This is a genomic window from Lactobacillus pasteurii DSM 23907 = CRBIP 24.76, from assembly GCF_000297025.1.
Lineage (GTDB): Bacteria > Bacillota > Bacilli > Lactobacillales > Lactobacillaceae > Lactobacillus > Lactobacillus pasteurii.
The window spans coordinates 57672-115342 of sequence record NZ_CAKD01000023.1; the positions used below are offsets into that span (position 1 = coordinate 57672).

Consider the following 57671-nt stretch of genomic DNA (forward strand, 5'->3'; position numbering starts at 1 on the left):
GGAAAATATGTAGGCATTTCTAACTTCTTCCTTCAAGAAATGCTTAGCCACGATGCTGAATACTTACAAGAACTGGTTCAAAATTGGAAAAAAGATCTTGCAATCTTACTCGCTCTATATGGCTGCAATAACCTTAGTGGCGTAAGTAAAACAGAAAGTTATTTCGATTTAGCATTGAAAACGCAACTTGATCAATTAATATAAAAAATAGGATGAGTGATTTAAAAACAATCACTCATCCTATTTTTAGTTTTCTGAAGTTAATAGCTCGATTATTTTCTTTTGAACTGCACTGTCATTACTTGAACCAATCAATTCATCGGCAATCGCTTTGGTTTGAGGTAACGCACTGCTAGTCACATAATTGTAGCCAACATAATTTAACATGCCATGATCGTTTTCGCCATCGCCAAAGGCAATCATTTCGCTAGGATCAATCTTAAGATACTTGCTCAAGTATTTTAGACCTGTTGCCTTGCTGAGACCCTTTTGCTGAATATCAATCGAATCTGGGCCTCCTGCAACAATTTCGAATTCTGGATAGTCATTTCTAAGCTGTGAAATTAAACCAGGTAATTCTTCCAAAGTTGTATCAAAAGAGATTTTGAAGATTTGTTCGTCATCAGGAATTTCCTCAAAGCTTGAGACAATTGTCAAATTCTTGAAGTACTTTTCCATTTCAACATGGTATGCATGACCATCTTTTTCACGAACATAAGCACTCTTTAAACCACATACAACGACAGGATTTTTAACAGTATTAGTGATCTTTTTCATTGTTTCAAATTCGTGCTTAGTAACGCTTTCTACATGAAGAATTTCATCTCCATCTGCAACCAAAGCGCCATTTTCTGAAACAAAATAGAGCTTGTCGGCTACCTTTGGAAAGCGCGTTTTTAAATTTTCGTATTGATTGCCACTAGCAATAACAAAGGCGATTTGCTTCTGCTCAATCAATTCTAAAATTTGCTCAAATAAATCTTGATCATAAGTTTTATCATCTCTTAGCCAAGTACCATCCATGTCGGTAGCAATCAATTTTATCATATGTATCCTCTTTCCCTTATTTTCTTAGTCCTTTAGGATAAAAGTTCTTCAAAACTCCATTGCCCGTTACCTTACCAAATGAAAAGATCATTCCCTGATAAGAAACCAAGCTAAAACCTTTAACTTTACTAGTTACATTAACAGTTTCGCCATGAAGATATTTATCAAATTCTTCTTTGTTAGCTAAGTCAACCACTTGTTCTTGCTTAACATCACCTAATACCATTGCTAATTGATGACCTGGTTCAAAGCGATTTTTCTTTAAAAGTCCAAGCTCTAAGCCATTATTGATGACCTTTATTCCTTTTAGATCATTTGGAGCTATTACTGGCAAAAATACGTGACCATTGCTTAAACAAAGCTTTGCTTTCCAATCCTGCAAAGTAGCCGGTAAATTGAATTTTTCCAAAACATCTGCAACATAGCTGAGTTCTTGTGCTGACAACTTATTCTTGTTTGCCAGATTTTTCTTCTTTTTCTTTTCAGAAACTTCGACAAACTCACCATTTTTAGTCAAAACTGCCACAAATTGTCCTTCGCCTAAATTATCTTGTGGCCAAAAGCGCAAAGTCTCTGCTAATTCTGGTAAGTTTTCATCAGCCCATTCAGGATGTCCATGACTTATTTTATCAGATGAGATAAATTCAATTGGCTCAATCTTATAATTCAAGTCATTAACCAGCCATGCAACAATTTCTTCATCTTCTTCTGGAGAAAATGTACAAGTTGAATAGACTAATTTGCCACCTGGCTTGAGCATTTTATCAGCCTCAACCAAAATTTCCTTTTGTCTATTTTGACAAGTAATAACATAATCTTGATTCCAATAATCAATTGCTTCTTGGCTCTTTCTAAACATTCCTTCCCCACTGCAAGGTGCATCAACTAAGATCGTATCAAAATAGTTTGGGAATTTTTTAGCTAAAGTAGCAGAATCGTTATTGGTTATTAAAGCGTTAGCTATTCCCCAGCGTTCAATATTTTCTCTTAAGGCTTTAACTCTTGTAGCTGAAATTTCATTTGAAACTAAAATGCCTTTTCCTTCTAAAGCCTCACCTAACCCAGTACTTTTTCCACCAGGTGCTGCACATAAATCAAGTACTTTCTCTCCAAGCCTTACTTGTGCTACATGAGCTGGAAACATTGCAGAAGGATCCTGAGAGTAAACTAAGCCACTCACCCATTCTGGATCAGTCCCATTTATTTCGCCATAATAAGCCTGTTTAATTTCAGGGACTGGCATATTTTTAGAATAGGTTACCTTATCAGAATCCTTCAAGGTATTTAATCTGTACGCTTTACGTTCATCAGCTTGTAAAGCTTCAAACAATTTATCTGATTCACTCTCACCTAAAAGAGCAACATACTTTTCTTTAAATCCTGCTGGTAATTCCACTCTATTTTTCCTTTCGCTTCATAACAAAAATTGTCGTCATATAACTAATGATTAATATTACCAAATTTAGTGACAATAAGGCGATCAAATACTCTGGTCTTTCAAAAAATGCCTTCCATACCAAAATAAAGTACGATCCAAGCATTAAGAGCAATTCAACCAATAGGTATCTAGAACTACGGTTAATAAGCCAGTTTCTAAGCAAATCACCACGCAATCTTGTTAGTTTAGCCTGTTTCCAATGTAACATGGCGATAATAACGTTGCCTATTATTCCTACTAAACTCAATAAGACAATCAAAATTAGTTCCTGAATGATTGAATATTTTCGACTCTTATGCCGAATTACAAATCCTGGATATTTAAGGCTAACTTTATAATGCTTGCTTACAGCTTTAAGTACTCTGGCTGAAGCATCAATCGATACTCTGTAATTGGCTAAACTATCAGTTGAATTTTCTTGATTAATTCCCGTTGTCATGTAGTAGCGATATTGATCAATCTGTTTGTATCTCTTAAAGGTACCTATTACACTGTAATAGCGATTATCATAAATAATGTATTTATTATTCTGACTAGTGGTCGTATTTATGTTAGAATCTGGGCCTAGTACTGCAACGGTTACCATACTATTGAAATCATCCATCGTAAAGTATCTACCGTTATCCGTTGGCTGAGCCACGATACTTTTATTTGCCCAAACTAACACTTGGTCCTTTTCATAACGGTTATTAAAATGAACCTGAATTTGGCTATTTTTAAAATTCTTATGTAAGTATTTCAAAAATGACCGTATTGTTGTCTTCTTGTCCGTATAAAAATATCGTGTATTATTGCTTAGTCCGTGCGTTTCAAGCAATTGATCCGCTTCTTGAGACTGAATATTTGACAGCGTAATACCCATTCCTAAAAAGGAAAGCAGAATAAGTAGGGTCAAAAATATTTTTCTTAAATTCATTTTATTTTACCAAATAAACCTTTTCTTCAATAAAATCAAAACTAGAGAACTGTTGATTGATTCTTTTTGTAGAATTGTTTTCTACAAACTTCATTTGCTCCCAAAAATCAGGAGAATTAGTGACTCCTTCATATTCTCCGATGAATATCAATTTACTTTTAGGATTATAATCTTTCCAAGCTTTAACTAACTCTAGATCGCTTTGGGTAAAATTAGGTGCCCAAGAGCAAATGATCAAATCAACATCGTTAAACTTCTCAACTGCTTCAACTGCTGTGAAGTTCTCAACTTTAAAAAAAGCATCTTGCCCTGTTTTAGAAGTTTTAGCCCATTCTAAAGAATCGGTCGCTCTCACATCTAAGCCTGCCTTCTTTAGTGCCAAAGACCAATATCCATTGCCTGCCATTACTTCTAGTGCCTTTTGAACTTGCAGTTCTTCTTTAATAGTTTTTGCTAGCTTCAAATTCGGGACCGACCAGATACCAAATCTTAGGGATAAATATTGACGAACACTATTTAAAAGTTGATTCATTACGTATAATTCTTGTTTTTTGTCCTGACCGAGTTTATCTACTAACTCTTCAAACTCATCAGGCAAAAAGCCTAACTTGCCCGGAGCTATCTCAAGTAGTTCCTTGTCAGCAACATTTTGAACGATCTGTTGAACTTCACTAACCTGTTGATGTACTTTTGGATCATCTAACACTTGATCCAATTTAGTCATTTTTTCTAAATACTCTGCCATTGATCAAAATCCCAACTAAATATTTTTCTTCCTACCATTCTACACTAAATCTTTATAATGTTTTTTACCATTAATTGGATTTTAAAAGTTATAATAAAAGAAGTTACTGAATTGAGGAGTGATATTTGTGGCAAAAACAGCCAAAATCAAAAAAGATAATAATGAAGAAAGTTTTGGTAAATTTCTTCTAGATGTAGTCGTAATGATGGCTATCATGGGTAGTATCTTATGGGCTTTGTTTACCTTTGTTTTATCAAATGAAACAGTCTCAGGTCCATCTATGCAGCCAACATTTGAAGATGGCGACCGTATAATTGCTGTTCGCAACTTCAACATCAAACGCAATGACATTGTTATTCTTGATGCCCCTGATCAAAAAGGTGCCCTTTATATCAAACGTGTAATTGGTTTGCCTGGTGAAATGGTTACCTCAAAGAATGATAAGTTATACATAAACGGTAAATACGTGGCTCAACCATATCTAAACAACAGCTACAAAAAAGCTGACAACAAGGATGGTCATCTGTATACCAACAACTTTACTTTAACAAGAAAAATTCCTAAAGGCTATTACTTTGTAATGGGAGATCACCGCGATGTTTCTAAAGACTCAAGATACTTTGGATTTGTAAAGCGTGATAAGATTGTTGGGAAAGTCGCTTTCCGTTACTGGCCATTTACTAGTTGGAAGACTTTTTAAGGCTTTGCTTTCTCCATCTTATGTTAAAATGAGAGTACAAAGGAGAATGGAATAATGAATGAACAAGAAGAATTATCAAATCAAATTATTGACTTTGAAGTAAAGAATCACATGACTGATACCGACTTGGCTTTTGCTAGTCATCTTTCAGTAGAAAAAATCCATGCAATGAAAGCTGGCAGAGGTATATTTACAGCTGAAGAAATCAGCCAGATTTACGACTACATTTCTGCTAATTCTTAATTATCTTAACCGACCAAATGGTCGGTTATTTTTTATTGCTATTAGTTTTAGTAACAACTTAATTGTATTTCACTATTGTAAAACAAAAGAGAAGCCGGCTTTCTGCCGACTTCTCTTCTATCAATTATCTTTCCTTAGCCAATTCTTGCTTAGTAGCAATTGAAACAAATGGCATGTAGATCAAAGTAGATACAACTACGTTGACTGCTGCCAAAACGCCTCCTGCTATACTCTTGGTTGCGATAATACCACCGATAATTGGTGGAGTTACATTTAAAAAAATTCTCGATAATCAAAAAATCCGCTAAAATAGCGGATTTTTATTAAGTCTATTTAATTCTAGTTTCTAAATACCTATTGATTAAATAGATATCTATTCCACCAAAGATTATCGTTCCAAATAACAATTCAAGGTTACTGATATTAACAAATCTCAGATTTTGAGCAATATAGTTCAATTTCGAAGCTTGACTATAATACATTCTGCCAAAGTATGTATCTAATTTCATAAAGAGATACATGCCAATTATCACCAAAATAACATTGATTGCCCACCTAACCCACTTAATATTCTTAAGTGGCAAGAAATCAGTTACTACCCTAGACGAAAAATTAGTAAAGTCAACAAAGCTAGTAAGGAATAAGACAATCAAGATCAAAAAGATAAATGGAGCAAGGTCATCCATAATTGCAGCCGAAGATTGCGAAGTAAATGATTGGAAGTTTTCTCCTAAGAATTGCCAAAATTGATACTTCTTATCGACAAGACTAAGGATAAACTCCCCTGCCAAGACTCCGATGATTTGAATAACAAAAATATAAGCACAGGATAAGACATTGGTCAGCAAATTGGCTAAGTATAGCTTGCTGCTAGAAATTGGCAAGAGATGCCAAGTTTGAGACAAGAGCATTCTTAGTCCCTTTATATAGATCAACGCAAAGAAAATCATATCAGCTAGAATTGTCGTTTGTACTAATAGTGCGGAAATAGAAGATGCTATACTGCCCTCTTGTGCAATTCCGATCCAAGAAATAAAATCGCTATTACTTCTTGTAGCGATCATGATCGAGCAAAAGATAATAGCAAGCAGCTGCAATACCAGCGTAAAATGTGCAAGCTGCCACTTCTGCAGAAACATTCTCTTGCTTAGAGTCCTAAATTTTATCATAACTATCCCCTTTACTTAGCTTCGACGAATCGGCTATATAAGAAAATATTTAAGCCTCCAAAAACAATGTCCAAAATTAGCAATTGCAAGTTAGCCAAATACATAGTGTCAAAAGCTTGTGCCCGACTTGGATCAAATATAATTCGGCTAGCGTCAGAGAACACATTTAAGATCATTGACAAAGCATAGATAAAGGCAACCAAAAGAACTACGCGAATCAAGAAAGTAATGAACTTGTTTCCTGCAAAAGGCATAAATTCAATCGCTGCTCTAGTTAGGTAATGATATATTCCAATAAGCAAATACCACAAAATAGTGGACAATAAAACGATTAATGCTCCTAAAATAAGTCCCTGAGCTATCTCAGCCACCTCTACATTCGAGAGCTCTGTCCCACTAAAGATGTAGTTTACCCACTTTCGAATGCCATCTGATACCATGATTCCGAATAACAGATCTAGCGCAATTATTGCAACTTGAAGCAAACCCATGTAGATATAAGACACTAGTGAACTCAAGATATTGGCAAGGTAAAACTTGGATGACGAAATTGGCAATAGTTGCCAAGTCTGCTGACGGCCAATCTTTTCATTAGCCACTGAGCTCCAAATGAAATAAAAGGCACTAGTAAAAAATATCATCATGGCCATTACTCCGGCCAATACCAAAATAAATCCACCAAAATTGCCGATCTCGTATGCTCTTGATCCTGTACTGATCTGTCCTTTTCCGCCATTACTAGAAGTTAACATGATTAAGGTCAAAATTATTGAAGCTACTGCATTTAATAGCACAATCATATGAACTACTCGATTTTTAACGTGGAATAGCTCTTTAAATACCTTTGAAAAACTGATCATTCTATTCACCCTCATCCTCATACAAACCTTCGTAGTATTCTTCGATACTTTCGTGGTTTTCTCTAATTTCATCTGTAGACTTGTGGGCAAAGACAGTTTGATTCTTGATAATGACTACTTCATCTAGCAAAGTTGAGATCTCATTTACAAAGTGATCCGAAATTAGGATTGTTGCCTTATCCTCTTTCCATAAGATGATTGAATTGATAATCTTCTTTCTTGCCATTGCATCAATTCCGCCAAATGGTTCATCTAAAAGATAAAGGTCTGCCTTTCTAGCAAAAGTCAGAGCAATAATCAACTTTTCTCTCATCCCTCGAGATAGCTGATTCAAGCGCATATCAAGATCCAACTTCATGAATTTGCGCAATTCATCAAATTCATTTTCGCTAAAATCGCTATAGAGGCTTTCGTAGAAATTTACCACTTCCTTAATTTTGGTAGTATCGCCAAAACCTGATAAGCCATCTGTAAAGGACAAATGAGCCTTTCTGAAGGCTTCTTCTTTGCCACCGGCTAATTCCACTTGACCACTATAATTTTTCGCTACGCCGGCAATAACGCGCATCAGTGAAGTCTTACCTGCACCATTTTCACCAAGCAAGGCAATTATCTTGCCTTCATCAAGCGTTAAATTTACATCCCTCAATATATACTTCTGATTCTTTTTGTAATTCAATCCCGTTATCTTAAGTAAATTAGTCATTTTGATTCTTTCCCTCTAAGTAATTGCTGAGTATTTCAACTAGCTGATCTTTCTCAATTCCTAAAGTCAACATATTTTGGACGAATTCATCCAGCTTGTCATCAATCAAAGCCTGTCTAGTTTGCTTCAACAGCTCTTCATCCTCAGTGACGAAATTGCCTTCGCCGCGTTTGGTATAAAGAATTCCTTGATCATTCATCTGTTGAAGAGCTCTTTGAACCGTGTTGACGTTAACCGTTAGCTCCAGCGCAAGTTTTCTAACAGATGGAATTTTTTCTCCAGCCTTGAGCTCATTCATAGCTATCTGCCGATAAAGATATTGCTCGATCTGCAGGTAGATAGGAATATTATCCTTAAATTCCATTTTATTTGCCCTTTCTTTTACTGTATTACATATCTATTACACTATTATAATACAAAAGCTAAGCTAAAAATTCAAGTATTCGGTTCAAAAATAATTAATGTTTCACTATGTCTGGTTTTTAGATAAAAATAAAAAAGATAGATAAAAACACCTTTATATCGGCTATTTTACCTATCTTTTTATTTTAAGTTACTAGAAGTGGAAAACTTGTCGCGATTTTAACTTCTTTCATAAAGCTTGATATCATCGAATTTAGATAAATAATTATTCATCTTAACAGTTTTCTTTTTTAGTAATTTTGTTTCACTAAGCTAAATTATCTTACTTTGATCTTTCAGCCAAAAGCCTTGTCATAGTAAGCATTACGTCGACTGTCTTGTACATTGATTCAAGGACAGTGTATTCGTATCTACCGTGCATGTTCTCTTCCCCAGCAAAGATATTAGGACATGGCAAGCCCATGTAAGTCAATTGTGAACCGTCTGTTCCGCCACGTACAGGATCTTCGTTGATTTCAAGACCTTCTGCCTTATATGCATCCCTAGCTAATTCAATAATATCCATGTGCTTAGCTAGTTCATCAGCCATATTGTAGTATTGATCCCACATCTTAAGCGTCAAACGCTTAGTGCCTTGTTCTTGGTTGATCTTGTCAACTAAGTCCTTGACTACTTGTTTACGTGCTTCAAGTCCTTCTCTTTCAAAGTCACGGATAATGTAGTCCATGTGTGCATTGTCAACCGTACCTTCGAAATTCATCAAGTGATAGAAGCCTTCTCTACCTTCAGTATGTTCTGGAACTTCATTTTGTGGCAATTGATTTTGGAAATCGATTGCCAATTGAATAGCGTTAACCATTTGGCCCTTAGCTACTGCAGGGTGAACATTGACACCTTGAATATCCAAAGCAAATTGAGCAGCTGAGAAAGTACCCCAATCAAGCTTGCCTGGTGCTTCGCCATCAACTGTAAAGGCAAAATCGGCAGCAAAGTCTTCTACATCAAAGTGGCTAGCACCTGTACCAATTTCTTCATCTGGGGTAAAGCCTAAACGAATAGTTCCGTGCTTAAGTTCAGGATGTTGCATCAAGTATTCCGCAAAAGTCATTAATTCTGAAATACCGCACTTGTCATCCCCACCAAGCAAAGTATCACCTGAAGCAGTGATAATAGTTTGGCCCTTGTACTTCTTCAAATTAGGAAAAACTGCTGGATCTAAGTAAAATTCTGAATCACCTAATTGGATCTTTGATTCGCCATCATAATTTTCGTGAATTTGAGGCTTTACATTTTCTGAATTAAAGTCTGCTGTATCACAGTGTGCCAAAAAGCCCATTACTGGCGTATCGTAGTCAATATTTGAAGGAATAGTAGCAATTACGCATCCGGCCTTTTGATTGTAATGAACATCGCTTAAGCCTAATTCTTCTAATTCCTTCATGATAACTTGCTTTTGGAAGTTTTCTTCGCGTTCAGTTGAAGGAACACGGTCAGAATTTTCGTCTGATCTTGAATTTACCTTTACATATCTCAAAAATCTTGGTAAAAGTGTTGGATACTCCATTTATAAATCTCTCCTAACTAAAAAATATCTTGAAATGGGTTGGTTGACACCTTTGAACATTCGATTTCCAATTGCCAATCTTCTGACTCATTCCAGTCTTTCAATAAATCATACACCTTATATTTAAACAGTTTTTCAGTGTAATGACCAGGGTCGACTACGGTCAAGCTTGAAGAAACGATGTCATGACCTACGTGGTAATAGATATCGCCAGTAATAAAAGCATCTACCTTGTCAATCAAAGCTTGACGCCAATACTTGCCTCCATCACCGCAAATAAAGGCAACTGAACTGATCATCTTGTCATTGTCAGCAGTAATCAATCTAGCCATCTTAATCTGCATTTTTTCTTTTACATATAAAGCAAAATCGTAGGCAGACATTGGCTGTGGCAATTTACCCTTGCGTCCAATTGCAATGCCATCATCATCTAAGGCAAATGGTTCCACTTCTTCTAGGCCTAATTCTTCAGCTTGCCAATCGGATGAGCCGTTTTGTGCCTTATCAGAATTAGTGTGGATTGAGTAGACTGCTATGTCGTGCTTGATAATATCCGCATACATCTTGAATTGTGGCTCAGAATAGTCCAAGTTTGGGGCAGGTCTAAACATAACTGGGTGGTGGCTGATAATCAGATCTACACCCTTTTCGATTGCTTCTTCAACTACTTCCGGTCTAACATCCAAAGTAGTCATTACTTTAGTTGTTTTGGCTTCAACTGAGCCAATTTGCATCCCTACTGGATCGCCTTTGCTAGCAAGCTCTTCTGGAAAAACTTCTCTCAATTTGTTTATTACGTCAATAACCTTAGTCATCTAATTCCTCCTTAATTGCTGCTATTTGTTGTTCAATACTCTCTATTCTAGCCTGATCTTTATTCTTAGCCTTATTCAAATTGGCTAACAAGCCATTGAAGTAATTAAGTTGGCTGGCCCATTTTTGATAGAATTCCGGGCTTTTATCTTTCAAAATGATTGGACCAAACAAGAGTTGTCTCTTGGTCAATTCTACTGGCTCTTTTTCCAATTTAGCCTTAAGCAATTCATAGCTATGACCTGCTTCAAAGATTAGCTTCTCATCTAACAAGTGATAGTTGTGGTTCATTAACCACTCTCTAACCTTAGGTTCAGTGATATTAGGGGCTAGGACTAGATTTTCAAAGTGAAATCCCTTATTCCAAGCATCATCTAAAATCTGAATCATTAACTTGCCACCCATACCAGCTATGACAACCGTATCGATTTGATCTTCATGCTTGATGGTTTCTAAGCCTGCGCCAAGGCGAGCTTCTATCTTATCTGCAAAACCCGCTTGAGCAATATCTTGAATCGCATTATTTAGCGGACCTTGCGCAATATCGCTGGCGATTGCATAATCAACCTTTCCTTCTTTTACTAATTGAATTGGCAAATAAGCATGGTCTGTACCTATATCTGCCACTCGACTATTTTGATCAACCATTTCGGCTAAAGTATTTAATCGCAAATTCACAGTTTTACCTCAATTCTCTATTTGTATTTGATTCTACCATAGTGCAAGCATCTTTTGATTTAATTAATTGACTAAATACCGATAATCTCCAAAGATCATTTCATCTTATGGTAAGATAAAACCATAAAGTTTTAGCTTATAAGGGATGAATGTTTTTTATGAACAAAAAGAAATTATTTACGCTTCTAGGTATAATTCTGATCCTATCAGTAGCTTCAGTACCCTTATGGCGTTTTTCACAACATTTGAATCTGCAAACAGAACCTAAGAGCGTTCAAACCAAAAAGCCCAAGGTCAAAAAACATGTCGTCACTTGGGGCTATCCTTTTGCTCGCTTATATCAAAAAAAGATCAAATTTAAAAGCGGACAAAAATATGGCGATACTGATATTTTGCGTCGCGTCTATCCCAGCAAGAGCTACTTTCACGATGGCTACGACTATGGTTTTTCAGAAGTCGGTCACTCCACCGTTTTAGCTGTACATGCAGGTGTCGTTAAACGCGTACATTACCGGGCTGGTATGGGCTTGTATATTTGGGTCATTAGTGATGACGGCTACGTAGAAGTCTACCAGGAAGGCTTTTTGAGCATTACTGATATCTACGTTAAGAAAGGACAAAGAGTTAAATTAGGACAAAAGCTTGGCAAACTGACTGGTTCGCACATTCACTTGGGTATCACCAAGACAGATAAGAATTATATCGACAAGTATGGCGATCCATGCAAAAATTGGTGGAAAGACAATGGAACTTGGCTAGACCCAATGAAGATTATCGAAGATGATCTAGCTAAAAAATAGAGCAACAAAAAAGCGCGAGGACAATATGCACGTAAACATATTGATCTCACGCTTTTTGATTATTAATCTAAGAAGTCGCGCAATTGGTTTGAGCGACTTGGGTGACGCAATTTCCGCAAAGCCTTTGCTTCGATCTGACGAATACGTTCACGCGTAACGCCAAACACCTTGCCTACCTCTTCCAAGGTTCTAGTTCGGCCATCATCAAGACCAAAACGCAAACGCAAAACATTTTCTTCACGATCAGTCAAAGTATCCAGAGTTTGTTCTAGTTGTTCCTTCAACATTTCGTATGAAGCATGTTGTTCAGGACTTGTAGCATCCTTGTCTTCAATAAAGTCTCCCAAGTGAGAATCATCTTCTTCACCAATAGGAGTTTCCAAAGAAACTGGCTCTTGAGCAATTTTAAGAATGTCGCGAACCTTGTTGGTTGCCATATCCATTTCTGCACCAATTTCTTCTGGAGTTGGTTCTCTACCTAAGTCCTGAAGCAATTGACGTTGAATTCTGATCAGCTTGTTGATAGTTTCAACCATGTGTACAGGAATACGAATGGTTCTAGCTTGATCGGCAATGGCACGAGTAATTGCTTGTCTAATCCACCAAGTAGCATAAGTGGAGAACTTAAAACCTAGACGGTAATCGAACTTGTCAACTGCCTTCATCAAGCCCATATTGCCTTCTTGAATCAAATCAAGGAAAGACATCCCTCGACCTACATATCTCTTAGCAATTGAAACAACCAAACGAAGGTTTGCCTCGGCTAATTCTTGCTTAGCTTCTTCATCATTTTCTTCAATTCGCTTAGCCAAATTAATTTCTTGATCAGCATTCAAAAGTGGAACTCGACCAATTTCCTTCAAGTACATCCGGACTGGATCGTTCATTCTCACGCTTGATGGTGCTGTCATGTCCTTCAATTCAGCTTTTTCGACATCCTTTTGCTTTTTAAGCGCTAATACAGAAGGATTGCCATCTTCATCGACAACGCTGATTCCGTTATCTTCAAACTCTTGGATAAGTTGATCCAAAGCCTTGCCTTGTATATTGTATGGCTTGATCAAATGTTCAGTAAAGTCTTCTTCAGAAATTACCTTAGTCTTTCTCGCCTCTCTGACGATTTCCTTAACTTTCTTTTCCAAAGTTAGCTTTTCTGCCTTAGTTCCTTTATCTACCACTAAAAAGCCTCCTTCTGTCCTTGATTTCTCTTTAATTCGAGAATCTTTTGGGTAATCCGAATTACTTCAGCAACATCTTGTTTGCGCTCTGCATCCTGTATTTGATCTCTTAACTCATTCAGTTGGGAATTGACTTTGCGCAAGTTAATGGAGTGAATTATATCCAAAATCTCTTTTTCGGAAAAATCATCTGGCATCTGTGTCATTTCAGTATTTACTATTATACCTTGAAGTCTCTCAGGAACAAAATCTAAGAAACTATTACTCGTCGGATTTTCATGCGTACTAATATATTTTAACCATAATTCTGCTAATTGGGCATAATTTGCATCAGGAAATAAAAATTTTTGTTGCAAAATAAAATCTCGAGCTTCTTCTTCATTTATGAATAAATATAGCAAGCGATCTTGAGCCGGATCATGTTCAAGACTACGCTCGTTTTCATAAGTTACTGGCTGTGGATCTTCTTCTACTTGTTGCAATCTATTTCGCTGGCTTGCTCGCCTATTCTTGCGAACTTCTCGCATCAAACTTGCTTTAAGCGATTCTAGTGAAACTCCTTGCTTGTCAGCAACTTTTTTCAAAAACAAGTCTTGCTCAATCGGATTAGAGATTGTCGCAATTTTCTTGACTGCTTCATCTAGATAGAGCAACTTTTCGCGATCGTTTTGCAAATTGTACTTATGGGCTAGTCGTCTCAAGAAGAAATCAGTTGGTGACAAGGCCCCCTTAATTTCTTCTTGGTACTTTTCGACTCCATACTTTTTAACGTACTCATCTGGATCTAATTTCTCTGGTAAAATTACCAAGCCTAAGTTGAATCCACCAGCTTTTTCAAATAGTTCAACGGCACGCTCTTCGGCATGAATACCTGGATCATCGCCATCGTAATTAATGATTACGTTATTGGTGATTCGCTTGAGCAAGTAGATCTGTTGATCAGTCAAACTAGTTCCCATTGAAGCAATTCCCGCTGTAACTCCTGCCTTATAAGCAGCAATTACATCCATGTAGCCTTCATATAAAACCAGGCGCTTTTCGCTTCGAGCTGCCTTTTTAGCTTCTGCAAAGTGGAATAGAACCTTTGATTTGTTAAAAATACTAGTTTCCGGACTGTTCATGTACTTGGCTTGGGTCTTATCTTGCGACAGTCGTCTACCCGAAAAGCCGATAATTTGCCCATTCTCATTTCCTAAAGGAAACATCAAACGATCTCTGAAGCGATCAAACATTCGACCATCTTCAGTTTGGATAAACAAGCCGCTTTGAGCAAGATCATCATCAGAATAACCCTTGCCCTTTAAGTACATCAAAAGGACATTATTTTCAGGAGCATAGCCGATTTGAAAGTGATCCAAAATATCTCTTGAAAGTTCTCTTTCTCGGGCATACTGCATCCCTCGCTCCCCTGCCTTGGTCGTAAGCAAAACCTGATGGTAGAAGCTAGCCGCATCTTCATGCAAGCGAATCAATGGATTGCTGCTTCTACCTCCACTAGCTTCATAACCAGAAGGCATTGGAATATGTGCAAAGCCGGCCACTTCTGCTACGCTTTCGGGAAAAGTAAGATTGTCCTTGTACATTAAAAACTTAAAGACATTTCCACCCTTGCCACAACCAAAACATTTGAAAAATTGCTTTTCTTCATTGACCGTAAAAGATGGAGTCTTTTCTTGATGAAAAGGGCAAAGACCCAAATAGTCTTTGCCTTTCTTTTCCAGTGAGACATACTGACTGATTATATCAACAATATTGACATTGCTTCTAACTTCATTAATAAAGTCTTCTGGTATTAATCCAGCCATTTGCATCACCTATCTTTATCTTATTTAATAACTAACTTACTCAAATCACCTAAGCGACTTGCCAATTTGCTGATGCTGTTAAGTTGAGTAAGACGGTTATTCTTAACTGCTTCGTCCTTAGCCATGATCATGTTGGTATCGAAGTAACGGCTGATGATTGGTTGCAAATCAACAAAACCATTGTATAGTTCTGATAAATCTTCAATCTTTTGCAATTCTTGCATAGCCATGTACAAGTCAGATTCACTCTTGTCTTCGAATAAGTCAGAGTTGACAGCCGCATTGTCGTCTACCTTAGCCTTACTCAAGATGTTAGAAATTCTGATCAAACTTTCAACTACAGGCTTAAATTCTTCATCATCATGGTGAAGTTGAAGTACGTTAGCTGCAGCTAGAATTTGGCTTGAGTCTTGGTGACTTGAGTTCAAAACCGCATCAATTACATCGTACTTGAAGTTATTCTTTTGCAAGTATTGCTTAATTCTGTCGCGAATGAACAAAGCAATTTGTTCATCTTCTTCGCCTGCCTTAGGCATCTTAGCTGGAGTCTTGCCACTAATTACTTCAACGATTTCTGGCAAAACACTGCTAAATGGCAATGACCAGTTTTGTGCCAAAAGGATACGAACAATACCATAAGCGTAACGACGCAAAGCATATGGGTCGTTTGAAGAACTTGGAATCATGCCAGCGCCAAAGAAAGTAATGATTGTATCTAATTTATCAGCAATTGAAAGCAATGAACCAACAGTTGTTTCTGGCAATTCGCCTTCAGCAGTAGTTGGCATGTAGTGTTCCTTAATTGCAGCTGCTACTTCTTTGTTTTCGCCAGCTAATTCAGCATAATGCATTCCCATTACACCTTGTAATTCAGCAAATTCACCAACCATTTGAGTTACTAAGTCAAACTTGTAAAGTTCGCTAGCGCGATCAAAGTCAGCAAGTACTTCATCTGAGAGATTCCAGCGCTTAGCTAAGTATTCACCAATCAACTTAACACGCAACATCTTTTCCGCCATTGAACCAATCTTGTCGTGGAAAGAAACATCCTTCATCTTGTCGACAAAATGACTTAATGGGTACTTGCGATCTTCATCGTAGAAGAATTGAGCGTCATCTAAACGAGCAACCAATACCTTTTCGTTACCAGAAATAACGTTTTCTAGGTAATCCTTATTACCATTTCTAACTGAAATAAAGTGGTTAATCAACTTACCCTTTTCATCATAAACTTCAAAGTAACGTTGGTTATCCTTCATTGAAGTAATCAAAACTTCATCAGGAATCTTCAAGTACTTTTCATCAAAAGATCCAGCAAAAACAGTTGGATATTCTACCAAGTTGGTAATTTCTTCAAGCAAGCTAGAATCTTCTTTAATAGTCCAGTGGTTTTTGCTGATCAATTCTTGGATTTGGTTGCTGATTAAGGTCTTGCGTTCCTTAGCGTCAACAATTACAAATTGATCCTTCAATGCATCAACATAATCGTCTGCACTTGCCAAAACAACTGAATCACCTAAGAAGCGGTGTCCTTGAGTCTTGCGACCAGCAGTAATGTTCAAAATCTTAACTGGAATAACTTCGCTACCAAATAATGATACTAACCAATGGATTGGACGAACAAATTCAAAGTCATTTGCGCCCCATCTCATCTTAGTTGGGAAAGTCATTTCCTTGATGATATCGCTCATGCCAAGCAAAATGTCGCTGGCTTTCTTACCTTCTTTTTGAATGTGAATGTAGGCATATTCTACACCCTTCAATTCTTCAAAGTAGATGTCGTCAGTAGTCATTCCCTGACCTCTAACGAATCCTTGAGCAGCCTTGGTCCAATTACCGTCAGCATCTAAAGCAATCTTCTTTGCTGGACCCTTTTTGATTTCGTCGATATCGGCTTGCTTTTCAGCTAAGTTTTCAACCAAAATTGTCAAACGGCGTGGAGTTGAGTAAGTCTTGATTGAATCAAACTTCAAGCCATTTTCCTTCAAAAATTTCTTTGTTCTGTCAGCTAATTGGTTAACACTCTTGGTTACCACATGAGCTGGCATTTCTTCAGTACCAATTTCAAACAAATAGTTCTTAGTCATTTTCTACCCCCGCCTTCTTGTCTTCTGCACTCTTAAGCAATGGGAATCCACGCTTTTCACGTTCTTCCACAAACTTGACTGCTACTTCGTGGGCCAAGTTTCTAATTCTTGATAAGTAACCTGCACGTTCAGTTACTGATACAGCACCCTTGGCGTCAAGCAAGTTAAAGGTGTGTGAACACTTAAGAATGTAGTCGTAAGCTGGGTGAACCAAGTTTTGATCCAAAAGACGCTTAGCGGTTGCTTCGTAAATTTCAAAGAACTTAAGCAATTGTTCTTGATTTGAACTTTCAAAGGCATATTTTGAGTGTTCGTATTCAGGTTGCTTAAAGATATCACGGTAAAGAATACCATTGCCCCATTCAAGGTCAAATACAGAGTTTACATCTTGAATGTATGAAGCCAAACGTTCTACACCGTAAGTAATTTCGCTCATAGTTGGCTTAACGTCTAATTCACCAACTACTTGGAAGTAAGTAAATTGGCTGACTTCCATACCATCAAGCCATACTTCCCAACCAACACCGGCACAACCCATTGATGGGTTAGCCCAGTTGTCTTCAACGAAACGAATATCGTGTTCTAATGGATCAATTCCTAAAACTTTCAAACTGTCCAAGTAATATTGTTGAATATCTTCAGGAGCTGGTTTAATTACTACCTGAAATTGGTGGTGTTGGAACAAACGGTTTGGGTTTTCTCCATAACGACCATCAGCTGGTCTTCTTGAAGGTTCAACATAACATGCTGCCCATGGCTCAGGTCCTACAGCTCTTAAGAAAGTGTAGGGACTCATTGTACCTGCACCCTTTTCAACATCGTATGATGGCATGATCATGCAGCCCTTGGAGGCCCAGAATTGTTCTAGTTTAAAGATCATACTTTGAACATTTAATTTCTTGTCTGACATTATTTAACTTCCTCCTGTGCTAGGCCAATAAAAAAAGCCTATGCAAAATTTTGCATAGGGACGAAAATAAAAGTATTTCGCGGTTCCACCCTAATTCAGAAAGTATTCTTCCTGCTCTTAATTGATGATAGCTAGAGGTGCCTTTTCCTAGATGCCCTCTCACCAGCCAGCATTCGCTTTACTAGTACTTTTCTTTCTCCTCATTATCGCTATTTACCTAAAGATTTTACCACAGCTGAACCGCTAAAACTAGCCTACTTTAAAATAACCTTAACTCATCGATGAATTTTTTGGTTTTAAGATTCAAGTCTAAGCTGCTTCGATAGATTTGATCAATTGCTTTTCTGGTAGCTTTTTTGTTTTGCTCTTTTACTTGAACATTGCCCAAGCGCTCAATTGGAAGCAAGGCAAAAGTTCTCAAAAGTGCGGTTTCCTTAGCAGTTAGATGCATTCTATCAGTGACGCTAGCAAAATGATCCTCGCAAATTATTCCGCCATATCTAAGCGAATAATCAAACACGCCCTGCTTTTTGCCACAAATAACGCAAGCTTCCATCTGTGGACCAACTCCAAATGCTGGCAGTAGCTGCATTTGGACTATCTGAGTCAACACTTCCGGATCAGTCCCGCGATCAATATGATCTAAGGCAAACTTGGCCAGATCATAATACTTGCCAATTGGCGCATATTCTACAAAAGCATGATCAATCAAATCCAAAACAAAAGAAGCATAAGCGCTTTTTTCTAGATCTAAATAGATCTGATCAAATTGCTTTACTTCTTTATAAGTTCTCAAAGTACTTAAGCCATGGCCAGAACTATAGATAATGTACTTTCCATAAGAAAAGTTCAAGCTTGCTGCGCCTAGTTTTGACTTAGGCTTAAGTGCTCCCTTAACAATCATTGTAATTATGCCATGATCTTTGGTCATTATTTTGGCCAAAAGATCCGACTCTTTATAGCGTTGGCGCTTGAAGATTATTCCTTGAACTTCAACAAGTTCTTGCATTAGGACAATTCCTTTTTATCATAGCCAATGCTCTTTAAGAAGAATGGATCTGAACGCCAATTGCGTTGAACTTTAACCCAAAGTTGCAAGTTTACTTTTTCGCCTAAAATACTTTCAATCTGCTTACGGGACTTTACGCCAATTTGCTTAAGCATCTTGCCGCCCTTGCCAATGATGATTCCCTTTTGACCATCGCGCTCAACATAAATATTGGCTTCAATCTGAAGCTTGCCGTTTACGCGTTGATTCATTCTCTCAACTGCCACTGCAGTTGCATGAGGAACTTCTTGATCAGTCAGTTGCAAAATCTGCTCTCTAATCAATTCGGCTACGACAAAATATTCTGGGCGGTCGGTAATCTGATCTGAACTATAGTACTGTGGTCCCGGTTCTAAGTTCTTGTAAAGACTATCAATCAAATCGCTAACGCCAATACCTTCGGTAGCTGATACTGGCAAAAATTCCATAAAGTTGCCTAATTTACGGTATGAATCGATAACTTCAAGCAACTTATCTGGATGTACTTGATCAACCTTATTAATTACCAAAAAGACAGGTACAGAAGCCTTCTTTAATTCTTCAGCAATAAACTGGTCGCCACGACCAGCTACTTCTGGTTCAACCATAAATAAAACTAAGTCGACATCGTTAAAGCTAGAAAAACTTGCCTTCCCCATATAATCGTCTAGTTTAGAGTGTGGTTTAAAAATACCTGGAGTGTCGATAAAAACCACTTGCATATCATCAGCCGAATAAATACCAGAAATTCGATTTCTAGTAGTCTGCGGCTTATTAGAAGTGATGGCGATCTTTTCGCCCACCAAGCGATTCATTAAAGTAGACTTGCCAACGTTAGGTCTACCTACCAAGGCAACAAAGCCAGATTTAAATTCTTTCTTTTGATCCATCTATTTACCTCTACCAACGTCTAATTGATCAGGATATAAAGGCAATCCATATTCTTCTAATACCTTGCCTTGAATGCCAAACATTTCCTTTGCTTCAGCCGGCTCAATATGATCATAGCCATTTAAATGCAAAAAGCCATGAACAATCGTATAACCAAATTCTCGATCAAATCCGGTCTCATATTCAACACTATGACGGCGAATTACGCTTGGACACATAAATAAGTCTCCAATATCTTCTTGAAAATCCGGATCTGAAATAAAGTCAGAAAAATCCAGACCATCTTCGCCATCTTCAATTGCAAAGGAAATAACATCAGTTGGACGGTCTTTATCGCGATAGGTTGAATTGATTCGTTGACTTTCAGCCTCATCAACAAAGTTAATACTCATTTCCAAGTTATTATCTTTGCCAATTTCTTTTTTAGCCATTAACAACAAATTTTCAATCCAAGTCTTCCAATCACGAGACTTATCATCCAAAAAGCCAACTTCATCATTATAGGTAATCTCTATCGGATTCATCTATTGAATTACACCCTTTTTCTCATATGCGTTGATAATCTTAGCTACTACAGGGTGACGAACTACGTCTGCAGAGCTAAAGTTAATAAACTTAATCTGATCTATTCCCTTTAAAATTTCTTGAGCATCTACCAGCCCGCTGCGCTGACGACCAGGCAAGTCGACCTGAGTCATGTCGCCATTAACAATCATTTTGGAATTAAAGCCTAAACGCGTTAAGAACATCTTCATTTGAGCATCTGTCGTATTTTGAGCTTCATCCAAAATAACAAAGGCGTCATCCAAAGTTCTACCACGCATGTATGCAAGTGGCGCTACTTCAATAGTTCCTCTCTCCATCAAACGATCAGTAGTATTGGTTCCCAAAATTGCGTATAAGGAGTCATAAATTGGGCGTAGATATGGATCAACCTTTTCCTTTAAGTCACCTGGCAAAAATCCCAATGATTCCCCGGCTTCAACTGCAGGCCTAGTCAAAACAATTCTAGAAACTTCGCCTTTTTTAAAGGCAGCAATAGCGCAAACAACTGCCAAAAATGTCTTACCAGTACCGGCTGGACCAATACCAAATACGACATCGGATTTTTTGATTGCATCAACATATTTCTTCTGACCCATATTCTTGACTCTAATCGGCTTGCCTTTAGCATCCCGAATTAAAACCTCTTTATATAGTTCAGAGAAATATTCTGCCGTTCCCTTATCTGCCATCTTCATGAGACCTACAACATCGGGCGCACTGATGTTAACACCTGTACTCACAACATTGTCAAGTTCTTGAAGAATTTGGATAATCTTGTCTACTTTAACCTGATCATCGCTATCGATGATAATTTCGTTGCCAGTATCAGTTACTGCTACATCATAAGCATCTGACAGCAACTTCAAATTGGCATCATTGATTCCAACTAAATTTTGGATATTTTCTGGATCTCTAGGAATAAAACTGGTTTTAGCCAAATAAACCCGCTCCTTCTATTATTGTAATTGTTGACGAACAATAGCTGAAGTGGTCTTACCGTCTGCACGTCCCTTGATCTTTGGCATTAAGCTCTTCATAACTGCACCAAAGGCTGATTTATCCTTGGCACCAACTTCTTGAATAGTTTCGCTTACAATTTGCTTTAGCTCATCCTCAGTTAATTGCTTAGGTAAGTAGTTTTCAACTACAGCTAACTCTTTCTTAGTTTCTTCAACTAAATCTTCTCTGCCACCTTTTTCAAATTCAGCAATGGACTCTTCTCTTTGCTTCTTTTCCCGATTAAGGACAGTTAGTTCATCGTCAGGAGTTAAATCATGACCAAGCTTAATTTGTTCGTTCATTAAAGCTGATTTGATCATTCTAACAGTATTTAGTCTGATTTTATCTTTCTTCTTCATGGCATCTTTCATATCTTCCATGATTTGCTTAGATAAATTCATTATAAAATCTCCCTCTTTCTCAATAATAACTATAGCCATTATAACAGAGTTGGCGCAATTGAAATATAGATAAACAAAAAAACTCTCATCCGAAGATGAGAGCTTCTTGCAATTAATAATGTCTACGCTTGCGTGCAGCTTCTGACTTAAGCTTTCTACGTACACTTGGTTTTTCGTAGAATTCGCGCTTACGGTATTCTTGTAAGGTACCACTTCTAGAAACGGAACGCTTGAAACGACGAAGAGCATCATCAATAGACTCGTTTTCATGAACGACAGTCTTAGCCATGTGTGATCCCTCCTTCCATTTCTTGGCGCTACGCCATACGTTTAATTAAATTATAGCAAACGATATTTCTCGGTCAATAGAAAGTTGAATATTTTTTCTAATTATTTTTTGCAAAACAAAATTTACCACATAAAACACTTAAGCGATTTCATTTACAAGCCAATATTGCTATAATTAATCTGAGAAAGAGGTGCATACATAATGCCAGAAACAACCACTAATACAGAGAAAAAAGAAGTCAACATTATTATCATTTCCGATGCGGCCGGCGATACTGCATTTAACAACGCTAAAGCTGCAGCGGCAGAATTCCCAGACGCACAAATCAATTATCGTCGCTACCCATTCATTACTGATAATGAGAAATTGGAAAATGTCTTCAAGGAAATTGAAAACTTTCCAAATCTTGTAATTGTCTATACTTTGGTAAAAGACGAAATGCAATTACCAGTTATCAGATTTGGTCGCGAACATAACATTCAAATTGTTGATACTTTTTCACCTGTTGTTGAAGCCTTGCAACAAACAACTGGCTTAAGACCAACACAACAAATTGGTGCTCAACACAGCATGAACCAAAAGTACTTTGACCGAATTTCAGCCATGGAATTTGCAGTTATGTACGACGATGGTAAGGATCCTAAGGGATTCTTGGAAGCAGACGTGGTCTTACTAGGTGTATCTAGAACTTCAAAGACTCCATTGTCACTATTCCTTGCAAACAAGAACCTTAAGGTTGCCAACTTGCCACTTGTCCCACAAACCCATATTCCTAGAGAAATTTACCAAGTTGATCCTAAGAAGATTATTGGTTTGACTAATGATCCATCTGTTTTGAACGAAATTCGTCGTCAAAGAATGATCTCATACGGCTTGAACCCTGATACTACCTACTCAAGCATGGATTCAATTAACGCTGAGCTTGAATCAGCTCAAAAGCTTTACCGCGAACTAGGATGCTACGTAATAAACGTCGCTCACCGTTCAATCGAAGAAACAGCTGCCTTGATCTTGAACCACTTGGGTATTTCTGATTAACAAATACATATTGATATCAAAATAACTCCTCCAGGTATATCGGAGGAGTTATTTTTTGCTTATTTTTCTTGATCAGTGTAATAGCTGCGATCTAAATGCTTTTCGATATAAGCACCGCGCCCACCAGCTTCTTCCATAATAAAGCGCAATGGATTCTTGCGATAGAAATCTTGATGATATTCTTCTGCTGGGTAAAATTCGCTAGCCGGTTCAATCTTAGTTACAATCGGTTGATCGAACAAACCACTAGCAGCTAATTTTTCCTTGGACTTTTCTGCAGTTTCTTTTTGCTCTGGTGAATTGTAGTAAATAACTGGTCGGTATTGATCCCCGCGATCTTGGAATTGTCCGGTTGCATCAGTTGGATCAGCAACTTGCCAATAAATTTCGACCAGCTTTTCATATGGAAATACTTCTGGGTCAAAAGTAATTTCTACTGCTTCAGTATGTCCAGTCGTTCCTGTGCAAACTTGTTCATAAGTTGGATTAGCAAAGTGGCCACCTGTGTAACCACTAATAACGCTCTTGATCCCTGGCAAGCTATCAAATGGTTGAACCATACACCAGAAGCATCCCCCAGCAAAAATAGCTGTATCAAGGCCATTTCCCTTATTGTTGATTGAATTTTCCATCTTCTCACGCTTTCTTATTGTACGAGACAAAACTCTGTCTTAGTTAGTATGCCAAAATTTTACAACAATCTTTTCTAAAATACTAAGAATCTGCTTATGGACTTGTGATAATCATTTTTATAATTAAAAACAAAACTATATATTATTTATAGTCTTTGTTATAATTGCCTATCGGTGACTAGTACCTCCCACTTGAAAGGAGGTGACAGTATGCTTCACGACTTTTTAACTTCGATCACTGGTTGAACAATCGGCGTAACGGTCGAAACTAGTCACCCGTTCACCACACGCTTGATCTATTTTTCAAGTGAAAAAAAGCATTGCCCTGGCCGGCAATGCTTTTTTGTATGCTTCATCTTTGACTTTTTAACTTATCGTCGAAGATATGATAGCATATCAATATAAAAAGTAAAGCAAAAAGTAATATTTACATATCAACGTATTCTTAACTTTAAAATTTTACGCATATTTGATTGACGAAATGAAAGATTCAGACGACAATAAGATAGTTACCAATCTTAAACAGTTTGATAAACGAATTCAAAAGCTGTTGCACAGATGTTGTACAACGATTTTTAAAGAGCTTTATAAAAAGGACAAAAAATGGATCAGCTAGATAAATTCAACAGAAGATACAATTTTCTTTCCAAACTCTCAGCTGCCTTGTTTTATTCCGTAGCTGTAGCCGTCGCCCTGAACTTCTTCTGGACGCCTGGACACATGTATTCATCCGGAATTACAGGTTTTGCACAATTAATCAATTCAATCACTGAAAGGTACTTCCCATTTACTCTTTCAACTTCTACGATGTATTTTGCCTTAAATGTTCCTCTATTCATCCTCGGTTGGTTCAAGATCGGACATAAGTTTACCTTCTTTACAATCGTCGCCGTTGTGGCCGGATCTTTTATGATGCATATCATTCGTCCACTATCAGTTAACTGGGATCCACTTTTGTGTGCGATTTTCGGTGGAACGATCAACGGAATCGGAACAGGTTTTGCCTTGAAGAATGGTATTTCAACAGGTGGAATTGATATTATTGGAATTGTTATTCGGAAAAAAACTGGCACAAGTTACGGTAAGTTTAATATCTTGGTCAACTTGCTTATCATTGCTGCAGCAGGTTTTGTATTCGGTTGGACTAGAGCGCTCTACTCTGCTTTGACCATCTTTATCAACGGACAAGTAATTGATGCCGTTTATACTCAGCACAAGAAGATGCAAGTAATGATCATCACCGAGCATCCCCAAGCCATCATCAGCGGCATTCAAAGCAAGATGCACCGCGGAATCACTATCTTGCATGATGCCGAAGGTGCCTATGCTCACAATGAAAAGACTGTGCTTTTGACCATTATTGACCGTTACGATCTTTATGACATCCGCGAAATTGTCAAAAATGCAGACCCATATTCTTTCATGAGCGTAAGCGAAGTCGAAAAAGTTTACGGTCGCTTCAAGGAACAAGAAATTGTTTAAGAAAAAAGACACTTCACAATTGAAGTGCCTTTTTTGATTGCTTAAAAAACTAAAAATTAGCTACCTTTACATAGCGGTTCTTGCCAATTCGGTAGTATGACTTGCCAGCAATATTGAAGCTGCTACCGTAAGTGGTCAAGCTTTGTCCAGCATAAAGCTTACCCACTGAGTAAACTCGCAAGCCCTGGTTGTTATAAACATAAGAATTATGAGTCAAAGTACGTTTTGATCCATCAACGTTAGACAAGTTGATATATTGATTATCGCCAATCTTATAGTAGCGCTTGCCATTGATTTGAACAAAGCCGCCCAAAACAGTAACTTGCGTGTAAGCAGAAATTGCGGAATTACCAACTCTGCTACCATTTTGATCATAAATATATGACTTGTGCATGACAGTCTTAGTTGTTTTAACTACATTAGATGAGCTAGTTGTAGTCGTATTGTTAGATGGCTTAGCTTGTTGGTTCAAATCACTCGTGTTAGTAACTGGTGCTTGAGTAGTTGTTGAATTGTAAGAAAGCGGCAAAAGAGTGATATTGCCGTCAACGCTCAAGCCACGCCAGTTATCTGTAAATTGCCAAATGGCTACCCCATCCATTGATGGGAAGTAGTTGAAATCGGCAGTGTCGATTCTACCCGTAGTAGCGTATGAGGCTACCCATAAAGAGCTAGGAAAAGCAGACAAAATCACGCTGGTATCAATATTGTTTCTCAGTAAGTATGCTCCTGAATATAGCAATGGTTGATAGCCAGCAGCTTTTATCTTTTGCATAAATGCTAAAATAGCATTGGCACTAGCAATCTTGCCGGCAGTGACTACATTTCCTTGACCAGTTTCCCAGTCACAAGCAATATAAGATCCACTTGGCAAACCCATTGCCTTAGCTGAAGCAATTGCATAATTAGCTTCTGCTACTGCAGCAGTGCTATTTGCACCAAAAGTCGCAAAATGATAAGCCATTGGCATCATATTGTTGTTAATTGCACTTGTAATTTGCGCTGCTGCTTTAGGGTTTTGATAATTAGTTCCTTCACTAACTTTTACAATCGCAAATTGACCACCAGCTTGAGCCATACCAGAAATATCACTGCTCTGATAGCTAGCAACATCGACCCCATATGATCTGCTAGAAACAGACTTAGTATCTGCTCGTACCGTCTCGCTTCCAAGCGATGAATAATTTTCGAGTACCAGTGCTGTAGAGGTAGTCAGCGCACTGGCGCAGGCCAAAGCACCTAAAATTTTCCAATCTCGTTTATTCATCAAAATCCTCCGTCGTTTTTATTGTTAAATTTTCAAGCTTAATCTCACAGCTTCATCATAACACGGATTCTACTGAAAATTTCTTAAGAATACGTGACAGTTTCGTTTCTTAGCTTAGTCAAACAGCTCTTTGTATCGTCCGTATCCTTTTTCTTCCAATTCATCGTATGGAATGAAATCTAGGCTAGCAGAATTGATGCAATAACGAAGTCCTCCTCGATCAGCTGGTCCATCACTGAAGACATGACCCAAGTGACTATCTGCTTGTGGACTTTTTACTTCTGTTCTTTCCATATTATGTGACTGGTCACGGCGGTAGACCAACTTTTCAATTGGCTTGGTAAAACTTGGCCAGCCACAACCAGCATCATACTTATCTAAACTCGAAAATAGTGGCTCTCCTGAGACAACGTCGACATAAATTCCCTTTTCGTAAAAATCATCGTATTTGCCACTAAATGGATATTCTGTTGCCGCATGTTGCGTTACTTCATATTGCTCTTTGTTTAGCTGTTTTAGTCTTTCTTCCTTATCAAACATTTCGATAACCTCTTTTGTAATTCTTAAATTATTTATAATATAGCAGTTTTTCTAACAAAAATGTTGTTAGACGCTTCCATTCCTAATAGAATTAGAGTGTATAAAAAATACTAAAACATTATTTTTGGAGGAGCCTTATGCCACAACTAGCATTCGACTTAACTAAATCCAGCAAAGGGTTGCCTGCTACATTACCAATTTCAAAGATCAGAAAATTTGACGCAGATATTAGTCAAATTGAAGATATTATCAAGTTAACTGTTGGGGAACCTGATCTTTCAACTCCAATGCATATCAAGCAAGCAGCCATTAAAGACATTGAAGCTGACGATTCTCACTATGCTGATTTTTCAGGAAAAAAGGAACTACGCGATGCCATCAGCAATTATCTCAAAACTAGCTTAAACGTTGATTATGATCCCGAAACGGAAATTTGCGTTAGCGTTGGAGCCACTGGCGCATTGAATGCAATTTTTATGTCAATTTTAAATCCTGGAGACAAGGTGCTTATTCCAACTCCAGCCTGGGGATTATATTTTCAAATCGTTCGTCTAGCTGGTGGGCAACCGGTGCAGATTGACACTTCTAAAGACGACTTCATCTTAACTGCTGACAAGCTAATTGAAACTCTGGAAGGCGAAGGAAAAGGTGCTAAGGCAATTTTGATTACTGATCCATCTAATCCAACTGGCCGAGTTTATTCACCAGCCGCCTTGCAAGAAATAGCCAAAGTTATTTCCGATTATCATTTGCTTTCAATTACTGATGAGATCTACGCTGAATTGATCTATGACAAAGAAAAGCACCACTCATTATCTCAATATATTCCTGAAAGAAACGTTATTCTCTCTGGCGTATCCAAGGCCTTTGCCATGACTGGATGGCGACTAGGATATATCGCCGGACCTAGTGAGATTATGGAATTAGTTAAAAAAGTAAACTCCTTCTTGTTCACTTCCGTCACTAACAACGTACAAATTGCCTCAGCCGAAGCTCTAAATAATGGACAAGCAGACACTAAAAAAGCGCGCGATATTTATGGACGCCGAAGGAATTTAGTCATGGATGGTTTAGCGGAGCTTGGCTTTAAATTAGCTAAGCCACAAGGTGCCTTCTATATTTTTGCTAAGTTCCCAGAAAGATTCGGTACAGATGACGTAGATTTTGCTTATAAGTTAGCTCAAGAAGCTAAAGTCGGTCTTACTCCAGGTTCTTATTTTGGTAAAGGCGGACAAGGCTACATCCGCTTATCTTATGCTTCATCAATTGAGCAGCTAGAACTAGCACTAGTGCGAATTAAAACTTTTATCAATAACAACTAAAAAAGGACTGGCTTTTGCCAATCCTTTTTTGATGCTTTTAAAATTCGGATGCTTTTACATAACGATTCTTTTGAATCTTGTAATATTGAGTGCCATTGATAGTCTTCTTGCCACCGTAAGTTGAAACAGTTGTTCCTGCCTTAATTGCTCCAACGTTAACCAACTCACCCTTATTGTTGTAAACGTAAGCTGTTTGCTTCAAAATGCGCTTAACGCCATCAACGTTAGAAACCTTGATGTAGTTGTTATCACCTGTTTGGTAGTAACTCTTGCCGTTGATTGTTACTAAACCGCCAAAGACATTGATAGTTTGGTAAGCTGCATAAGATTGATTGCCGACTCTTTGGCCATTTTTATCGTAAACGTATGCCTTGTGCATAACAGTCTTCTTAGTAACGTTAGCTGTTGGAGCTTGACTGGATGCTGAACCAGAACCACTGCCACTAATTGAAAGTGGAAGCAAACTAATGTTGCCATCGACATTCAATCCGCGCCAGTTATCTGTAAATTGCCAAATAATTACGCCGTTCATTGATGGGAAGTAATTGAAGTTAGGCGTATCAATTCGACCAGCTGAAGCATAAGAAGCTACCCAAAGTGAATTTGGAAAAGCAGCAACAACCTTAGAAGTTGCAATGTTGTTGTTCAATAAGTAAGCACCTGAATACAAAAGTGGCTTATATCCAGCTGATTCAATTGCAGACATAAAGGCAATGATTGCGTTGGCACTAGCAGTCTTGCCACCAGTAACTACATTACCATCGCCAGTTTCCCAGTCACAAGCAATATATGAGCCACTAGGAATACCCATTGCCTTGGCTGATGCAATTGCATAAGCTGCTTCGCTTTTAGCTCTGCTAGAATTTGCACCAAAAAGCGCAAAGTGGTAAGCCATTGGCATTAAGTTGTTGGCCTTAGCTGATGCAATTTGGGCTGAAGCCTTAGGGTTACGGTAGCTAGTACCTTCACTAACCTTAACAATCGCAAATTCTGCTCCAGCTTTTGCAGAACTCTTGACACTGGTTGATTGATAGCTGGCAATATCAACCCCATAAGAACGTGAACCAACACTGGTAGTCGATGCTTGTGCTACCACTGTTTGAAGAACGCTAGGAGCAACTGCGATCCCAGCGGTCATAATAATACCGGCACTTCCGATAGTCTTGATAAAATTCTTACTACTAAATCTACGTCTCAATTAAATCCCTCACTAAAATTATTTTCTTGCTTAATTTGTCTTCACGATCTATCCTCATAAAATAACTATATCAGTTTTTTCCATAGCTACAATTACAATCACTTAACAAATCTATTAGATAGTTTTACAGACGCAAAAAAATAGAGCAGAACTTACTTTGCCCTGCTCTATTTCAGCCTAGTTATTAATCTTCCCAGGTTGCATTTTGATCTGCATCTTCTTGTGCTTCTTTTTCTAAACGCTTTTCAGTTTCATGAACGCTATCAAGGTATTGTTCTTCAACTTCAATTCCTAAATCATTCAATTGTTGTTCAGCAACTGGAGCTGGAGCGTGCATCATTGGTTCTGAAGCTGAAGCATTCTTTGGAAAGGCCAAGACGTCTCTGATGTTGTCCTTGCCAGCTAATAACATTGCAAATCTGTCCAAACCAATAGCCAAACCTGCGTGTGGTGGGAAGCCCATGTCCAAAGCATCCATCAAGTAACCGAATTGTTCGTAAGCACGCTTCTTTGAGAAACCAAGCGCCTTAAGCATCTTTTCTTGGATTGAACGCTTGTGAATACGGATTGATCCACCACCAAGTTCATCCCCATTCAAAACGATATCGTATGAGCGAGCATGTGCAGCATGAGGATCAGTATCCAAAAGCTTGATCCCTTCGTCATCTGGCATAGTGAATGGGTGGTGAGCAGCGATCCAGCGACCTAAACCTTCATCGTATTCAAATAATGGCCAGTCAACGATCCAAACAAATTCGTAAGTATTCTTAGGAATAATACCTGTTTCCTTAGCAAAGCTACGACGCAAGTAATTCAAAGAATCACAAACTACCTTCCACTTGTCTGCTACAAAGACAATTAATTCTTCGCCTTCAAGTTCGAATTCCTTCTTAAGAGCTTCTTTGTTAGCATCAGTCAAGAAGCGTGATACAGGACCTGAGAATTCGCCATCTTCAAACTTAACCCAAGCTAAGCCCTTTGCGTGGTAGCGCTTGATGTAGTCTTGCTTTTCTTCGATCTTCTTGCGTGAGTATTCCTTAGCACCGTTTTTAACGGCAATAGCTCTAACATGTCCGCCGTCAGCAATTGCACCTGAGAACACCTTAAAGTCTGAGTCCTTGAAAATTTCGTTTAAGTCGTGGATATGCATATCATATCTAAGGTCAGGCTTGTCGCAGCCATACAAGTCCATTGAATCTTGCCATGACATTCTTCTAATTGGAGTTGGCAAGTCAATGTTCATAACATCCTTCATCACCTTCTTAAGCAAACCTTCAGTGTAGTCTTGTACACCTTGTTCGTCTAAGAAAGAAGTTTCCATATCGATTTGAGTAAATTCTGGTTGACGGTCTCCGCGAAGGTCTTCGTCACGGAAACATCTAGCAAGTTGGTAGTACTTGTCAAAGCCTGCACCCATAAGCAATTGCTTGAACAATTGTGGTGATTGTGGCAAAGCGTAGAAACTACCTGGGTAAATTCTTGATGGAACTAAGTAGTCACGTGCACCTTCTGGAGATGACTTACCTAAAATTGGAGTTTCAATGTCGATAAAGCCATTTTCATCGAAGAATTCGTGAGTTGCACGCAAAATCTTAGATCTCAAAATAATAGCATTTTGCAAAGTTGGACGACGAAGATCAAGGTAGCGGTACTTTAATCTAGTTTGTTCGCTGATTTCAACGTCATTCTTAATTTCAAATGGTGGGTTTTGAGCTTCGTTTAAAACGACAATTTCTCTAGCGTCAACTTCAACTTCACCAGTCTTCATGTCAGGGTTAATGCTTGAACGTCTAACTACCTTACCCTTAACTTCAACTACGTATTCGTTTCCTAGACTGTCAGCTACATCCATCAATTCTTGGCCGGAATCCTTGTTTACGACAACTTGTACCAAGCCTTCGCGGTCACGCAAATCGATGAAAATCAAGTTACCTAAGTTACGAACTCTTTGTACCCAACCAAATAAAGTTACTTCTTGACCTTCATATTTGCTGGTAATATTACCACAGTAGTCTGTTCTCTTGTCCATATGTTCCATTTTTAATCCTCAAAATCCTTAATAATTTCTTCCATCTTGCCTAAGTCGTCAAACTTAGCTTCCTTAACCTTGCCATCTGCCAAGCGCTTGATGTTCAAGATACCTTGTTCAACTTCTTTTTCACCCAAAGTAATAACGTACTTAGCCTTTACGCGGTCAGCCTTCTTAAATTGAGCCTTGAGCTTCTTTTGATCAACATCGTATTGAGCACTGAAGCCTTGCTTGCGAAGGTCTCTAGCAATTTCAACCGCCTTAAATGCAGTACCTTCACCAATATTAGTGATGAAGAAATCAATTCCTTCATTTGCAACTAATTCTGGGTTTTGCTTTTGCAAGACAAGCATCAATCTTTCTTCACCAATACCAAAACCAACAGCTGGCGTTTCAGGGCCATCAAATTCTTCAACCAAGTGGTTGTAGCGTCCACCACCAAGGATAGTTGTTGGTGATTCCCATAGGCTCTTGTCATCAACCATGAATTCAAAAATGATACCAGTGTAATAGTCAAGACCACGAACTAAGTCATTGTCGATCACATATTTAATACCTAAACGATCAAGCTTGTCAGTGATTGCCTCAAAGTTAGCCTTTGAATCTTCATCCAAGTAGTCAACAATCTTAGGTGCGTTTGGCAAGAATTCCTTATCTTCAGGCGCCTTAGAATCCAAAATTCTCAATGGGTTCTTTTCCAATCTGCGCTTAGAATCATCAGAAAGCTTGTCTCTTAATGGAGTGAAGTAATTTACCAAAGCATCGTGGTAGTCTTTGCGTACTTGAGCATTACCCAAAGTGTTGATGTGCAATTCATATTGCTTAACTCCAAGTTCCGCTAGCAAATCATGACCAAGCATGATTGTTTCAACATCAGCTAATGGATTGCTTGAACCAAAACTTTCAACACCGATTTGGTGGAATTCGCGTTGACGACCAGCTTGTGGACGTTCATAGCGGAAAGTGGTTGCCAAGTAGTAAACGTTGAATGGCTTAACTACTTCTGGGCCATAAAGCTTATCTTCAACATAAGCTCTAACCACACCGGCAGTTCCTTCTGGACGAAGGGCAATGTGACGACCACCCTTATCGTTGAAATCGTACATTTCTTTTTCAACTACATCTGAAGTTTCACCACTTGAACGGGAGAAGACTTCATAGTTTTCAAAAGTAGGCGTTCTGATTTCGCCATAGTTTGCACGCTTGAAAAAGTTGCGGGCAATTTGTTCGACTTTTTCCCATGATCCTGAAACATCAGGCAAAATATCGACTGTACCTTTTGGTTTTTGAACTCTCATCGTATCATCCTTTAAATAAATTAATATAAAAAGCGCCCTTGAAAATAATCAAGGGCGCTTGAGATTAGCACGGTACCACCTTATAGTTCCTACGATTAACGCTCGCGAGACGATTAATTATCTGCTAAAGGTGTCACAGATTGCTACCTATCCATTCTTTGCACCAAACCGAATGGTCTCTAAAATAGGCCTTGCTAATCTACAGTCTTTGTCTTCGATAATTCTTTTCTAGAATATATTTTTACGCTAATAAAGTCAACCTCTGAAAACGTTTTATTCGTCTAAATCCAAAACAATCGTAAATGGACCATCGTTTTCTAGTTCGACCTTCATGTCGGCACCAAATTTGCCAGTTTCTACTTCAAAACCAGCCAAGCGCAAGTGCTGATTGAACTCTTCCCACAATTCTTGTGACTTTGGCGGTCTCATCGCATCTACAAAACTTGGACGGTTGCCTTTTTTGGTATTGGCTAATAAAGTAAACTGACTCACACTCAAAATTGCCCCACCAACATCTTTTAAAGAGAGGTTGGTCTTGCCTGCTTCATCTTCAAAGATTCGCATCTTAGCAATTTTGTCGGCAGCCTTTTTGACTTGATCAGCTCCATCGCCTTCTTTTAGACCTACTAAAAGCAAAAATCCTTTGCCGATCTGACCAACGACTTCGCCATCAATTCTTACTGCAGCATGATTTACTCGTTGAATTACTACTCTCATTAACTATCCGACCTCTTGGTTTCATATACATCAGGGATGTCGCGCAATTTACTCAAAATATCAGCTAATTGCTTGGCATGACTAACAGATACGGTTACATAAATATGGGCAATATTTTCATCATTGACTTTACCAGAGATGTTGTTGATGTTCTTAGTCAAAGAATTCAACTTGTTGATGACATCACTAAGCAAGTTGCCACGGTTGTAACCAAAAATTTCAATATTGGCATTGAAGGCTTGAGCACTTGCATCTTCAATGTTTTCCCATTCAACATCGATCAAACGGCCCTGCTCTTGGGCTTCTTTAGTGATGTTGCGGCAATCTGTTCTATGAATAGTTACGCCCCGTCCCTTAGTTACATAACCAGTGATATCATCGCCTGGAACCGGGTTGCAGCACTTAGCTAAATGAAGCATTAAGTCACTTACGCCTTGAATCATGACGCCATTCTTATGCTTAACCTTCATCGTTGAAGAAGTATTCTTGGCCTTTGAAGCAGATTGCTGGCCAGAGTTCATAATTTCTTCTTCTAGCTTCTTTTGCTTTTCAGCTTCATCCTTCTTACGCAAATCAAGCGTCAAACGGTTGTAAACGCCAATAGCTGATTGGTCGCCAAAGCCAATGGCTGCAAACAATTCATCGCTAGTCCTATAGTTGAAATGATCTAGGATCTTTTCCATGTGATCCTTATCCATATATTCCTTGACGCTAAGATCATTTTCGCGCAAAAGGTTAGCTACTTCTTGTTGACCCTTTTCAATGCTATCTTCACGGTCAAGTGCCTTGAAGTAACGCTTGATCTTGTTTCTAGCACGAGAAGTCTTAACGATGTCAACCCAGTCGCGGGAAGGACTAGCATTAGACTGAGTCATGATCTCGATTACATCACCATTTTTGAGCTTGTAATCAAGTGGAACTAGTTTGTTGTTGATTTTGGCACCTACTGCATGACTACCTACTTGAGTATGAATTTCAAAGGCAAAATCCAGCGTAACTGATCCCTTAGGAAGTTCATAAACTTCACCCTTAGGAGTGAAAACATAAACACGGTCAGAGAAAATATCAGACTTAACGCTGCGCATAAATTCGTCAGCGTCTTTGGTTTCATCCTTCAATTCCAAGATTTCGCGCACCATGTCAAGTTTTTCGCCGGAGCTGCTTGCTTGTACTCCGCTGAAATTGCCGCGCTTATAAGCCCAGTGAGCCGCCACACCGTATTCAGCTACTTGGTGCATCTGTTCAGTTCTGATCTGAATTTCTAGCGGCTTGCCTCCAGGTCCGATAATCGTCGTATGCAAGGATTGGTAACCGTTAACCTTTGGTACAGCGATATAATCCTTGAATCGACCTGGCATTGGCTTCCATTCAGTATGAACTGCACCTAAAACTGCATAGCAGTCGCGGACATTTTTGACTAAAACTCTAACTGCTAGCAAGTCGTAGATTTCGTTAAAGTCCTTGTGCTTATCCACCATCTTCTTATAAATTGAATAAATATGCTTAGGACGACCGTAGACTTCATACTTAATGCCCAAACTATCAAGCGTCTTCTTTAGCACGCTGATAGTTTCGGCAATATAGCTTTCGCGCTCGCTACGCTTTAAGTCCATCAAGCTAACAATGCGGTAATATGCATCAGGATTTAAGTAGTGGAAGCTCATATCTTCAAGTTCCCACTTAATCGTTCCGATACCCAAACGGTCAGCCAGCGGTGCATAAATATCCATCGTTTCTGAAGCAATTCGGCGTTGCTTGTCTGGGCGCAAGTGATTCAAAGTATGCATGTTGTGCAAGCGGTCGGCCAATTTAACCATGATTACCCGCAAGTCCTTGGCCATGGCAATCAACATTTTACGGTGATTTTCTGCTAAAAATTCTTGGTGGGACTTGTATTGATACTTGTTCAGCTTAGTTACGCCATCAACGATAAAGGCAACATCTTCGCCAAATTCTTTCTTTATATCATCATTGGTTACTGGAGTATCTTCAACTGTATCATGCAAAAATCCAGCCGCAATCGTATCCTGATCCAGTCCCAAGTTAGCCAAAGTTCCCGCTACTTGTGTAGGATGGATGATATATGGTTGACCGGAGGCTCTAGTTTGACCTTCATGGGCCTTATTGGCATAGTTATACGCCTTTTTAACGAAAGCTAATTGTTCGTCGGTCATGTATTTTTCACAAGCTTCAATCACTTGTTCATAAGTCATTTCAATATATTTTGACATATCTTCTCATCCCTTCTAGCGGTAGATCTGTTTATTCATCTGACCGAATAATTCAAAAATCAAAAAGATTATCCCAAAAAGCAAATTGTACTTTGCATATGTTGGCAAAACAGCAAGGCAAAACAGTGCAGGCAAAACTAACAACCACCAAGACTTGAGCTTCAAGCGATTGATCAAAAATCCCACATGGAAGCTAATGATATTGCCGATAATCAAGCAAACAACCCCTACTCGAAAAACGATTGGAATTCTAAGCAAGCTACTTAAATATGGCAAAAGCATCAAAAGCAAGCTCCACCAAACAACTGGCATGGCGTAAAAGCTGTTCAATTTTTTAATGAAGCTATTTTCTTTGATTTTTCTGATTAGTTGTCGCATGCAAAAAAGTTCCCTTTCATTTCACCTTAATTTGAAAATTATTTTACCACACTATGCTTGTTTGCGACTAATAACTAGCCCAATCCAACGATTTTCTCTCATGGTTAAATTGATTTCAAAATTATTTTCTGCTAGAGCCTGCTCAATCTTAGGCAATTGCAAGTAGTCAATACCAGAGAAGATGATCTTTCCATTTTCTTTCAAGTGACTGTCAAGTTGTGGAATCAAGTCAAGCAAGATTTCTGCCAAAATGTTGGCCACAATAATATCGAACTTTTCATCAACATCACTCAGCAAACTGGTCTTTTGAGTTCTAATATTATCAAGACCATTCAAGCCAGCATTTTCCTTAGCCGCAGTCATTGATTCATCTGAGATGTCAGTTGCCAAAACTTCACTAGCACCTAATTTAGAAGCTGCAATAGCCAAAATACCTGAACCTGTACCTACATCAGCCACTTTAGCTGGGAAAGTCATGGCATTTTCTAAACCAAGCATTGCCAGTTGAGTTGTTTGGTGGTTACCAGTACCAAAAGCTAGACCTGGATCGAGCTTGATAATTGCTTGATCTTTAAAAGCTGGTTGATAGTCTTCCCATTCAGGAACGATTGCCAAGTGTCTAGAGAAATTGATGACATGGTAGTATTTCTGCCATGCAGTGTTCCAGTCTTGATCAGCTACATAGTCAGCACTGATTTCAGCTTGACCAATTGCCAAGCCATAGCCTGCAAGTTCTGCTAGTTTATCTTTATATTTAGCAATCAAATCATCCTTATCTGCTTCTTCATCAAAGTAAGCCAAAAATTGCATATCTTCTGGCAAATCCTTAATATCATCTAGTTCAACTACAGTTGAATCGTGAAGCCAACCAGCTTGTTCAAAGTCGCTGCGTTTTCTTGCTTCAACGCCCAAGGCATTAAGATGTTCTTGACTGTAAAAATCCAAAGCATCTTCTACTTCATGACTAGTTTCAATTTTAATTACAAGTAATTTCATCAAATCCTACCTTCTTTAGTTATTGCTATTTAAATGGTACTATTTATCTTTGGGGTGATAAATATGTCAAAGAAAAAAAAGAAAGATAAACTTGAAAAAACCTTGGTCGAGAAAATTCTCGATCAAAATAAAATCAAGTACCGTCAAGCACAATTTGCGACCCATGAAGATCATGGTGGAGTTGCGCAAATGGATACTTCTATTTTAGAGGACAATGAACACTTAGTCTATAAGACTCTAGTTTGTGCAGGAAACAAAACTGGTCCAGTCGTTGGCGTAATTCCAGTCACCGAGCACCTTGATTTGAAAAAATTAGCCAAAGTTTCTGGCAATAAAAAAGTGGAAATGTTGCCATTAAAGGATTTGCAAAAAACTACTGGTTACGTTCACGGCGCTAATACCCCGATTGGAATTTATTTCAATCATCATTTTCCAATTTATCTGGACGAAGGGATGCAAGCTGAAGCTGAGATTGGGGTTTCTAGTGGTGAAGTTGGTCGCAGCGTCTTTTTAAATCCTGAAGACTTGGCTAGATTTTGTCATGCTGACTTTGTCGATCTAAAAGAATAATTTGTCTGTTATTTTCTATAAAAGTGATATACTTAAATTACCAACTAGATTATTTATGATATAGTGTGAATATACTAGATATAGTTGGGGGTTTGTGTAGCGATGTAGTAATTTATCGATTACTACTCAAAAAATAAACGCTGAAGAAATTTTCTCCAGCGTTTTTCTGTATCTAACGATTTGAATGACGCCACTTGGGATCCGTCATTATTCTGGCTGCCAACAATCCCATTGGCAAAGCCAAAACGATCATCAAAGCAGCGATTATCCAATAAGCACCAACATTAATGTCAGTAATACCGAAATGGTAAACTGCCCGGTACATGTATAATCCAGGAACCATGATCACAATTGATGGCACAGTTAGCGAAATTCTTGGGAAACCTACCCGCAAACGAATGAAACTAGCAAGAAGTCCTGCCAAAAGTGCTCCTAAAAAAGCAGCTAAAGCTGGAGGCATCAAGGCAAAATCAACTAAACTCAATCTAGTCGTATTGGCAATAGCACCAATTACGGCAGCCATTGTTGCCATGGATAAGCGAGAGTTGAACATAATTGAAAAGCCAAAGACCCCGCAAAAACTTGCAATTGCTCTAAACAAGGTTAGGCTAAGGACGCTAAAGTCCAATTTAGGCATCATCCCTGGCTTAAGTTGCAAAAGCATAGCTACGCCCCAACCTACTGTAGTTGCAATCGAGATGACCAAGATTGCAAAAGCAAGACGCTCAAGTCCAGAGCGCATATCTAGTTTGGACATGTCTAGGCCTGAAGTAATAAACGGAAATCCCGGAATCACAAAGAGCATGGCCCCAATATAGCCATAGGCATGATCTGGATTAAGTCTAAAGGCTTTTTGCAAAATCATGAAGATCAAGAAATAAGCAAAACAAGCTACAGCTACACCGGTAGCAATCTTAGCCACTAAAGTGATTTTTCTTTTGGCTAATTCTGCTCTAGCATAGGCCCCAGCACTTGCTCCAAAAAAGGTACAGATAATCTCTGGCCAGCCCCCACCAAGAAGAAAAATAAAGCCAGCACAAGCAAGTCCGGCAGCCAGACCAATAACCCAAGTTGGATAAGTTGTTTTCATATGTTCGATTTCATCTAATCGGTGTTTGATTTGCCCTAAAGTCCAGTGACCATGACCCTTTTTAAATTGTTTAACAAATCGCTCCATTTCATAGAGCTTAGTCATATTAACTCCGGTTGATGGTAAAGTAAGCGCCTGAGAATAAGATTCATTTTCACTAGCAAAACAAGTATATTCAATCGACACTAGTCCAATATCTGCCGAGCAAGTAATCCCCAGCACGCGCGCGATCGTATCCATCGACTCGCGAACTCGCCAAGCTCCAGTACCGCATGATAACATCATCATGCCAACTCGTCCTACTAGCGAGGCCTTCTCAACCAAGGTTACATCCTTAGCCAAGGTATCATCGCTACTTTTGAAAAAGCTCTCCCAATCAATCCGCATATGGTGATGATGGGATATATGCTGTTTGACTTCACTATTGTTGTTTGATTCTGTCATTGTCTTTCAATTCACCAAATTCCTCATACTATCTCATTAACAACTATTCTAGCACAAGTTGAAAAATTGATTTTTGGCTTTTTTAAAAAATTTGAGCCATTTTGTAATTTTTTAAAGGAAAAAATTATATAATAGAAATAGAATAATAGTATAAGTTGTTTATAAAGAAGGACTGATTGCAATGCCACAACTAAGTAATGAAGATTTAGCCAACATCGCCCATGACTATTATTTAAGCAAATTAAACATTGCCGACATTTCGCAAAAATATAACCTTTCCCGCTATCTAATTGCCAAAGCCCTAGAAGATGCGGAAAAGTCAGGTATCGTTAAAATCAACATTTACCACGGAACAAGGCGTAATGGCGAATTAGAGCGAATTTTTCAAGATGAATTTGGCTTAAAAGAAGCAATTATTTTGAATAATCTGGATACTGCTTCTCAAGATAATGATGCCTTAGTTGAACAAGCTTCTAAGCAAATCCAATCTTATATCAAAAACTCGCATAATGTTGGAATGACTTGGGGCGCTTTAATGCACGATATTATCAATCATTTCAACAATGATGAACGCGAGGATTTAAATTTCATCCAAATTCTTGGACAAGCAATCCGCTCTGACAAACAGAAGAATCAACTAGTTCAACTGGCAGCGGACAAGTTTGCAGCTGAGTCTAAATTCCTTCCTGCCCCTTTATATGTTGTCAATCCAGATTACATCAAGGTTATGAAGCAAGAGCCTTTCTACCAAAGTCTTGAAGCTGATTTCCATGATCTCGATTTGATCTTTGCATCCGTTGGGACAATGGAATCACTAAGAGTAAATAGCTTCATTGAGAAATACTACTGGAATACTCTATTTAAAGATATCGATGATAGTAAATTAGTGGGTACGCTTTTTGGTCGCCCATATGATATCGAAGGCAATATTATCGATGGAATTGATCAATATATTTGTGGCATTTCAATGGAAGATATTATGAATACGCCTACTAGATTCTTAGTCGTCAAAAACCGCTTCAAAGCTAAAGCCTTGGTTGGTGCACTTAGAACTGGAACTATTACTCACCTAGTAACTAATGAAGCGATTGCCCAAAAGGCTCTGAAGATTGCCCAAGAAAACTAACTTTACATAAATTTACTTATGTTTAAACCAAAAAGACTAGGAAGAAAAATTTCTTCCTAGTCTTTTTAAGTTAACTTTATTTTTTACTATCGGCGATTAATTGATCAATCTCAGCTTGAGTCTTATTTAAGTCTCTAGTTGGATCAATTACTGGCCATTCACCATAATTTTGCAAGATTTGCTTGTATCTGTCATCTGCTTGCTTCCAGAAGATGTCAGTCATTGACACTTGATAATTCTTGTAGCCATAATTTGCATCAGTAATCTTGCCAATGATGACAGCTGATAACATGTATTGCAAGTCAAAGCCGATCATGTTAGTAAAGTGTCCACTCTTACCTTGATCATCCGTGAAGTAATCCTTGTAGTATTCGATTCCTTCGCCATAGTCTAAGTGGGCAAATAAGTCTGCCAAAGCTTCTGGCGTCAAGCGCTTAGCTCTGATTGGGATATTTATTGTATGAAGGATAGTAGTTTTCATTAGTTCCTTGGACAATTGCAGTTGGAATCAATTTAGAAGCAACTGTTCCCAAGTGAGTGTAGGCTTGATATTTTGGAATTAAACCAGCTTCATATTCTGCTAAAGCATGAACGATTGTCATGGCTTTGCGACGATCTGATACTTCAGGAACTTGGTAATCAAACAAGCCAATTGCCCGGCGCATTAAGTTCATGTTTTCAATTGCTCTAGCGGTATATGCATCGCTAAGTTCCATCAACGGCTTCAAAGCTGCTACTTCTTCATCATTTGGCATACCAGCTTCCATTTGATCGATCAATTGTTGCATATTTTGAACCGAATCATAATCTGGCAAAGTGTTTGAGGCTAGAATATCTTTAGCTTCAGCAATAATGCTATCATATTGCTTCTTTGAATCAGCTATAGCGGTACTTTGAGCTTTAAATGCATTTACATACATTTTCAAGTTAGAAATTTGAATTGATATAGCTTGCTCATTATACGTATTTGGATTTGCAAAAATTTTATTAGCAGAGTCTATTTGTTTACCCATATACTCTTTAGGAACATCATTAGTTGCACTAGCGATAATTGCCTGTGCTGTATCCACCAACTCACGCAATTCCTTAAGCAATTTCTCCTTATTGCTCAAACTCTTGCCATCCAATCCAGCCTTAGCAGCATTTAGATCACTAGCAAGTTTATCTACATCTGCTTGACTAAGCGTAGGATTATTTAGGCCCTTTTGAGCCTGAGCTAAAGCATCATCATATGCGCTCTTCTTTTCAGCTGAGGCATTCTTGTATAAGTCAGTCGCTTTAACACTAGAACTTGCATCAACAGCTGACTTTTAAGCACTAGTGTCAGTAGCTTTACCATCAAGTGCAGATCTAGCTGTTTGCAAAGCACTCAATGCAGAATCAACATCTGCTTGAGTAGCTGATTTATTTGATAAAACTGCTTGTGCTGCACTAATAGCTTGATTGAAAGCAGACTTAGTTGCATCCCCAGCATTGAGGTAAGTTACTTGACTCTTAATGGCAGAACTTGCAGCTAATTCGTTATAGATAATTGAACTGTGTTAACGCTAGTCTCAGGTTGGGTTTCGCCAGTATCATCTTTGTTATCATCCTTACCTGGTTCAGTGGTTTCACCTTGATCCTTGGTATCTTCGCCCTTGTTTGGATCTTCTGTGCTGCCACCTTGATCTGGAGTTGTTTGATCCTTTGAATCGTCTTTGCCTGATTGATCTGTTCCAGGGTTTTCTGCATTCGAATTATCTTTAGTTGGATCGGTTGTTGCATTTTCGTCCTTACCAGGTGTAGTAGCTGAACCATTATCTACAACATTTGAAGCAGTTTGATCACTTGATCCATTTTCTTGCTGAGTAACTTCAAAAATGCTTGTCTGAAATCTGCTAAGTACTTAGCATTGTAAGTTGGTCTCTTGCTAGTCTTATTAGTCACTGTTGCTCTTCCAGTAGTTGGATTAGCCATGATCGTTGCACTTAATGTTTTTGTTGGCTTTTTATTAACCTTCCTGCTTCCTGATTTTCTTGAGCTTAACCTTGCCCCTGACAGTGTTGGCAAGTCTAACATATTGACCGTTTAGACTAAATGGCTTAGCCAACTTGTCTTTTATGAGGTAGTACTTTCTGCCGTTAATATAACTTACACCATATGCCTTAGTCTTAAAATTCCTCTCCCAAACTACAGCCGCCATTCTACCATCAGGCGTTTGTCCGATTGCCTTTTAACCATTAGTGCCATAGACATAACTTTTCCTAGTGAAAGTTATATAGAAACTTTTAGCAGCTTGCACTGGTTGAGCTTCTAATACAAGGCCAGCCATAGTCATAGTTAAAGCTGTAGCAGCGATGATTTTCTTTGCTTTCATTTTTCGTCCTCCTGGTAAGAATAAACAATTTTACATAATTTTAGTTATTTAAAATTATTCTTTATTCTTTAACGCAGCGAGTTACTGTACCAGTTCCTTGTTTAAAGACAATTGATTACCTTTGCGCACCATCTTGCCACCAGAAGCAGCTTCAGCAATCATAGTGTAGAAATAATATTTTCCAGATAAGGCTAGCTTGCTATACATTTTTCTAGAAACAGGATTCATACCTGTAATTTTAGTAGTTAATCTATTGAGCATGATAGAATGTGCATCGATTTTCATTTTCTTATATACAACCCATGGAGTTGGATGCTTAACGCTCTTTAGTTTCCAATTGCCCCGCACCTTAGGCGAAACCGTGTACTTAGCATAAGATACAGCTGCATCTGCTGGCTTAGTTGTAATTGCCACACCTGTACCTAACATCCCTAATGCAATAACTCCCGCAAAAATTGCTTTTTTCAAAAAAATTCCTCCAATAATAGCAATTTTGTTTTATATTCGATTCCATATATCATATATAAATATTGATATAACAGACACTTTAGTTGCAAAAAATCACCCGCAAGCTGTAACTTGTGGGTGATTCTATCGATTTATAAAATTGTCGCAAAAATCGGCACAACCATATCAACAACAACACCGATTACAACTACTGCTACAGCTGCAATAGCTCCTTGCGTTTCTCCCAATTCCAAGGCAAACGCTGATCCAATCGTATGTCCAGCAGTACCTAAGCCTAGTCCTGCACCTATTTCTGAATCATTAAGCCGGAAAATTTTAACTAAGTATTTGCCTAAAGCATAGATAATTACTGCATTTAATATACATGCCATACCAGTTACGGCAGGATTGCCCTTAATAGCTGAAGTGATTGGTAAGGCAATTGCAGTAGTGGCTGCTTGAGAAAGCATCGACCGCAAGCTGGTGGCACTCAGACCAATAAACTTAGAAACTGCAGTTATGGCGCTAAGTGAGATAAACATTCCAAGCAATAAACTTAACAAAATTTCCTTCCAATACTTCTTCACAACATCATTTTTCTTATACAAAGGAATTGCAAAAGCGATCGTTGCTGGATTCAAAAACCAGAAAATCATATCTCCGCCAGGCTTATATGCTTTTGTATAAATAGTAGCTGTATCTACTTTTAAAAATTTCCCTAAAATTACCAAAATCAAAATCCCAGTAACCATTGCAAAAAATAGTGGCTGGAATAAAAAGAATCCCTTGGAGCGTTTAAATAGTTCTTGTCCCAAAAGGTATAAAACTAATGATAGAAAAATACCAAAGAGTGGATTGGTTAAGTATTGCATTGCTGTCTTTCCTTTCTATTAATTTTCAGTAACTTTTCTAGATGAAATATAGGCGTTGTTTTCAGCTTTTTTAGCTAGTTTGTTAAGTCCATCTTCTGTCAATAATTTCTTTCCTGCTAAAACTGCCCTTGCTACATAAGTCGTGACGACTAACATAACGATTGTTGAAACAAAAATTACGAGGATCAATTTAACTCCTTCTTGAGCCATAATATCTAGATTGCCTGCAAGTGAGATACCTGATGGAACAAACAAAAATCCAATCATACTAATTAAAATACCACTGAATGATTCGACCCACTCTAACTTAATTACATGGGTAGCCAATAATACATAGAGTAAAATCATCCCAATCACAGAAGTTGGTACTGGCAATTGCTTTGGCAATAAGCCCGAGACAATACTTGATATAAATAAAATACCAGCAAAGATTGCCATCTGAACTAAAATTGGAGCTTGTTTTTCTTTTTTATCTTTCATTTGTCCTGCCTCTTAAAATGTTTTATTTCTCTAATTGATTACGCTTACATTTTACTGGCAAACTTAAAACTTGAGACAAGCTTCCCTCCCAACTGCAAAAAAACACCTCCGAATTGCAAAAATTCGAAGGTGAAATTTTATAATCCTAATAGCTGACTAAGCTGCTTCATATATGAGCGTCCTACAGGGAACTTCAAATCATTATTAGTAACTACTAACAAAGTATGGTTGAACCATGGCTGAACTTCTTTAATTTTATCGATATTAATGATGGTATTGCGATGAATTTGAACAAAATTCTTTTCCGGAAGCTTCTTTTTGATCCAAGCTAAGGTTTGCTTGACCTGATAGTCTTCTTTTCCAGTAGAGATCGTCAAGATTCCATTTTCAATACTAGCTGCAACCAATTCTTCTTTTTTAAGCAAAAGACTATGATCGTCAATTGTCACCGTGATGAATTTATTTGTGCTTGAAGCAACTTCGGTTGGTTTAGCTTGCACATCCAAACGCTTCATTGCCTTAGACAAAGCTTGATTAACGCGTTCTTGTTCAAATGGCTTCAAAATATAGTCGGCAGCTTCAATTTCAAAAGCCTTAACTGCATAATCATCATAAGCAGTTGCAAAGATAACTAATGGTGGCTTAGCAAGCATCTGTAATTTTTTAGCTAGATCAAAACCATTTTCATCATTTAGTGAAATATCTAAAAATAATAGATCAATCTGCTTTTGCAATAGAATATCCTCTGCTTCGTGGATGTCTTCTGCTTTTGAAATTATTGGGTCAGTTATAGCTGGGCTTTGCTCAACTAAATAGCTCAACTCTTCCCTAGCTAAGGCCTCATCATCAACAATTAGTATCTGCATTATTCGATCACCCCTTTAATTGGTATTTTTGTCTCAACACTGGTCCCCGTTTCGCTTGTGGTAAAATTCAGCTGGCTTTGACTGCCATAAAGATTGATTAATCGCTGGTTCAAGTTCACTAAAGCCGAACCTGTGCCTGAACTTTCAGTAATAACTTCTCTGCCAATTCGCTCTAAAACTTCCTGCTTAATCCCAGATCCATTGTCACTGACTTTGACCAAAAACATTTCTTCATCGGCCAATTTTTTGACTTCAACCTTAATCCAATTATCGTGCTTGCGGTCTTTGAAAGCATGCTTGATGGCATTTTCAACCATAACTTGCAAGCAAAATGGTGGCAGCTTAACTGACAAAGGAACATCGATTTGATAAGTAAGCTGATAGCGACCTGGAAAACGCAAATTTTCAATTGACATAAAGGAATCCACGTGACTTTTTTCTTGTTCAAGACTAACTTCTTTTTCCTGGCCACCTTTAAGAGAAGTCCTAAAGAAATTGCTTAGTTCTAGCAGTGCCTGCCGAGCCTTATCAACATCAAAGCGCATCAAGGCACTAATCGTGTTAATCGTATTAAAGAAAAAGTGTGGATTGATCTGAGCTTGTAAGGCACGAATTTCCGCATTGTTAGCTAATTTGGTTTGTTCTTCGGCAATTCCTATTGCCAATTGTCCTGAAAAGATTTGCGCCAAACCTTCAGCCAAATTTCCTTCCAGTTGCGTCAACTTGCTTGGATCGGTTAAATACATCTTTAAAGTACCAATTGTTTTTTCATTTATTTTGAGTGGAACTACAATCGCTGATTGTAGCTGACAAGCATGATTTGGGCAAGCAATCTGTTCTTTAGTATAAGCTAGTTGCTTTTGTCCGCTAGCAATTACTTGCTTAGATAAATCCGTAATTACCGCCTGACCAGCAATATGATGATCGCTTGCTACACCTACGTGAGCCAAGACATTAACCGTATCAGTCAATCCAACTGCATCAAAGTTCGTATGCGACATGATGATCTCGCACACTTTTTGCGCTGACTTTAGGCTCAAGCCTTGACGCAAATATGGCAAAGTTGCATTAGTCAAATCCAATACATCTTTAGTTTGGACCGCCTTTAATTGTCGCTCGTTAGAAAGATAAGTTTTTAGAATCGACATAAATAAAGTTACCCCGATACTATTTAAAAGTACCATTGGAACAATAATCAGTCTAACTAAATTCCAATTATTGAAAAAGCCAATAAAGGTCATCTGGATTAACTCCGCAAAAATCCCCAGCAAAGCAATCTCTTTATTGCTAGGGAATAATTGACTACCCTTAATTCTATCAGCTACCTTCCCAATGATCAGTCCGACTAAGGCACAGCCTAAAATATAGAAGGCATCGGAAAAATTACCCTGAATATATCGGTGCACCCCACCAATTAGACCAACACAAGTCCCAACAAATGGTCCGCCAACTAAGCTAGCTGCTGTAATAACTAAAGTTCTAGTATTGGCCAGCGAATCAGTATGAGAAAGCATCGGTAAAACTGGTCGCTCAATTAGCTTTTCATTTCCACTGATTTCAATTCCAGTTAAGTTGGCAATAACGACAAAAAGCGCAAAGATTAAAATTAGAATTACTTTTTCTCGTTTTGAGCGCTCTTGAATTAATTGCCTAAAAAAGCGGTCATTAACCAGTAAAAAGGCTAAGACCATAATTAGTCCCAATCGTTCCAATAAAAGCATAAATAGCATCAACAAATTGATCATCTCGATTCCATCTTAAAGTTATTAGCTAGTTTTATTTTCTTTGATTTAAGTCTCAATAGCAAACAAAATCACCCGCAAGCTGGAACTTGTAGGTGATTTCGCGCAGACTTTTAAAAGCATAAGACGGCATGTAGTAAACATTCTTGATTAAGATTGTCCTATCCCTCATCATCTACAGCATTACGCAAAATACTCTCCCATTCTTGAAGCTTAGCTTGATCATCGAACCAATATTCTGTTAGCATTGGTAAAATATCATAATTAACAATTGCTTTCATGCGCAAAGGCGTGCAAGTTGCTGGAGTCAAGTTGCAGAAGTAGCTGTGTCCAATGCAAAAGCCCTTTCATCGCGAATAAAAAAGTTGATTATTCAGGAATTTGAGCGCTGTATTTGTTATCCAATTTTATGCCATTTTAATTTATAGTAATTACAAATATATACATATTTAATTACTATAAATAATGATTTCAGCTATAAATGATCTATAAAAAATAACAAGCATCTCAGCACTAACATTTTTAACAAAATTATTTATATTATTGGGCTATGCCAATATTTTTCGGTTAAATAAATAAAGAGATTATTCACAAGTCTTATCATTACCTTATATATGAGTTCTTATTATATAATTAAATTGTAAAGAGATATAAAGAGATAAATATAGATAAGGATGTGTTAATCATGACTAAGCAAACTAACCGTTTCTCCTTGAGAAAATTGACCATCGGACTTGTTCCTGTTACTTTTGTTGTTTTGGCTATGAATATCAAGCATGTCCACGCAGATGAGTTGCCTAATGAAGCAGCAGCAGTGACTGAAGTTTCTCAGCCCGGAGCACCACCTAGCGAGCCTGTCGAAGTAGCAGAGGCAACGACGCCAGAAACGACCGAACCCGTTGAAGTTGCTTCTGATGTTGAAACCACTCCTGTAGATCAACCAGTAGTTAGCGAAGTAACCCCGGATTCTAGTGCGAATGTTGAAGCTACTCCAGAAACTATTGAGCCTACTTCTACTCAATCGGATCCTACCCCGGTTGAAACTGTAAATAATGCATCATCTACAGATAAAGCGAAGTTGGCTAAACCTGCAACCGCTCCTGCGCCAAAGGCTAACCAAGCTGCACCTACAGTAGTTGATGCGATCGACTGGGATAAGGTTATCTACAATGTCGGGGATGATTTGAATGTAGAGATCATCGATTACACTTATGAGAAGGAAGATTTAGACAAGGAGTGGACTGTTCTGCTTCCTAATACTTACGATTTTATTGAAAAAGGTATCATTGATAAGGACCATATTGCAACGATTTCAGATAAAACTTTGCGTAAGATAGTTGTGGATCGTTCTGGTGTTATTCCTGGCGTAACGCCTTATACTTTGAGTAAGGATATTACTATTAAAGTTAGTGAGAATGGAAATGGAAAGTTAAAGCTTGCTGGTAAATATGTCGATTTTTCTTCTCCAGGTGCTATTACTATTGACACATTACACCATACCTCTAATTATGAGAGCATCGATAACAAATTTAAACCAGGCGAAATTGTATCAGATCCATATACAACAGTTTATCGTGATTATTTTCCAAAAGAACAAACTATACCTATTTTGATAGGCAATCTTAAAAGAGTTGATTTAGATCATCTTGATGTTTCTGATATAAACTGGACATCATTTGCATTTCAAATTTATCTAGAAGATATAAAGATATCCAAATGGGATACAAGAAATATGGGTGGCGCAGATTTTGCGTACACGAGTAGTCTATCAGAAATTGATCTATCGAGTTGGAACACCGATAAAATGACGGATTTTCGCTTTATGTTTATGGAGACTGGCGCAAGAAAAATCAACCTAAACGGTTGGTATGGAGGAGGTCATAGTGGTTTAGCCGAGTATGCATTTCGAGGTTCTAAAAAACTTACACACTTAGACTTGGGAAACTGGCGTGGTAAGGGGCCAACTAATGTTTCATATATGTTTGGTGATTTGCCTAGTCTAAAATATTTAAACATTAGCAACTGGGACTGGATTCGCCTTTGTATCCTAGATGATAATCGCGTTCTACAAACAAGTCCTAATCTTGAGGTATTACGTGCTGATGGATTCAAGAATATTACTTGGCCAGCCTATTATCATATGTATTTGAACACTTCCAGTATTGACAATAAAGTCGAAAAGCTTATCGATGAGCTTGCATTACAGGATCCTTCAATTTATGACAAACTCAGGACTGACCCGTCAATTATCAACATCGATCCTTATCTTCTAGATCCAACAGATGTTCCTCCACTTGAAGAAGTCAATAAGGATGATCAATTTGACTATGATAAATTCCGCAACTACTTCGCTTTCAAATCCAATCACCCATTAATCATCATCGCTAAAGACGGACTCGGCGACACCGAAGCTTGGACTGATCCAACCAACCCAGACCTCAAACGTCCAACCGAAATCAAAATCGTTGCCAACTACGTTGATGAAAACAGAATCGAAGAACTAACAGCTGATCTAGAAAGATTCATCTTCCCTTCAGTTGAATTTATGGATGATCTAGTTGACGAAAAAATAAAGTCCAAATTCGATTTAACCAAATACGACATCACCTACACATCTCCTCTTACAGCTGAAGAACTCGAAGAAGATCCAGCAACTTTAATCAAGAAGCTAACCGGCACTTACTACGTAACCATCAAACACAAGAAGCAGACCAAGGACGAAAGCAAGACTGTTCAAAGAATCATCACCGTTATCAACCCTGACAACACCAAGTCAGAAACAGTTCAATCCGCTACTTTCACCCGTCAAGCAACCACCGACCTTGCAACTGGCGAGACGACTTACACGCCATACGACAAGGCAAATGCGACTTTAGCTGAATTCATCCCTGCCGCAATCGATGGCTACACTCCTTCTCTTGGCAAAGTTGATCAGCTAGAAGTAACGCCTGATTCTATTCCTGAGAATGTTACCATCACTTACCAAAGAGTAACCAATCCTACTACTCCAACCCCTGATCAACCTACTTCACCTGTTTCTGATAATGAAACTCCAACCTCACCTGAAGTCGAAACAAATACTCCTGAAGAAACAACAAGTGTTGAACATTTGGTAACTGATGATAAAGAAGATGACAAGACTAAACCAAGTCAAACCATCCATAAGTCTGCAACTAAATCTAGCAAGCCTGAAAAGCAAACTAATCTTCTCAAGCTTAGCCAAAAAGAAAATCCAACCTCTGAAAATGCTGACCAAGCATCCCTACCACAAACTGGTGAAAAGCAAGGCTTAGTATTAGCTGGACTTTCTCTTGTAGCTCTTGCACTTGGAATATTAGGCTGGAAGAAGAAAAGCGATCAAAACTAATTAACTACAAAAATACGTTAGAAGAATATTTCCTCTAACGTATTTTTTCTATGCTTCTTGCAGTGTTTTGCCCTTAGCCTGAGCGATAAATTCTCTCAGTTGATCATCAGTAAAGTATTCGCCATATTGATCTTTTGCCTCATCAAAAACAGCATCCTCATTATTTGAAGTTTTCATGACATATCTAATCAACTTTATTAGTCCCTCTTCGCGACCTTTCTTGATTCCTTCTTATCTACCATACAATTCGCGATCCATCAATCTTGCTTCGTAACTCACGATACTAGGGCCTCCTGTCCTTGTTTAGTTCATCTTTTCTCACAGGCAAAATTGCTCTTTAAGTTAATAATAATATTAGTTACTCCATTTCTCAACCAATCACCTTTTACTAGCATTTGCAAAATAATGTCGTATAATATATCTAAACATTTTCCAAAGAAATATTTTTAGAATAAGAGGTATTATTATGGTATTTTTATTACTTCCCCTCATTATTATAGCTCTAGTAATTCTTCTGAGTGGCTTCAGAATCATCCCTCAAAACTACGAAGGCTTGATCGAAACCTTAGGAAAATACACCAAAACCGTTAAAGCTGGTCTTGTCTGGATTGTTCCATTAATCCAAAACAGCCGCAAAGTTTCACTAGCTTTACAACCACTTGAAATCAGCAAGTATTCAATCATTACCAAGGATAACGCTGAAATCACTACTAGCTTGACTTTAAACTACTTAGTTACTGACTCCTACCGCTACTTCTACAACAACACCGACTCAGTTGAATCAATGGTTCAATTAATCAGAGGTCACTTAAGAGACATCATCGGCCGAATGGAGTTAAACGAAGCTTTAGGATCAACTAGTCAGATCAACACTCAATTAGCTGATGCGATCGGCGACTTGACTGACATCTACGGAATCAAGGTTGTTCGTGTTAACGTCGACGAATTGTTGCCAAGTCCTGAAATTCAACGTGCCATGGACAAGCAATTGACTGCTGATCGTGAAAAGACAGCTGCCATTGCTAAGGCTGAAGGTGAAGCTCGCAATATTGAATTGACCACCAAAGCCAAAAACGATGCCCTAGTTGCTACCGCCAAGGCTAAAGCTGAAGCTATTAAAACTGAAGCTGATGCCGAAGCTTATCGGATTGAACGTTTGCAACAATCATTAAATAATGCTGGCGAAGGCTACTTCAAGAATGAAAGTCTTGATGCCTTTAACAACTTAGCTTCTGGTCCAAATAATTTAATCATCATGGACAAGAGCGAAATGACTGAATTAGGCAAAGTTCCTGCAGCCAAGAAAATTTGGGATAAGCTTGACCAAGAAGAACAAGCAACTCCAGAAACTGAAGAATAAGAAATAAGGACCGACCTTCAATGTTTAGGCATTGAGATCGATCCTTATTTTTGTACTAAAATTTATAAAAGACTCTATTTTTCAAATTGCTCACAGTACAATTTGCTGATATAAGCTTGCATCTCTTCAACGCTATGGCGTCTAGAGCGTGCACATTCTTTTGCTGGGCGATTACACAAGAAACACTTTCTAACTGGCAAGCCTAAATCCTTTCTAGAAATAGCCGCAGGAGAATTTTTGGTGATAACATCTGCATCAAATAGACGCCCGAAAGTACTATTTTCTTCAAAAGCAATGGCCGCCTTTTTTATTTTGAACAGATCACTTCCTATTATATAGAACTTTTCTTGGCCGGCGTCAACATCCAACTCTTTGACCAGCTTGGCAGTCAAATCTACTTGCTCGATAGTTTGTTTAAAATCCTTAATTCCCTTATCGAAGATTCTAGTCAGGTAACGGTTATTTTTAATAGGTCCGGGAATATTCATTTTGATATCAACCAATACTTGATCAGGATGCTGGTGGAGAACAGCTTGTTGGATTTGGACGCGCATGTCTTTTTCTTGCAGAACGTCAGTAATAGATTGAGGCTTGCCGTCTTTAAAAATGTTCCTTGTCATATAGACTTCTAGTCCTTTACTTCTTTAATTACGTCGATGACTGAACCATCACGGTATTCAACAATGGCAACAGTGCGGTCAGTGTATTCAAGTGGCTTAGGAGTGCCGACTTGCTTTTCGGCCATCTTTTGCAAATCTTCAATTGAAAGCATAGTCAAGCCAGGAACCTTTGAAAAGGCATCGATCAAGTCTTGGCGCTTAGGGTTTACAGCAATACCGCGTTCGGTTACCAAAACATCAATTGATTCGCCTGGAGTTACGACAGTTTCAACGCTAGGTACAACAGTTGCATTTCTACCACGAACAAGTGGAGCAGTAATAATTGTCATCTTAGCACCAGCTGCTGAATCTTGGTGACCACCAACAGCACCACGGATAACACCATCTGAACCAGTCATAACATTAACATTGAAGTCAGTGTCGATTTGCAAGGCTGACAAGATTGAAACATCAAGGTTGTTAACAACAGCACCCTTGTTGTGTGGATCAGCATACCAAGAAGCGTCAATTTCTTGTTGGTTGCGGTTTTGAGCCATTGATAAAGCGGCACCCTTATCAAAGTCTTGTACGTCCATAACCTTCTTGACTAAACCTTCTTCAAGCAAGTCGATAGTTGGCTTGGTGATACCACCAACAGCAAATGAAGCAGTAATGTCATTATCAATCATTGATTGACGAAGATAGCGAGTTACGGCTAAGGCTGCACCACCTGAACCAGTTTGGAAGCTGAAGCCATCTTTGAAGTATGGTGAGTTAACGATCACTTGGTTAACCATTTGCGCAATCTTCAATTCCTTAGGGTCCTTAGTGAAACGAGTCGCACCTGAACCGATCTTGTCTGGGTCACCGATTTGATCAACCTTAACTACGTAGTCAACTTGATCTTGCTTGATTGAAGCTGGAGTATTTGGATAAGGAACAATGTTGTCAGTTAAAAGCACAACCTTGTCAGCATATTGTGCATCCATCAAAGCATAGCCAAGTGAACCAAAGACAGCATTACCATCTTGACCATTAGCATTACCTGCTGGGTCAGAAATTGGCACACCCAAGAAAGCAACATCAATCTTGATTTCGCCATCCTCAATTGAGCGAGCACGGTTACCGTGTGAACGGAAGATTACTGGGTTCTTAAGACCACCGTGAGAAACGAAATCACCAAGTGAACCTCTCATACCAGATGAAGTAATGTTTGTAATTACACCCTTCTTGATAGCTTCGATAATCTTGTCGTTCATAACTCCAGTCAATGAAGAAGGTGCAAGAGTCAAGTCCTTGTAACCTAACTTAATGATCAAGTCCATTACTTCGTTGAAGGCAAAGTCACCATTTCTAAAGTGGTGGTGGAATGAGATGGTCATTCCATCTTTCAAAGTTGACTTGATAACATCTTCAAGTGATTCAACAATCTTGTTTTGGCCAGTAGTTGCAGTAACTTTTGGTGCAGTTCTTTGAATTTCTGGATGACCAATTTCACTAGTTTCAAATGGCTTTAAGTTTAATTCTTTCATTACGTCATCTGGTAATTGACGTTTTACATTATTCTCCAAGGTAATTGCCCTCCTCATCTATCAAGTGTGAAGCCTTAGCAGTTTCTAATACACGGTTGGCCTTTTCTACAACTGGCTTATCAACCATCTTGCCGTTCATTGAAATAACGCCTGAACCCTTAGCTCTAGCTTCGCGGATAGCATTTTGAACGTTTTGTGCATCTTCAATTTCTTCCTTAGTTGGGTTGAAGACCTTGTTAACCATTTCAATTTGTCTTGGGTTAACCAAAGACTTACCATCGTAACCAAGTTCGTGGATGTAATTAGTTTCGCGGTAGAAGCCTTCGGTATCTTTCATGTTTGAAAAGACAGTATCAAAGGCATAAACGCCAGCTGCACGGGCAGCTTGCAAAACCATGTTGCGAGCAAATTCAAGTTCGCGGCCATCTGGATATCTGTGAGTGTGCATGTCAGCAGTGTAGTCTTCACCAGAAACAGCCAAGCCCATCATCAAATCTGAAGATTCCGCAATTTCTGGAGCGTGAAGAACACCCTTAGCTGATTCGATCGCAGCCATAACACCAATCGTGCCACGTTCAATTCCAAATTCGTCTTCCCATTTTTCAATGTCTTTGACTAATTTTTGGATCATTTCAGCTGATTCAGTCTTTGGCAAACGAATTACATCTACTCCAGCCTTAACCATAGCCTTAACATCTTGGTCGTAGTATGGAGTATCTTGACCATTAACTCTGACAACAACTTCTGCTCCGCCAAAGTCAACAGTCTTAATTGCTTCATAGACAAGCAATCTAGCAGCGTCTTTTTCAGTTAATGAAACTGAGTCTTCTAGGTCAAGCATAATAGAGTCGGCTCCGTAGATTCCGGCATCCTTAATCATAGCTGGATTGTTGCCAGGAACGAACATCATTGTACGACGTAAACGATTCTTTACATATGTCATCTCTACAAGACCTCCAATTTTGGTTCATCTGTGGTTTCTGTAGCTCTTTGTGCTGCTGCCAAAGTACGAGCCTCGATTACACAATCAAGTGCTCCCTTGTCGGTAGCCTTAACCTTAGCGTTTTCTAAACCAAACTTTTGTAATGTTTCGGTGATTACTTTAGTAATTTGATCGCCGTATGCTTTTTTAACTTCGGAATCAAGATCAAGCTCAATTCCGTTGGAACCTTTAGAGATCATGATTTGAATATCAGAACTTTCAAGAGTTCCTGCTACACCAGTGGTTTTAATTTCCATTGATATTCATTCCTTCCTTAATTCTTTGCTGCAATTCAGCCAAGTTACTTTCAATAAATTCAAACGTTGTTTCAGGTACAAAGGACTTAATCTGGTCTAAGTTCCCGGCCTTGATTTCCCGTCGAATTTGAGTCGCCGTAATTAGCTCGCCGCCAAGCTCTAATCTAGGGATAATCTTCACAGCAATGGATGGTTCTAGTTCTTTTTTAAGAACAAGATTGTAAATACTAGTCGTATGTGACTTAGGCTCTTCTCCTAAAAAGCGACTGCTGATGTTAAGCTTAGGTGCAATAATGTTCTTAAAGACCCGTGCATCAATTGTTGTCTGAGTCTGAATCAAATCTTCAGGCGATTGCAAGAAGTATGCTGGAAAAGTTGCGCTAGAAACCATATAATCTTCTCCGCTCACTACCACAACATTCTTCAATTGCTTAAGTCCTGCTTGAACCAGCTTTAGTCGTTCTTGGCTATTGAATAGCGATAAATCAGTTGCGACTACAAAGACATAAACTAAGTCATTGCTCTTGCTAGCTTCTTCAACTAAATGTAGGTGACCTAAGGTAAACGGATTGGCATTCATTACAACTGCTGTCACCTTCTTATTAGCTTGATCAGCTATCTTAGGCAATTCGTCCAAATAATCTTCAACATTTGGCGTGCCACTTTCTAAAAAAGCTGCTTGATCGCTATGAGCTAATTCAGTAAAACCCAAATGTTGAAAACTACTTGAGTACTTAAGCTTGGTAAAAACAAAGCTATGGAAAATTCGCTCATTGAACAAATATTGCTGCAAAGCCGTTACAATTTTATTGAAGCGAGCTCCTACAACTGCGTCCTTATTGCAAACGGCAATGTACTTCAAGACATTGCCAGCAATGCTACCGGTTCCTACAAGCTTGCCATCTTCATCAAGCAATCCCAAGGTATGATCGATCACATCAATTTCTCTATCGGAAAAATTATGTATATCTAGCTGACTTAAAAAAGCTTCCCAGCGTTTTCTTGTAGCTGGTTCATTTAGATATAAATCAACGACTCGATCCATTGCTCTACCCCATTCTAAAGTTCGTGTAAGTTATTACTTAACTCAACATAGTTTATTGTACTCCATCTTTTTAAATATTTCAAATTTAAATCTATATTTTTAAATATTTTAAAAATAAAAGCGATTTCAAAAACTTAAAAATAAAAACTCGACCAAAATCGAGTTTCTATCAATTCTAATAGTTTCCAGTAAACATGTTTTCTGCCTTAGGTGGAACATAGTCACCAAAGTATTCGCTAAAGTCCAAACCTAAGTAGTCACACAAGTCTTTAACTTCAGTCATAGTCTTGTCGATTACTGGAATACCATTTTCCTTGCGGTCCTTGATAAAGGCAATTTCCTTTTCACCGTGAGTGTAAATGCGGTCTTGGCCTTCAGCCTTTGGAGCATCGCGCAATGCTTGTAAATATTCTGAAAAGTGCTTCTTGATAGCTTCTGGATCACCAAAGTTAGCTAAGTTGATTGCCATAAAGCCGTGGCAGATGCCTGACTTACCATCCTTCATCGTCTTATCACTGGTCATACCTTGTGACAAGATTGAAGCAAAGATTTCTGCGATCATACCATTACCATAACCCTTGTGTGAACCAAGAGTTTCAGTATTGCCACCAAGTGGCATAATTCCGCCGCCACGGTGAGCTGCAATGTTATCCAAGACATCACTAGCATCATTAGATGGCTTACCACTTGCATCAAGTGCCCAACCATCTGGCAAAGGCTTGTTCATCTTGTTGTACATTTCAAGCTTACCACGAGTTACAACTGTAGTTGATGCATCAAAGAAGAAATCGTATGGATCAGCTGGAAGGCACCAAGCTTGTGGGTTTGAACCGATCATAGCCTTTGAAGCATAAGTTGGAACCATGATAGCTTCTGAGTTAGTTGATGAAAAGCCAAGCATACCTTCCTTAGCTGCCATCTTTGCATAGTAGCCAGCAATTCCATAGTGGTTAGAGTTTCTAACTGAAACAATACCGACACCATTTTCCTTAGCCTTCTTAATAGCTAAGTTCATGGCAAAGACACCATTTAATTGACCCATACCATCATGACCATCGATTACGGCTGAAACTGGAGTTTCAAATACAACCTCAGGTTCTGCATCAACCTTCATGGTTCCCTTTTGGATACCTTTGTAGTAACGAACCATTCTTTGCATACCGTGACTTTGAATACCGTATAAATCAGCGGTCAATAATACATCAGTGATTGTCTTTGCCTTATCTTCGGTAA

General features: G+C 38.4%; 61 protein-coding genes and 2 pseudogenes (2 of these 63 cut by a window edge). 11 read left to right on the forward strand and 52 right to left on the reverse strand.

The annotated features are described in order from the left end of the window. Nucleotides 1-204: the final stretch of a type 2 isopentenyl-diphosphate Delta-isomerase gene (gene fni, locus BN53_RS06475; RefSeq protein WP_009560137.1), read on the forward strand. It extends 813 nt beyond the left edge of the window; 204 of the gene's 1017 nt are visible here — the last part of the coding sequence; its start codon lies off the left edge, out of view; it ends in the stop codon at nt 202-204. Nucleotides 205-246: 42 nt separating this feature from the next. Here fni and BN53_RS06480 read toward each other — a convergent pair whose 3' ends face one another. Genes BN53_RS06480 through BN53_RS06495 form a run of 4 tightly spaced genes read right to left on the reverse strand, consistent with a single transcriptional unit; the run spans nt 247 to nt 4146 of the window. After that, the gene (locus tag BN53_RS06480; RefSeq protein ID WP_009560138.1) at nt 247-1047 is read right to left on the reverse strand and encodes a Cof-type HAD-IIB family hydrolase; all 801 of its coding nucleotides are present in this window, start codon (nt 1045-1047) and stop codon (nt 247-249) included. A gap of 16 nt (nt 1048-1063) precedes the next feature. Further along, nucleotides 1064-2443: an RsmB/NOP family class I SAM-dependent RNA methyltransferase gene (locus BN53_RS06485; protein ID WP_009560139.1), complete on the reverse strand. Its 1380-nt coding sequence runs from the start codon at nt 2441-2443 to the stop codon at nt 1064-1066. 1 nt (nt 2444) lies between these two features. After that, nucleotides 2445-3401, reverse strand: coding sequence for a hypothetical protein (locus BN53_RS06490; protein ID WP_009560140.1), 957 nt, complete (start codon nt 3399-3401; stop codon nt 2445-2447). A 1-nt stretch (nt 3402) separates the two neighbouring features. Continuing rightward, a complete protein-coding gene (locus BN53_RS06495) occupies nt 3403-4146 on the reverse strand; it encodes a class I SAM-dependent methyltransferase (RefSeq protein WP_009560141.1) in 744 nt (247 codons plus the stop codon). A 202-nt stretch (nt 4147-4348) separates the two neighbouring features. Here BN53_RS06495 and lepB point away from each other — a divergent pair, with 202 nt between their 5' ends. Continuing rightward, nucleotides 4349-4846, forward strand: a complete 498-nt coding sequence (gene lepB / locus BN53_RS06500; protein ID WP_081495934.1) for a signal peptidase I — start codon at nt 4349-4351, stop codon at nt 4844-4846. 54 nt (nt 4847-4900) lie between these two features. Continuing rightward, nucleotides 4901-5089 (forward strand): LBP_cg2779 family protein, encoded by a 189-nt coding sequence (locus BN53_RS06505; RefSeq protein ID WP_009560143.1) that lies wholly within the window; start codon nt 4901-4903, stop codon nt 5087-5089. A 124-nt stretch (nt 5090-5213) separates the two neighbouring features. Here BN53_RS06505 and BN53_RS09645 read toward each other — a convergent pair. The 8 genes and pseudogenes from BN53_RS09645 to BN53_RS06540 form a co-directional block, all read right to left on the reverse strand. Continuing rightward, nucleotides 5214-5360, reverse strand: a pseudogene (locus BN53_RS09645) (PTS sugar transporter subunit IIC); the annotation flags it as partial. Between the two features lie 58 nt (nt 5361-5418). Next, complete coding sequence (locus BN53_RS06510) at nt 5419-6258, reverse strand: hypothetical protein (protein ID WP_133286444.1); 840 nt, start codon at nt 6256-6258, stop codon at nt 5419-5421. An 11-nt stretch (nt 6259-6269) separates the two neighbouring features. Further along, nucleotides 6270-7118: a hypothetical protein gene (locus BN53_RS06515; protein WP_009560145.1), complete on the reverse strand. Its 849-nt coding sequence runs from the start codon at nt 7116-7118 to the stop codon at nt 6270-6272. Between the two features lies 1 nt (nt 7119). Beyond that, on the reverse strand, nt 7120-7824 hold the full coding sequence (locus BN53_RS06520) for an ABC transporter ATP-binding protein (RefSeq protein WP_009560146.1): 705 nt from the start codon (nt 7822-7824) through the stop codon (nt 7120-7122). Further along, nucleotides 7817-8188 carry a GntR family transcriptional regulator gene (locus BN53_RS06525; RefSeq protein ID WP_009560147.1) on the reverse strand — a complete coding sequence of 124 codons (372 nt, stop codon included), beginning with the start codon at nt 8186-8188 and terminating at the stop codon, nt 7817-7819. Before BN53_RS06525 ends, BN53_RS06520 begins: the two co-directional genes overlap by 8 nt. Nucleotides 8189-8509: 321 nt before the next feature. Further along, nucleotides 8510-9751 carry a peptidase T gene (pepT, locus tag BN53_RS06530; RefSeq protein ID WP_009560148.1) on the reverse strand — a complete coding sequence of 414 codons (1242 nt, stop codon included), beginning with the start codon at nt 9749-9751 and terminating at the stop codon, nt 8510-8512. Between the two features lie 17 nt (nt 9752-9768). Further along, nucleotides 9769-10566 (reverse strand): Nif3-like dinuclear metal center hexameric protein, encoded by a 798-nt coding sequence (locus tag BN53_RS06535; protein ID WP_009560149.1) that lies wholly within the window; start codon nt 10564-10566, stop codon nt 9769-9771. Continuing rightward, a complete protein-coding gene (locus BN53_RS06540; RefSeq protein WP_009560150.1) occupies nt 10559-11242 on the reverse strand; it encodes a tRNA (adenine(22)-N(1))-methyltransferase in 684 nt (227 codons plus the stop codon). Before BN53_RS06540 ends, BN53_RS06535 begins: the two co-directional genes overlap by 8 nt. A 158-nt stretch (nt 11243-11400) precedes the next feature. Between BN53_RS06540 and BN53_RS06545 the strand changes: the two genes are divergently transcribed. Continuing rightward, nucleotides 11401-12042 (forward strand): M23 family metallopeptidase, encoded by a 642-nt coding sequence (locus tag BN53_RS06545; RefSeq protein WP_009560151.1) that lies wholly within the window; start codon nt 11401-11403, stop codon nt 12040-12042. A 62-nt stretch (nt 12043-12104) separates the two neighbouring features. Here the strand turns inward: BN53_RS06545 and rpoD are convergent, their stop codons facing one another. The 10 genes from rpoD to rpsU form a co-directional block, all read right to left on the reverse strand. Then, nucleotides 12105-13220, reverse strand: a complete 1116-nt coding sequence (gene rpoD, locus BN53_RS06550) for an RNA polymerase sigma factor RpoD (RefSeq protein WP_009560152.1) — start codon at nt 13218-13220, stop codon at nt 12105-12107. Further along, nucleotides 13220-15025: a DNA primase gene (gene dnaG / locus BN53_RS06555; RefSeq protein WP_009560153.1), complete on the reverse strand. Its 1806-nt coding sequence runs from the start codon at nt 15023-15025 to the stop codon at nt 13220-13222. Before dnaG ends, rpoD begins: the two co-directional genes overlap by 1 nt. A 20-nt stretch (nt 15026-15045) precedes the next feature. Then, entirely contained in the window at nt 15046-17112 is a 2067-nt protein-coding gene (gene glyS, locus BN53_RS06560) for a glycine--tRNA ligase subunit beta (RefSeq protein ID WP_009560154.1), read from the reverse strand. Next, nucleotides 17105-18022 (reverse strand): glycine--tRNA ligase subunit alpha, encoded by a 918-nt coding sequence (gene glyQ / locus BN53_RS06565; RefSeq protein ID WP_009560155.1) that lies wholly within the window; start codon nt 18020-18022, stop codon nt 17105-17107. The genes glyS and glyQ overlap by 8 nt, the downstream gene beginning before the upstream one ends. A gap of 259 nt (nt 18023-18281) precedes the next feature. After that, nucleotides 18282-19031 carry a DNA repair protein RecO gene (gene recO, locus BN53_RS06570; RefSeq protein ID WP_009560156.1) on the reverse strand — a complete coding sequence of 250 codons (750 nt, stop codon included), beginning with the start codon at nt 19029-19031 and terminating at the stop codon, nt 18282-18284. Then, nucleotides 19031-19939 carry a GTPase Era gene (gene era / locus BN53_RS06575; protein ID WP_009560157.1) on the reverse strand — a complete coding sequence of 303 codons (909 nt, stop codon included), beginning with the start codon at nt 19937-19939 and terminating at the stop codon, nt 19031-19033. The genes recO and era overlap by 1 nt, the downstream gene beginning before the upstream one ends. Further along, the gene (ybeY, locus tag BN53_RS06580) at nt 19940-20464 is read right to left on the reverse strand and encodes an rRNA maturation RNase YbeY (protein ID WP_009560158.1); all 525 of its coding nucleotides are present in this window, start codon (nt 20462-20464) and stop codon (nt 19940-19942) included. Further along, nucleotides 20465-21424 (reverse strand): PhoH family protein, encoded by a 960-nt coding sequence (locus BN53_RS06585; RefSeq protein WP_009560159.1) that lies wholly within the window; start codon nt 21422-21424, stop codon nt 20465-20467. 18 nt (nt 21425-21442) lie between these two features. Then, a complete protein-coding gene (locus tag BN53_RS06590) occupies nt 21443-21886 on the reverse strand; it encodes a GatB/YqeY domain-containing protein (RefSeq protein ID WP_009560160.1) in 444 nt (147 codons plus the stop codon). A gap of 112 nt (nt 21887-21998) precedes the next feature. Next, on the reverse strand, nt 21999-22175 hold the full coding sequence (gene rpsU / locus BN53_RS06595) for a 30S ribosomal protein S21 (RefSeq protein ID WP_009560161.1): 177 nt from the start codon (nt 22173-22175) through the stop codon (nt 21999-22001). A gap of 201 nt (nt 22176-22376) precedes the next feature. Between rpsU and BN53_RS06600 the strand changes: the two genes are divergently transcribed. Beyond that, the gene (locus BN53_RS06600) at nt 22377-23213 is read left to right on the forward strand and encodes a pyruvate, water dikinase regulatory protein (protein ID WP_009560162.1); all 837 of its coding nucleotides are present in this window, start codon (nt 22377-22379) and stop codon (nt 23211-23213) included. Between the two features lie 59 nt (nt 23214-23272). On the opposite strand, the gene msrA is transcribed toward BN53_RS06600, so the two are convergent. Then, nucleotides 23273-23845 carry a peptide-methionine (S)-S-oxide reductase MsrA gene (gene msrA, locus BN53_RS06605; RefSeq protein WP_009560163.1) on the reverse strand — a complete coding sequence of 191 codons (573 nt, stop codon included), beginning with the start codon at nt 23843-23845 and terminating at the stop codon, nt 23273-23275. A gap of 603 nt (nt 23846-24448) precedes the next feature. On the opposite strand from msrA, the gene BN53_RS06610 reads away from it, so the two are divergent. Next, nucleotides 24449-25327 (forward strand): YitT family protein, encoded by an 879-nt coding sequence (locus tag BN53_RS06610; protein WP_009560164.1) that lies wholly within the window; start codon nt 24449-24451, stop codon nt 25325-25327. 49 nt (nt 25328-25376) lie between these two features. Here the strand turns inward: BN53_RS06610 and BN53_RS06615 are convergent, their stop codons facing one another. Together BN53_RS06615 and msrB are read right to left on the reverse strand one after the other, a co-directional pair. Further along, a complete protein-coding gene (locus BN53_RS06615; RefSeq protein WP_009560165.1) occupies nt 25377-26594 on the reverse strand; it encodes an SLAP domain-containing protein in 1218 nt (405 codons plus the stop codon). Nucleotides 26595-26708: 114 nt separating this feature from the next. Then, nucleotides 26709-27134 (reverse strand): peptide-methionine (R)-S-oxide reductase MsrB, encoded by a 426-nt coding sequence (gene msrB / locus BN53_RS06620; protein ID WP_009560166.1) that lies wholly within the window; start codon nt 27132-27134, stop codon nt 26709-26711. Between the two features lie 137 nt (nt 27135-27271). Here msrB and BN53_RS06625 point away from each other — a divergent pair, with 137 nt between their 5' ends. Next, nucleotides 27272-28456, forward strand: coding sequence for a pyridoxal phosphate-dependent aminotransferase (locus tag BN53_RS06625; protein ID WP_009560167.1), 1185 nt, complete (start codon nt 27272-27274; stop codon nt 28454-28456). 37 nt (nt 28457-28493) lie between these two features. Here the strand turns inward: BN53_RS06625 and BN53_RS06630 are convergent, their stop codons facing one another. The 7 genes from BN53_RS06630 to prmA form a co-directional block, all read right to left on the reverse strand. Further along, the gene (locus BN53_RS06630; RefSeq protein WP_040537388.1) at nt 28494-29594 is read right to left on the reverse strand and encodes an SLAP domain-containing protein; all 1101 of its coding nucleotides are present in this window, start codon (nt 29592-29594) and stop codon (nt 28494-28496) included. A gap of 244 nt (nt 29595-29838) precedes the next feature. Then, nucleotides 29839-31692, reverse strand: a complete 1854-nt coding sequence (gene aspS, locus BN53_RS06635) for an aspartate--tRNA ligase (RefSeq protein WP_009560169.1) — start codon at nt 31690-31692, stop codon at nt 29839-29841. A 2-nt stretch (nt 31693-31694) separates the two neighbouring features. Then, on the reverse strand, nt 31695-32981 hold the full coding sequence (gene hisS, locus BN53_RS06640) for a histidine--tRNA ligase (RefSeq protein ID WP_009560170.1): 1287 nt from the start codon (nt 32979-32981) through the stop codon (nt 31695-31697). A 273-nt stretch (nt 32982-33254) separates the two neighbouring features. Then, nucleotides 33255-33698 carry a D-aminoacyl-tRNA deacylase gene (gene dtd / locus BN53_RS06645; RefSeq protein ID WP_009560171.1) on the reverse strand — a complete coding sequence of 148 codons (444 nt, stop codon included), beginning with the start codon at nt 33696-33698 and terminating at the stop codon, nt 33255-33257. Continuing rightward, the gene (locus BN53_RS06650; RefSeq protein ID WP_009560172.1) at nt 33698-35929 is read right to left on the reverse strand and encodes a RelA/SpoT family protein; all 2232 of its coding nucleotides are present in this window, start codon (nt 35927-35929) and stop codon (nt 33698-33700) included. Before BN53_RS06650 ends, dtd begins: the two co-directional genes overlap by 1 nt. A gap of 15 nt (nt 35930-35944) precedes the next feature. Beyond that, nucleotides 35945-36307: a hypothetical protein gene (locus BN53_RS06655; RefSeq protein WP_009560173.1), complete on the reverse strand. Its 363-nt coding sequence runs from the start codon at nt 36305-36307 to the stop codon at nt 35945-35947. Nucleotides 36308-36358: 51 nt separating this feature from the next. Next, complete coding sequence (gene prmA / locus BN53_RS06660) at nt 36359-37303, reverse strand: 50S ribosomal protein L11 methyltransferase (protein ID WP_009560174.1); 945 nt, start codon at nt 37301-37303, stop codon at nt 36359-36361. A gap of 63 nt (nt 37304-37366) precedes the next feature. Between prmA and ybaK the strand changes: the two genes are divergently transcribed. After that, nucleotides 37367-37873: a Cys-tRNA(Pro) deacylase gene (gene ybaK, locus BN53_RS06665; RefSeq protein WP_009560175.1), complete on the forward strand. Its 507-nt coding sequence runs from the start codon at nt 37367-37369 to the stop codon at nt 37871-37873. A gap of 172 nt (nt 37874-38045) precedes the next feature. Here ybaK and BN53_RS06670 read toward each other — a convergent pair whose 3' ends face one another. Next, entirely contained in the window at nt 38046-39407 is a 1362-nt protein-coding gene (locus BN53_RS06670; protein WP_009560176.1) for a threonine/serine exporter family protein, read from the reverse strand. Between the two features lie 181 nt (nt 39408-39588). On the opposite strand from BN53_RS06670, the gene BN53_RS06675 reads away from it, so the two are divergent. After that, entirely contained in the window at nt 39589-40533 is a 945-nt protein-coding gene (locus BN53_RS06675; protein WP_009560177.1) for a sugar-binding transcriptional regulator, read from the forward strand. Between the two features lie 76 nt (nt 40534-40609). On the opposite strand, the gene BN53_RS06680 is transcribed toward BN53_RS06675, so the two are convergent. The 12 genes and pseudogenes from BN53_RS06680 to BN53_RS06720 form a co-directional block, all read right to left on the reverse strand. Beyond that, nucleotides 40610-41014: a hypothetical protein gene (locus BN53_RS06680; RefSeq protein ID WP_040537377.1), complete on the reverse strand. Its 405-nt coding sequence runs from the start codon at nt 41012-41014 to the stop codon at nt 40610-40612. Then, nucleotides 40968-41645: a hypothetical protein gene (locus BN53_RS06685; protein ID WP_009560179.1), complete on the reverse strand. Its 678-nt coding sequence runs from the start codon at nt 41643-41645 to the stop codon at nt 40968-40970. The genes BN53_RS06680 and BN53_RS06685 overlap by 47 nt, the downstream gene beginning before the upstream one ends. Before the next feature lie 21 nt (nt 41646-41666). After that, nucleotides 41667-41831 (reverse strand): annotated as a pseudogene (locus tag BN53_RS10110) (LPXTG cell wall anchor domain-containing protein); the annotation flags it as partial. Nucleotides 41832-41843: 12 nt separating this feature from the next. Continuing rightward, nucleotides 41844-42065, reverse strand: a complete 222-nt coding sequence (locus BN53_RS10115; RefSeq protein ID WP_081495935.1) for an FIVAR domain-containing protein — start codon at nt 42063-42065, stop codon at nt 41844-41846. Between the two features lie 268 nt (nt 42066-42333). Beyond that, nucleotides 42334-42489: a hypothetical protein gene (locus BN53_RS09655; RefSeq protein WP_155817251.1), complete on the reverse strand. Its 156-nt coding sequence runs from the start codon at nt 42487-42489 to the stop codon at nt 42334-42336. Nucleotides 42490-42523: 34 nt separating this feature from the next. After that, nucleotides 42524-42715 carry a hypothetical protein gene (locus BN53_RS06695; RefSeq protein WP_009560182.1) on the reverse strand — a complete coding sequence of 64 codons (192 nt, stop codon included), beginning with the start codon at nt 42713-42715 and terminating at the stop codon, nt 42524-42526. A 30-nt stretch (nt 42716-42745) separates the two neighbouring features. After that, a complete protein-coding gene (locus tag BN53_RS09660; RefSeq protein WP_009560183.1) occupies nt 42746-42889 on the reverse strand; it encodes a hypothetical protein in 144 nt (47 codons plus the stop codon). Nucleotides 42890-42970: 81 nt separating this feature from the next. Further along, nucleotides 42971-43357, reverse strand: coding sequence for a hypothetical protein (locus tag BN53_RS06700; RefSeq protein ID WP_009560184.1), 387 nt, complete (start codon nt 43355-43357; stop codon nt 42971-42973). 131 nt (nt 43358-43488) lie between these two features. Continuing rightward, a complete protein-coding gene (locus BN53_RS06705) occupies nt 43489-44208 on the reverse strand; it encodes an LrgB family protein (RefSeq protein ID WP_009560185.1) in 720 nt (239 codons plus the stop codon). An 18-nt stretch (nt 44209-44226) separates the two neighbouring features. Then, a complete protein-coding gene (locus BN53_RS06710; protein WP_009560186.1) occupies nt 44227-44688 on the reverse strand; it encodes a CidA/LrgA family protein in 462 nt (153 codons plus the stop codon). Between the two features lie 137 nt (nt 44689-44825). Continuing rightward, complete coding sequence (locus BN53_RS06715) at nt 44826-45554, reverse strand: LytTR family transcriptional regulator DNA-binding domain-containing protein (RefSeq protein WP_009560187.1); 729 nt, start codon at nt 45552-45554, stop codon at nt 44826-44828. Beyond that, nucleotides 45554-47284: a LytS/YhcK type 5TM receptor domain-containing protein gene (locus tag BN53_RS06720; RefSeq protein WP_040537389.1), complete on the reverse strand. Its 1731-nt coding sequence runs from the start codon at nt 47282-47284 to the stop codon at nt 45554-45556. Before BN53_RS06720 ends, BN53_RS06715 begins: the two co-directional genes overlap by 1 nt. A 697-nt stretch (nt 47285-47981) precedes the next feature. Here BN53_RS06720 and BN53_RS06725 point away from each other — a divergent pair. Beyond that, nucleotides 47982-50663, forward strand: a complete 2682-nt coding sequence (locus BN53_RS06725; RefSeq protein ID WP_009560190.1) for a mucin-binding protein — start codon at nt 47982-47984, stop codon at nt 50661-50663. Between the two features lie 48 nt (nt 50664-50711). Here the strand turns inward: BN53_RS06725 and BN53_RS09665 are convergent, their stop codons facing one another. Continuing rightward, the gene (locus tag BN53_RS09665; protein ID WP_009560191.1) at nt 50712-50855 is read right to left on the reverse strand and encodes a hypothetical protein; all 144 of its coding nucleotides are present in this window, start codon (nt 50853-50855) and stop codon (nt 50712-50714) included. 274 nt (nt 50856-51129) lie between these two features. Here BN53_RS09665 and BN53_RS06730 point away from each other — a divergent pair, with 274 nt between their 5' ends. Then, nucleotides 51130-52023, forward strand: a complete 894-nt coding sequence (locus BN53_RS06730; protein ID WP_009560192.1) for an SPFH domain-containing protein — start codon at nt 51130-51132, stop codon at nt 52021-52023. A 74-nt stretch (nt 52024-52097) separates the two neighbouring features. On the opposite strand, the gene citX is transcribed toward BN53_RS06730, so the two are convergent. The 6 genes from citX to BN53_RS06760 all read right to left on the reverse strand — a co-directional run. Continuing rightward, a complete protein-coding gene (gene citX, locus BN53_RS06735; RefSeq protein ID WP_009560193.1) occupies nt 52098-52643 on the reverse strand; it encodes a citrate lyase holo-[acyl-carrier protein] synthase in 546 nt (181 codons plus the stop codon). An 8-nt stretch (nt 52644-52651) separates the two neighbouring features. Next, complete coding sequence (gene citF / locus BN53_RS06740) at nt 52652-54193, reverse strand: citrate lyase subunit alpha (RefSeq protein ID WP_337466327.1); 1542 nt, start codon at nt 54191-54193, stop codon at nt 52652-52654. Then, nucleotides 54183-55097, reverse strand: coding sequence for a citrate (pro-3S)-lyase subunit beta (gene citE, locus BN53_RS06745; RefSeq protein WP_009560195.1), 915 nt, complete (start codon nt 55095-55097; stop codon nt 54183-54185). The genes citF and citE overlap by 11 nt, the downstream gene beginning before the upstream one ends. A gap of 2 nt (nt 55098-55099) precedes the next feature. Next, nucleotides 55100-55393, reverse strand: a complete 294-nt coding sequence (gene citD, locus BN53_RS06750; protein ID WP_009560196.1) for a citrate lyase acyl carrier protein — start codon at nt 55391-55393, stop codon at nt 55100-55102. Beyond that, entirely contained in the window at nt 55383-56438 is a 1056-nt protein-coding gene (citC, locus tag BN53_RS06755) for a [citrate (pro-3S)-lyase] ligase (RefSeq protein WP_009560197.1), read from the reverse strand. The genes citD and citC overlap by 11 nt, the downstream gene beginning before the upstream one ends. Nucleotides 56439-56613: 175 nt before the next feature. Next, nucleotides 56614-57671: the 3' portion of an Ldh family oxidoreductase gene (locus BN53_RS06760; RefSeq protein ID WP_009560198.1), read on the reverse strand. 79 nt of this gene lie beyond the right edge of the window; only the last 1058 of its 1137 coding nucleotides appear in the window; its start codon lies off the right edge, out of view; the stop codon is at nt 56614-56616.

Coding starts and splice junctions, on each gene's coding strand:
- BN53_RS06480 (WP_009560138.1), bottom strand. CDS start 1,047: ATGATAAAATTGATTGCTACCGACATGGATGGTACTTGGCTAAGAGAT.
- BN53_RS06490 (WP_009560140.1), bottom strand. CDS start 3,401: ATGAATTTAAGAAAAATATTTTTGACCCTACTTATTCTGCTTTCCTTT.
- BN53_RS06495 (WP_009560141.1), bottom strand. CDS start 4,146: ATGGCAGAGTATTTAGAAAAAATGACTAAATTGGATCAAGTGTTAGAT.
- lepB (WP_081495934.1), top strand. CDS start 4,349: ATGATGGCTATCATGGGTAGTATCTTATGGGCTTTGTTTACCTTTGTT.
- BN53_RS06505 (WP_009560143.1), top strand. CDS start 4,901: ATGAATGAACAAGAAGAATTATCAAATCAAATTATTGACTTTGAAGTA.
- BN53_RS06510 (WP_133286444.1), bottom strand. CDS start 6,258: ATGATAAAATTTAGGACTCTAAGCAAGAGAATGTTTCTGCAGAAGTGG.
- BN53_RS06515 (WP_009560145.1), bottom strand. CDS start 7,118: ATGATCAGTTTTTCAAAGGTATTTAAAGAGCTATTCCACGTTAAAAAT.
- BN53_RS06520 (WP_009560146.1), bottom strand. CDS start 7,824: ATGACTAATTTACTTAAGATAACGGGATTGAATTACAAAAAGAATCAG.
- BN53_RS06525 (WP_009560147.1), bottom strand. CDS start 8,188: ATGGAATTTAAGGATAATATTCCTATCTACCTGCAGATCGAGCAATAT.
- pepT (WP_009560148.1), bottom strand. CDS start 9,751: ATGGAGTATCCAACACTTTTACCAAGATTTTTGAGATATGTAAAGGTA.
- BN53_RS06535 (WP_009560149.1), bottom strand. CDS start 10,566: ATGACTAAGGTTATTGACGTAATAAACAAATTGAGAGAAGTTTTTCCA.
- BN53_RS06545 (WP_009560151.1), top strand. CDS start 11,401: ATGAACAAAAAGAAATTATTTACGCTTCTAGGTATAATTCTGATCCTA.
- dnaG (WP_009560153.1), bottom strand. CDS start 15,025: ATGGCTGGATTAATACCAGAAGACTTTATTAATGAAGTTAGAAGCAAT.
- glyS (WP_009560154.1), bottom strand. CDS start 17,112: ATGACTAAGAACTATTTGTTTGAAATTGGTACTGAAGAAATGCCAGCT.
- glyQ (WP_009560155.1), bottom strand. CDS start 18,022: ATGTCAGACAAGAAATTAAATGTTCAAAGTATGATCTTTAAACTAGAA.
- recO (WP_009560156.1), bottom strand. CDS start 19,031: ATGCAAGAACTTGTTGAAGTTCAAGGAATAATCTTCAAGCGCCAACGC.
- era (WP_009560157.1), bottom strand. CDS start 19,939: ATGGATCAAAAGAAAGAATTTAAATCTGGCTTTGTTGCCTTGGTAGGT.
- ybeY (WP_009560158.1), bottom strand. CDS start 20,464: ATGAATCCGATAGAGATTACCTATAATGATGAAGTTGGCTTTTTGGAT.
- BN53_RS06590 (WP_009560160.1), bottom strand. CDS start 21,886: ATGAATTTATCTAAGCAAATCATGGAAGATATGAAAGATGCCATGAAG.
- rpsU (WP_009560161.1), bottom strand. CDS start 22,175: ATGGCTAAGACTGTCGTTCATGAAAACGAGTCTATTGATGATGCTCTT.
- BN53_RS06600 (WP_009560162.1), top strand. CDS start 22,377: ATGCCAGAAACAACCACTAATACAGAGAAAAAAGAAGTCAACATTATT.
- msrA (WP_009560163.1), bottom strand. CDS start 23,845: ATGGAAAATTCAATCAACAATAAGGGAAATGGCCTTGATACAGCTATT.
- BN53_RS06610 (WP_009560164.1), top strand. CDS start 24,449: ATGGATCAGCTAGATAAATTCAACAGAAGATACAATTTTCTTTCCAAA.
- BN53_RS06615 (WP_009560165.1), bottom strand. CDS start 26,594: ATGAATAAACGAGATTGGAAAATTTTAGGTGCTTTGGCCTGCGCCAGT.
- msrB (WP_009560166.1), bottom strand. CDS start 27,134: ATGTTTGATAAGGAAGAAAGACTAAAACAGCTAAACAAAGAGCAATAT.
- BN53_RS06625 (WP_009560167.1), top strand. CDS start 27,272: ATGCCACAACTAGCATTCGACTTAACTAAATCCAGCAAAGGGTTGCCT.
- BN53_RS06630 (WP_040537388.1), bottom strand. CDS start 29,594: ATGACCGCTGGGATCGCAGTTGCTCCTAGCGTTCTTCAAACAGTGGTA.
- aspS (WP_009560169.1), bottom strand. CDS start 31,692: ATGGAACATATGGACAAGAGAACAGACTACTGTGGTAATATTACCAGC.
- hisS (WP_009560170.1), bottom strand. CDS start 32,981: ATGAGAGTTCAAAAACCAAAAGGTACAGTCGATATTTTGCCTGATGTT.
- dtd (WP_009560171.1), bottom strand. CDS start 33,698: ATGAGAGTAGTAATTCAACGAGTAAATCATGCTGCAGTAAGAATTGAT.
- BN53_RS06650 (WP_009560172.1), bottom strand. CDS start 35,929: ATGTCAAAATATATTGAAATGACTTATGAACAAGTGATTGAAGCTTGT.
- BN53_RS06655 (WP_009560173.1), bottom strand. CDS start 36,307: ATGCGACAACTAATCAGAAAAATCAAAGAAAATAGCTTCATTAAAAAA.
- prmA (WP_009560174.1), bottom strand. CDS start 37,303: ATGAAATTACTTGTAATTAAAATTGAAACTAGTCATGAAGTAGAAGAT.
- ybaK (WP_009560175.1), top strand. CDS start 37,367: ATGTCAAAGAAAAAAAAGAAAGATAAACTTGAAAAAACCTTGGTCGAG.
- BN53_RS06670 (WP_009560176.1), bottom strand. CDS start 39,407: ATGACAGAATCAAACAACAATAGTGAAGTCAAACAGCATATATCCCAT.
- BN53_RS06675 (WP_009560177.1), top strand. CDS start 39,589: ATGCCACAACTAAGTAATGAAGATTTAGCCAACATCGCCCATGACTAT.
- BN53_RS06680 (WP_040537377.1), bottom strand. CDS start 41,014: ATGAAAACTACTATCCTTCATACAATAAATATCCCAATCAGAGCTAAG.
- BN53_RS09655 (WP_155817251.1), bottom strand. CDS start 42,489: ATGGCTAATCCAACTACTGGAAGAGCAACAGTGACTAATAAGACTAGC.
- BN53_RS06695 (WP_009560182.1), bottom strand. CDS start 42,715: ATGGCGGCTGTAGTTTGGGAGAGGAATTTTAAGACTAAGGCATATGGT.
- BN53_RS09660 (WP_009560183.1), bottom strand. CDS start 42,889: ATGAAAGCAAAGAAAATCATCGCTGCTACAGCTTTAACTATGACTATG.
- BN53_RS06705 (WP_009560185.1), bottom strand. CDS start 44,208: ATGCAATACTTAACCAATCCACTCTTTGGTATTTTTCTATCATTAGTT.
- BN53_RS06710 (WP_009560186.1), bottom strand. CDS start 44,688: ATGAAAGATAAAAAAGAAAAACAAGCTCCAATTTTAGTTCAGATGGCA.
- BN53_RS06715 (WP_009560187.1), bottom strand. CDS start 45,554: ATGCAGATACTAATTGTTGATGATGAGGCCTTAGCTAGGGAAGAGTTG.
- BN53_RS06720 (WP_040537389.1), bottom strand. CDS start 47,284: ATGCTATTTATGCTTTTATTGGAACGATTGGGACTAATTATGGTCTTA.
- BN53_RS06725 (WP_009560190.1), top strand. CDS start 47,982: ATGACTAAGCAAACTAACCGTTTCTCCTTGAGAAAATTGACCATCGGA.
- BN53_RS06730 (WP_009560192.1), top strand. CDS start 51,130: ATGGTATTTTTATTACTTCCCCTCATTATTATAGCTCTAGTAATTCTT.
- citX (WP_009560193.1), bottom strand. CDS start 52,643: ATGACAAGGAACATTTTTAAAGACGGCAAGCCTCAATCTATTACTGAC.
- citE (WP_009560195.1), bottom strand. CDS start 55,097: ATGACATATGTAAAGAATCGTTTACGTCGTACAATGATGTTCGTTCCT.
- citD (WP_009560196.1), bottom strand. CDS start 55,393: ATGGAAATTAAAACCACTGGTGTAGCAGGAACTCTTGAAAGTTCTGAT.
- citC (WP_009560197.1), bottom strand. CDS start 56,438: ATGGATCGAGTCGTTGATTTATATCTAAATGAACCAGCTACAAGAAAA.